This is a genomic window from Vibrio pomeroyi (assembly GCA_041879425.1).
Lineage (GTDB): Bacteria > Pseudomonadota > Gammaproteobacteria > Enterobacterales > Vibrionaceae > Vibrio > Vibrio pomeroyi_A.
This window is the reverse complement of the sequence record CP090855.1, coordinates 634,386-692,056: the sequence shown is the minus strand read 5'-3', so window position 1 is coordinate 692,056 and position 57,671 is coordinate 634,386. Positions and strand designations below refer to the sequence as shown.

The following is a 57,671-nucleotide window of genomic DNA, read 5'->3' as shown; positions in this document are numbered from 1 at the left end:
ACCAGTAATTTCAACATTATGACACATTCATTGAATGTATTTTGTGACGATAGATATAACTGAATGCAAGTCACAGCCTATTGGTTTACTTTACAGCGTATTAGTGATAATTAATTAACTGTTAATGATTTGTTGTTTGCTAGTATTAATTAGAAATAGTTCGCTGATTTATCCAGCCTTTTATTGAGTAAATTGATGTACTCAAGGTCAGCGCTTTTGTAAGGAAGAGGTTTAGGATGGATCCTATTTTATATATCGAAGTTGGTGGTGTTGTTTGGCAAGTATTCCCTGATGGTACTTGGCTTCAATTACCTGCATCGCAACCCAAAGTTGAAGGTGTGCAAGTTGTGAGCATTGAGCCTCAGAATTTGGACCAAACTCAACCTCTCACTGAACCGCAAATAGCCGCTGTAGAACAACAGTTGGAAGAGGTGGTTACTCAGCTTGTCAACAATATCGAAAGCGCGCCTCAGCAACAGAACTCCGCCAATGATCAACCTAGCGCCAGTGCCTCTTTCATTGCCTATGTTCGCTCTACATTAGAAGAAACGCTGGCAGAAGCGGGTTTTGACACTCGTCCGACTGAATATTTTGAAGAAGACACAACATCCAACGACGGTGAGCTCGATGTATTGTTACCGAGCGCAATATTAACCGTCGATATTTTGGATGGTGGAGATGGCTACGAAAACCAATTCGAAGTACCTGCTGTCACGATTACGGGTACCGCCGTTGATGTTCGAGATGGACGCACCGTTGTTCTAACTATCACAGATGTTAATGGCAACACAGTCACTACTACCGCTATCACAAATGACGAAGCCTATGTCGTTAACGGCGTCGATCTTTCTTCGCTGGCGGAAGGCGATCTTAAAGTCGACGCGATCATCGCCGATGACTTTGGCAATAGCATTACTGCTAACGACTCTACAATCAAAGACACCCTAGCCACAATCGATGTCGATTTTGATGGTTTTGGCGATGAGTTTTATAACCAGTTTGAAATTTCCAACGGAGTGCTTGTCGGTACTGTTGCCAATGTTGAAGATGGTCAAACTATCTCAATCACGATTACAGACAGTGAAGGCCTGTCAGTAAGCTATTCAACGGTAGTTTCTGGGAATAGCTGGACGCTCGAAAATCAAGATTACTCCAATTTCGCCGAAGGTGAACTTACCGTCGTCGCCAGCACTATTGATATTGCCGGAAACCCAGCCACAGCGACTGACACCATCGTTAAGGATACGCTTGCGAGTATTGATGTTGACTTCGATGGCTTTGGTGATGAATTTTATAATGAATTAGAAGTAAATAATGGTGCTTTGGTTGGTACTGTTTCAAATGTCGAAGATGGGCAAACAATCTCAATCACAATAACGGATAGTGAAGGCTTATCCGTAAATTATTCGACAGTTGTGTCTGGCGACAGTTGGACATTAGTAAATCAAGATTACTCAAACTTCGCAGAAGGTGAACTTACTGTAGTCGCAAGCACCATTGATATAGCTGGCAACCCTACCACTGCTACAGACACCATCGTTAAAGATACTCTGGATAGAATTCTCGTTCGGTTCGATGGCTTCGGTGACAACTATTACAATCAAAGTGAAGTGAGTAAGGGTGCCCTTATCGGTGCCACATTCAATATTGAAGATGGTCAGGCGATAAATATAACGATTACTGATAGTAACGGTTTTTCTGTCGACTACACCTCGGTTGTTTCAGGCAATTTATGGAGCTTAAAAGACCAAGATTATTCTGGCTTTGCGGAAGGTGAGTTGACCGTTGTCGCGAGTATTACAGACATAGCGGGTAATACTATTTCGTCCACTGACACCATTATTAAAGATACGTTAGTGGAGATTGGAGTTGAGTTCTCTGGATCTGACGATGAGGTTTACAACCAAACAGAGGTCCTGAATGGTGTGTTGGTTGGCACTGTTGGCAATGTTGAAGACGGTCAAACAATCTCTATTACTATTACTGATAGTGCAGGCTCATCTTTAGATTATTCAACAACGGTTTCAGGCGGTACATGGACGCTTACTGATCAAGATTATTCTAGTTTTGCTGAAGGTGAATTAACGGTTAAAGCCAGTGTTACGGATATCGCAGGAAACACGGCGACTTCATTGGACACAATATTAAAAGACACGCTGGCGGACATCAGCGTGGACTTTGATGGTTTTGGTGATGAGTATTACAACTTTGCCGAGGTCAGTAAAGGCGCATTAGTTGGCACGGTGACCAATGTTGAAGATGGCCAAGAAGTTTCAATCATTATCACTGATGTTGATGGCAAGTCAGAAAATTATACCGCGACAGTTTCTGGTGGAGAATGGACACTTACAGGGCAAGACTATTCGGGTTTTGCCGAAGGGATCTTGACTGTAGAGGCTACAGTTACTGACGTTGCAGGCAATAATGCTACTTCTAGCGATACTATCGTCAAAGATACGTTGGCGGATATCAGTGTCGATTTTGATGGTTTTGGTGATGAGTATTACAACTCCACCGAGGTCAGTAATGGCGCCTTGGTTGGCACGGTGACCAATGTTGAAGATGGTCAGAAAGTTTCTATCACTATCACCGATGTTGATGGCAAGTCAGAAAATTATACAGCGACAGTGACTGGTGGTGAATGGACATTAGTCGACCAAGATTATTCAACCTTCGCGGAAGGTACGTTAACGGTTGAAGCAACGGTTACGGACGTTGCAGGCAATACTGCTACTTCTAGCGATACTATCGTCAAAGATACGTTGGCGGACATCAGTGTCGATTTTGATGGTTTTGGTGATGAGTATTACAACTCTGCCGAGGTCAGTAATGGCACATTAGTTGGCACGGTGACCAATGTTGAAAATGGTCAAGAAGTATCAATCACCATCACCGATGTTGATGGTAAGTCAGAAAATTATACCGCTACAGTCACCGGTGGTGAATGGACATTAGTCGGCCAAGACTATTCGGGTTTTGCAGAAGGTATCTTGACTGTAGAGGCTACAGTTACTGACATCTCAGGTAATACTGCTACTTCTAGCGATACTATCGTCAAAGATACGTTGGCGGACATCAGTGTCGATTTTGATGGTTTTGGTGATGAGTATTACAACTCTGCCGAGGTCAGTAATGGCGCATTAGTTGGCACGGTGACCAACGTTGAAGATGGCCAAGAAGTATCAATCACCATCACCGATGTTGATGGTAAGTCAGAAAATTATACCGCGACAGTGACTGGTGGTGAATGGACATTAGTCGGTCAAGACTATTCAGTCTTCGCTGAAGGTACGCTAACGGTTGAAGCTACTGTTACAGATGTTGCAGGCAATACTGCTACTTCTAGCGACACCATAGTGAAAGATACGCTAGCCAGTATCACAGCAGAATTTGATGATGCCGACAACATACTCAACACCGAGGAAGTTCAATCTGTTCGCCTACAAGGTGTTGTACAAAATGTCGAAGATGGACAACCTATTACCGTCACGGTTACCGATAGCAATAATCAGTCTATCACGTTACAAACCGTGGTTGTTGCGGGCGCTTGGAGCATCGATGATGTCGATCTGTCTGCATTTGCGGATGGCAACATTACCGTAGAAGCAGTTACTGTTGATATTGCAGGTAATGAAACAACGGGCACTGATTCGACAGGACAAATTGATACCGCTCCACCTGTTATCGATATTGATACCTTATCTGGTTTCAACATCTTAGATTTTCGCAGTGGTGATTTAACCACCATGCAGGGAACGACCGATGTTTCCGAAGGTTTACCTGTCTACATAGAGATCAATGATGGTACGCAAACGCTGACTTTTGAAGGTGTGGTTGATGCGTCTGGTGGCTGGCTAGTTGAGAATATCGATGTCTCTACCTTAGACCCATCTAGTGAGTGGGTTATCGATGCGAGAGTTGTGAACTCGATTGGTAATGAAGTCAGCGATGACATGCCAAGCATTATACTGCCAGGTTCAGTCTCATTTTCTGAAAGCACGGTCGGGATCTTCGGAGATCAAACCCAAGTTGCTGATATCAATATTCAGTTTGCTGACGAGTTTGCCTTTAGTGCAAACCAAGTTTCTGCCGAAGGTATCACATCTCAAGGCCAATCTATTGCCATTGCATTGGAGTCTGACGGCCAAGTACTAAAAGCAACACGAACCGATGGAACACTGGTATTTGAAGCTAAAATTGTCGGAGATACCGTTGAGATCACCTTCTTTCAAGCGGTTGACCAACAAGCTGGCGAAGAGTTACTTCAAACGGCGATCATTATCGAAGGTCTACAAATTGATGACGATGGAACTACTGAGCTAGTTTTAGGTGAACTACCTATTACGATTTTAGATTCTGAGCCTTTGTTGTTCGATGAGTCTTACACGATGGTTGAAGGTGAAACATCATCAGGTAACGTTCTGAGCAACGATATTGACCTTGATACCGCGTTGACCATTAGTAGTGTTGAAGTGGGAGGTGTCAGTAAGGATATTTCAGGTGCAACTCCTGCGGTATTTAATACAGGTGATGGTGTATTAACGGTATTTGCCAATGGTCAGTGGACCTTTGAAGCCAATCGAAACCTAGACCACACCCAAGACCATACCGTTACTTTCAATTATGTTGCCGCTGATTCCAGTGGTGATTTCGGCTCTGCCACGGCGACTATTGATATCACAGATGGTGCCGCAGGACAGATATTGGATGATTCGAAAACGGTAACGGAAGTCGATGTGACCTCCGGAGCGCAAACCATCAACGCTCAATTTACGATATTAGGTGGTTCGGATAATCCAGACCCAGACTCGATACAATTTAGTCCTGAAACCGTAGCACAATTAGAAGCACTAGGAATTACTTCGGGAGGCGATTCTACGGCACTCTCTTACACTCTCAGCGCTGACGGTCGTACTATTACAGCCAAGCAAGGTGACGAGGATGTATTCTCGTTTTCAATGACGACAACGGTCGATGGGAATAATGTACTTGCCGATATCGTGTTGGTGATTGAACGCCCACTAGACCATGTGCTTACCAGTGATTTACTCACGATTCCGTTAAACATTATTGGTACAGATACCGATGGTACTGTTTTAGAAAATGGTCAAATATCATGGGTGATCGAGGATGGTAATGACCCGAGTTTAATTCTCGATTCAACTGCTTCAGTTAACGAGTCTGACCTAAGCAACGATCCTGTTGGTGAGGTGAGTAGCACCGGAACTTTCAGTATCGGGATTGGTAGTGATTACTTAGATAGCGTGTTCTTTGATTTAGCCGATCAACCTCAGCTCTTTAGTGGTGGTGAGCAGATTTATTACACCGTTTCTGAAGATGGTACATTATTGACTGGCTACGCAGGGCCAGTCGCTGGTGGTGATGTTGCCTTTACTGTGAGTTTCGCCGCGCCGGTATCAGATGATTTAGATAGCAGTGTGGATTACGTATTCACACTCTACAAAGGCTTAGACCAAACTAATGGTACGGATTCTCTTCCTTTTACAGTTACTGCTCGTGATTCAGATAACGATAAAACCAAACTAGATCTCAATGTCTCTATTACTGATGGTGGTGAACCATTCATCGGGAGTGGCACGGTTGAATTGTCTGAAACCCCTATCGCCAATACTACCCCTGATGGCGTAAAACAAAGTGCTTTAGTTAATTTGGATATCACTGCGTCACATGATCCTATCGTTTATCTTGGTATTGATGTGACAAACGGTCAGGCGGTTCTAGATGGCGACAGGGAAGCCGTTACTCATAATGGTGAAGCCTTAACTTGGAGAGATAATGGCGATGGCAGTTTCGATGCGATATTGAGTAATGGCGATGTCATTATGCAGATTCGTCTACCTTCGGACTATTTCCTAGAAGCCAATGCTTCCGGTACGGTTGCCGTTGAGATTGATCTATATCGTTCTATTGACCATGGCACTGGGTTAAAAGATACCGAATTGAATATACCAACAACGGTTGTCGTTATTGATTCTGATGGCTCACGTTCCATACAAGAATCAGACATTAAAATATACGATGGTAAAGACCCAGCATTCTCAATTGTAGGCAGCATATCTGTTGATGAAGATGGACTCATTGGTGACAACGAACAAGCAGGTACTGAAGACTCGAGTCCATCAATATCCATTATTCAAGGCTCAGACGATATTGCTTCCGTATCAATTAATATCGATGCATTTGATGCTCTGGGTTACACCAGTGGCGGGCGAGCGATCTCCTTACAGGAAGTGAATGCCGATGGTTGGTATTACGCGCAAGACTCGTCGGGTAACGATATCTTCCGAATTCGCTTTAATAACGATGGCACTACCGAGTTTAACCTTTATGGACCGCTCGATCATGCCACGGGTGACAGTGAAAATAACCTTGCTGTGAATTTTGAATTGGTTGTCACAGATGTCGACGGCGATAGCTCTAATCCCGCTATTTATTCTGTAAACGTAACTGACGCAGTTCCAACTGCGCGAAGTGGTTCTATTGAGTTGGTGGAAGGCGACAATCTTAGCGGACAGTTTTTAACGGAAGAGTTTGCTGGTGCTGATGGTGCCACCATTATCAGTTTCGATTATCGCGGTACTATCTACACCTTTGTAGATGCTGATACTCCAATAACTATTGATCTCATCAACGATTTTGACAGTGGTAGCGTATACGGCCAGTTTACTCTCTCATCAGATGGTAGCTACCAACTAACGACGAACCCGAATGTAACGACTGACCCTGCCGATCCCAAAATCGTCGATGACATTGACTATTTGGTGCGAGATGCCGATGGCGATGAAGTTATTAGTAACGCTGAGCTTGTGTTGGACGATAACGAAGGTTTTATCCGTTATGAAGACTCAGAAACCACAGAAGATAACGACGCGATTATTGTAGTCAGTGTTTCAACCGGAGATATAGACCAAAGCGAAACCGTTACGGCTATCGAGTTCTCCGAAGCATCGTTAAACGGTGGTAGCTTGTACCTTGATGGCGTATTGCTTCAAGTTGTAGACGGCAAGGTAACTTTGTCTGGAAGTCAATTGGCTGCAATTGATAGCCAGTTTACTGGCCCAAATGGACAGTTGACCTATCGTCCAGCACTGCATGAATCCAATACCACGTCGACGGTTATTTTGGCGATCAACGCGATCATTAGTACCGATACGGTGCCAAAAGAATTGACCGCTGATGTTGCTGTTTCTGTTTTACCCGTCGCTGATGCCCCGGATTGGTCAGATTCTGTATTTACCTACCAATCCGTCGAAGATGACGCCGACCCTATCAAGCTCGATATTACCGCTCAACTCGTTGACCAAGATTCGTCGGAAACACTAACTTATACGATAAGTGGTATTCCAGATGGTCTGAATATCACCTTGAACGGAAATGCCGTCAAAGAGGGTAAGGAGTACACTCAGAATCAAATCGACAAAATGGAAATCAGAGCTGATGAAAATTTAGCGGGTCGATTTGAATTTGAAATTACTGCGATTGCGACTGAAGCAGGAAATACCTTTGCGGATCCAGATGATAGAACTGCCGATATTGTTAATACTGTAGTCGTTGAGATCTCACCGGATGCGGACACTCCCATTTTATCTGTTAAAGATTACAAAGGTCTTGAAGATGAAAATATCTTCTTAAAGAACGTAATCAATGGTGCGTTGACTGATACCGATGGTTCTGAATCTTTAAGTTATCAGATTGAAGTGCAAGACGGCTGGGCGATTCAAGGTGGATTGTTTGACCTAATTGGTCCTAATACTTATCTCGTTTCTGCTGAAGCGATAGAGAACGGCACCGCTTATTTAATACCAAAAGAAGACATCAGCTCCTTTACGGAAGACCTATTCATTAACGTGACTGCCGTTTCTTATGAATCGACAATTGACTCGTTAGACCCTGTTAATGTGACTGCGCTTAGCGATACTAAAACCATCAATATTTTCCTCAAAGGTGTGGTGGATGAGCCTGTTGTCGTGGACGGAGGTAATGCGCACTGGGAATATGATAGCGATACCAAAGTCATCAGCAATCAATCTGTTCTCAATGAAGATGGTTTGATTCGACTCGACTTTGTTGTTCAAACCTCAGACGACGACGTTTCAGAAGAGATCAACATACTCCTGACCAACATCCCTGAAGGCACTTTGCTGGTGGATGCTCTGGGTGAACCAGTGTCACTGACGATTGCTTATATCGATGATGTTACTGGCGCAGTATTCCAAGTCTCTAATGCACAATTGAATGATTTGTATCTTAAGCCAGTTACTGATTTCAGTGGGGAACTGGAACTTACCGTTATTGCTATCTCAACTGAATCTGACGGTGATTCGGACGAATTCCCGATGACTTTGAAGGTGGAGTTAGCGCCTGTTGTCGATCAAGAAGATGGTCAAACGGTGAGCACGCAAGGTATTGAAGATAGCCAAATTGGCTTGAACCTTGAGCCATCTGTGAATCAAGATGTTGACGGCAGTGAGTCTTTAACGGGGTATGTGATTGATAGCCTTCCTTCTGACCTGACTCTCTACTTCGATGGCAGTGTGATTGCCGTTCCTGCTTCAGGTTTGGATTTAGAAACCCTATTGGATAGCACGACGCCTACATTATCTGAGCTTTTAAACAGCGGCAGATTGTCGGTAACGGCAACGGAAGATTTGAGCGGCACGTTCTCAATCCCAATTACTTATGAAGTGACTGATACGTCGCCAACGGGCGCGACCGATGTAAAAGATATCTCGGGATCCATTAGTGTTACCGTTGATGCGAGGGTCGAGTCAGATACACGTTTAGAAAGTTCGGGTCAGCTGTACACCAGTGATGACGGTTCTCCGGTCAACGTGTCAGACGCGGTTACTTTTGTTGATGCTGATATGGATGGCTCAGAGTACTTAGATTATATCTTGATCGATGTACCTGATGGGTACTCTTTGATTATCGACCACCCTAACGGAGCTGCTCAAGATATTTCAGGAAACTGGATTATCTCGGCGAACGGCCTGACGAGTGATTCTATCCAAGAACTGGCTCAAGAAATTCTGAGTGGCATGACGATCTCCAGCCCAAGTGACACCCCTGTGTTAGATATTGTGGTGCGCGCTCGTGTCATTGATGGTGAAGATTCGAAATACATTGACACCTCATTCCAAATTCAGATTACAGGTCATGACGGCGGGGGCGGCTCTTGTGATCCTGTTGGCCCACCAAGTCCAATCCAACCGGATGGCGATATTAAAACGCCAGAAGGTGAAGATATCGATCTAACGGGTTTATTAAATACTGATGTTGCCAGTGACCCAGACAACACGATCTCTTTCTATATTCCAGCTGACTCTCTGCCTGAAGGCGTCGAGATTTCAGGGGAAGGTGTTATTGCTGAATATGATGCAGCTGGTGAAGTGGTCGGTTACTCGATTACTGCTGATGGTCTATCGAAGTTAACGCTAACTGGGTTAGATGAAGACTTTGCAGGGTGCATTGATTTCACGATAGAGACGGTCGAAACCTCACCATGTAATGGTGACACAGTCACGACAAATCAAACGATCAGCATTCAAGTGCTACCTGTTGTCGATGACATTACGGTTGCAACGGATTCGACAACAATCCAAGAAGACATCACTACGGATCTTAATCTTGAGCTTGTTCTTGGAGATAGCGTTGAAGAAGGCCAGTTAATTACGGGGGAAGGCAACAGCGCTACTGGTAAAGAGACAGTTAACTCTCTGACCATCACAGTATCAAATGGCGTGACACTGTCGGAAAGCCCCACAGATACTGGCTTGTTGGTTGATAACGGCAATGGTACTTGGACGGTAACCGATCCTAGCCGCTTGAGTGATGTGTTGGTGACACCACCAGAACACTACAGTGGTGAAATTACCTTAACGGTAACGGCCAATATTACCGATGAAGCGGATTGTGTGACTGAAACGGATACACAAGATGAAACGACCGTAGTGACGATCACGGTTGAACCTGTCGCTGACGCAGCAAACTTAGTAACGCAAGATGTTGTCGGCGATGAAGACAACTATATTTCATTGTCATCACTTAGCGCAGAGCTGATTGATCAAGACGGCTCTGAAAATATGTCCTTGGCATTGAAAGGTGTGCCAGAAGGCGCAATCGTCGCGATAAAAGTGGGCGATAGTTACGAACTGGTACCGAATAATGGCGTCGATGGTGGCACCTTTGATGGTAATCCTACTTACGAGTGGCAGTTAGACCCAAGTCAGCTTGCCGATCTCGTTATCATGCCGCCACGAGATTTCAGTGGTGACATGAATCTTGTACTTGAGGCGATTACTCAAGAAATCGGCACCACAGAAATTCGTTATACCGAATCTGAATTCACGGTTGGTGTGAACCCTATTGGTGACAAGGTTGAGTTCTTCGACCTACCTGAACAACTGACGGGTAGTGAAGATGAAGGCATTGTTATTCCGCTTGATGCGAATAGCTTTGAGACGAATAGTGATGAATTCTTATCAATTACGGTCACGGTGAATTCGACTTCGGACCCATCAGGGTTAGTCGGGCTAGACCGTATTCGAATTGGCTCTGAAACCAGTTCTTTCACCAATGTTAATGGCATCATACAGGCGACCATCCTCGTTAAAGCAAGCTCTGTCGATGAGCTCGAATTCTTTGCTGGCGATGCGTTTGGTAATCTCGATATTACGATTACAGGCAGAACGGTTGATCAAAATACAGTACTCGGAGAGTTAGTGGTCGACACGGGTGACCCAAGCTCGCAAGACATGACGCTTGTTATCACACCAGAACCTGACGCTCCGTTACTGAGCGTTGAATATTCATCAATAGTCGCGGAAGCAAGCGGCACTATTCCTCTAGGCTTAGATCTTTCTTTGGTTAACCCCGCGGATTCAGAGGAGGGTTTTATCACCATCTATGATATCCCTGCAGGTTTGACCTTCTCACATGGTTCGATGGTCGGCGGACAATACGTGGTGGACTTGGCTGATGTGCCTAACCTAGCGATAACAGGGGGCTACAACAGTGGTGATCAATTTGAGCTGACGATTGAGCCGTCGGCAGAGATAGGCAACAACCAAGCGGTAGGTTTGCCTCAAACAGTATCGGTTGAATTTGTCGCTGAAGGAGACTCTACGATTACCGCAACAGAGGACAACGACCTGCTGATTGGCGGCGCAGGCTCAGATAATTTTGTATTTGAATCGTCAGGTTTAGGAAGTGCAGAAGCTCCAAGCTACGATGTGGTTCAAGATTTTGATGCGTCTCCAAATACGGATGCAATTGACCTCTCAGGTATTCTAGGAAGCCTTGGCCTGAATACCGGAGTAGGAGCAACACAATACCTAGATTTAGAAGAATCTGGAGAAGGCGTAACCATTTCTATTAAACCGAATGGCGATGAAGACGTTCAACAAAACATCTTACTTGCCGATGTCACGTACGATGATCTGTATCAAGGTGACAGCAGCAGTGCATTAGAAGCACAAATTTTGCAAAAAATGATAGAAGACAATAACTTAACGCTGTAAGTTAGATGTACAGTCTATAAAAGGAAGTTTAGATTGGTAGAACAAAAAGACAGCTGGCTAGGTTGTGTTGAGTGGTTGTGTGAGCATTTTAATGTTCGCAGCCACCCTTCCAAAATAGTGTCTGGCCTACCTTTAGATGAAGGCCGGCTCAATGAATCCCTTTTTCCAAGAGCGATTGAGAAATCGGGGTTAACGCTGAGCCACGTTAAAAAAGAATTACTGACTCAATGTCAGTTCCCTGTTGTTGCCGTTAATTCTGCGACAGGGACTCCTCTTATCGTAACCCAAAGTTCCGGTGGCGACTTTCATGTATTGGATTGCGAAACCAATTCAAGCCAACAAACCCTCTTAAAAGACTTGGTTACTCAAGTGGAACCGTATGTGTGGCAAGTAAGTGCTCAAGCGCTTGATGATGCCCGTGTACAATCCCATGAACGCAGTGACAGTAAATCCAATACTCGTTGGTTATGGCGTGTCGTCAAAGAAGTGAAGCCTTGGTATCGAGACCTGTTTATCGCTTCATTCTTGATCAACTTACTCGCGTTAGTTGTACCTCTGTTTACCATGAACGTGTACGACCGTGTGGTACCAAATCAGGCGTTTAATACGTTGTGGGTGTTGGCGGCAGGCGTTGGTATTGTTGTGATCTTTGATTGGGTGTTGAGAAGCTCACGAAGCTCTGTTACTGACATGGCTGGGCGCTATATTGATAACAAGTTGTCTTCTCAACTGTTCTCTAAAGTACTCGGTATGAAGTTGGAAAATCGACCTCAATCAGTAGGTGCATTTGCCAGGCAGCTTCAAGATTTCGATAGCGTTAAAGATTTCTTCACTTCCATATCTTTGGTCACGTTAGTCGACTTACCATTCACCTTGTTGTTCCTTTTCCTGATCGGTTGGCTTGGGGGCGCAATGATGTTCATCCCAGTTGCAATCATGTTGGTATTGATTGTGTTGAGCATAGCGATGAAAGGCAAAGTCGAGAAAACATTCGATGAAACCGCACGTTTATCAACACAAAGACAAGCGCAGCTGTTTGATTGTTTAACAACCCTTCCGGACATCAAACAAAATAACGCTGAAGGTATTACTCAAAAGCGTTGGGAACAGACTATTTCATCGCTCTCTCAATGGCAGACTCAATCTCGCCACTATTCGAATATCGTGACGCACTCCATCCAGTCGAGTCAGCAGATCGTTACTATCACGCTGATCATCTTCGGTGTTTATCAGATCTCTGAAGGTCTATTGAGCATGGGTGGCTTGATAGCTGTGGTGATGTTGAGTGGACGCGCTGCAAGCTCGGTGAACCAACTTTCTCTTTTAATGCTGAGATTCCAGCAAACACGATCGGCCGTCGAAGGCCTGAATCAAATCATGGAGCTACCTCAAGAAGAGTCTAAACACCAAGTGATCGATAAGGGTGACTTTGATGGCGGGGTTAGGTTGGATGAAGTCACGTTTACCTATCCAGAAACTCAAAGCCCTGCGTTAAAGGAAATCTCTCTTGAGATAAAACCGGGTGAACGCGTTGGCCTTGTGGGCGCGGCAGGCGCGGGCAAAACAACCCTACTATCGATTGTTGCTCGTCAGTATTTACCCACAACAGGCCAAGCTTTCTATCAAGAAATCGATGGACAATTATGGCCAACCAGTGTGCTACGCAGTGGCATGGGCTGGGTAGGACAAACCACCAACCTTATCTTCGGCAGTGTTTACGACAATGTCACGCTTGGAGCGACTAATGTTGATGAAGAGAAGCTAAGACAAGCACTACAGCAGTCGGGTTTGAATGGCTATATGGGGCGCTTAAGCAATGGCTTAGAAACGCCAGTTGGTGAAGGTGGCCGCTTGCTTTCTGGAGGCCAACGCCAAGCTGTGGCTATCGCAAGGGCGCTTTATCGTTGTCCAAAGCTATTGATCATGGATGAGCCGACCAGCGCACTTGATAATCAAGCTGAGATACAGTTCTTCAATGCACTACAGAGCATGCCGAGAGAAACGTCCATGCTGATCAGTTCGCACAAATCTTCGTTCTTGATGATGTGTGATCGAGTGATTGTGTTGGATAAAGGTCAGATCGTGGCTGAGGGTGAGCCAAAAGATATCCTCTCTCTACAAAAGAAAAGCGCTCCGAAAGGAACAAGTCGTTTTAAGACGGTTTCAGTGGTGAAGGGAGGTCGTCATGAGTAATGATATTCAATGGACCAACAATCATTTGGCGTTTCGCTCTCGCAAGCTGATCTGGTTAAGTGCGCTATTGATTGTGTCTATCATCGGTTGGGCGACATGGGCAACACTAGAAGAAGTCGTGATCGGTGAAGGCAAAGTTGTGCCTAGCCTTTCAGTTCAAACCATTCAGAGCTTAGAAGGCGGCTTAGTTCAAGAGATCATGGTGCGACAAGGTCAATCTGTCGTGAAAGGCCAGCCTCTGGCTAAGCTGGAAGACACGCGTTTTAAAGCGGCTTTTTTAGAGTCGGCTCAACAAGCGGATACATTACTGGCTCAACAATTAAGGTTGAAAGCTGAACTGTCGACGGTTGTTTTAAATAACGATGCGAATGAGTGGTATGAGCGAGTGGTCTTGGTGCCACAAGATATCGCTGTTGATGTATCAAGTCATCCCGCGTTAATGAACGCAAAAGCGAACTACCGAGAGCGTTTAGGTCAGTTGAAATCTGAGCTTGAAGAGGCGGCACTTCGCATTGAGCAACAAGACCAAGCGCGTGTCGATACGCTGAATAATATCCAGACTCTAGAAAGTAGTCTCGATATCGTTATTCGTGAGCGCAACATGCTCAAAGATGTGGTCGCGAGCGGCGCGGTTGCTGAGGTTGAACTGCTGAAGCTTAATCGTGATGTGGTGAAGCTTAAAGGTGATATTGCCAGTTCAAAAGTAGCGGCTCAAAAACAGATAGCCGCCTACTCAGAATCGATAGCGGATCATCGCAGCATCGCACTCGATTTTCGTGCCAAGGTACAAGGTCAATTGAATGAAGTGGCCAGTAAAATCGCGCAATTGAACGAAAGCCAACAGGCGATTGCCGACCAGTTGAAACGAACTGAAATCTTAGCGCCTGTCGATGGCACGGTGAAAGAGATATTTGTACGTACTATTGGCGGTGTAGTAAGGCCGGGTGAGCCGATTATTGAGCTAATTCCGTCGAACAGTCAGTTGATTGTGGAAGCCAGAATCTCGCCTCAGGATATTGCCTTCGTGCATAAAGGTTTGGGCGCCACGATTAAATTCACTGCTTATGATTTTGTCATTTATGGCGGGCTCAAAGGCGAAGTGACTTATGTCAGTGCCGATGCTCTGCAAACAGAAGATGGCAACGCCTATTACCGAGCCCATATTCAGCTAAACGAAGACCAGCAACAAAACTCTGCCTTTAGCATTATCCCAGGGATGCAAGTCGCGGTTGATATCTTGACCGGCGAAAAAACAGTATTGAGTTATTGGTTAAAACCTATTTTACGAGCTAAGGAAAACTCACTTCGCGAACGATGAAGTGGGTTAAAGCATAAATATAAAAGGAAGTGTAATGCATTCAAAATTCTTACTCTCTTCTTGCTTACTGATGAGCGGGCTGTCTCAAGCAGCCTCATTGGAAGAGTCCGTGGCCTTTGCCATAGACTATAGCCCAGAGATATTGGCGCAGTACTCCCGATACCAATCGGTGATAAGAGACGGTGACGCTGCAGGCGGCTTGTATATGCCGCAAGTCAATTTGTACGCGGCTGCAGGTTATGAAGAGACGCGCTACAACAGTGGTAGCAAACTCGACACCGATGACCGTGGTTTAACGCGAACTGAAATCGGTGTAAAAGTCTCCCAACTATTGTTCGATGGTTTTAAAACGACTTCGAACGTCGACCGACTCACGTTCGAAGCTGAAGCAGAGCGTTTAACCCTAATTTCACGTGCTGAAAATGTATCGTTAGATGTGGTGAGAAACTACCTCGATATTCTAAAAGCAGAGACGCTGCTTGAACTGTCTAAGCGTAACGTAAAAGAGCACCAAGAGATCTATCAAGATATCCAAGATAAAAAGAGCAAAGGTTTGAGCAGTAACTCAGATTTGGCTCAAATCTCTGCTCGTGTTGCGACAGCGCAATCTTCATTAATTGCCGCTCAAAATAACCTGTTTGATTTGCAAACTCAGTATCTACGTTTAGTGGGCAAGCCTGCTGTGAACTTGGTTTATCCCCGTTTTGACTACGCTCTATTACCAAGTTCAGCACAGGTCGCACTTGAACAAGCTGTCGAGAATCACCCAGAAATCAAAGCCTCTTTGCTTGATATCGATGCTGCTCGTAAAGAGATGCGTAGAGAGAAAGGCGATTACTATCCAGAAGTAAAACTGGAACTTCATGCCAACAAAAATGACAACGTGTCTAACCCTCCGGGCGGTGTTGATGAAGACGCGAGAATCATGCTGACCATGGATTATGATCTGTTTAACGGCTTCTCTACCGACTCTCGAGTGGAATCGTCAGCGTGGCGTGTCGAAGAGGCAAGAGCAATTCGCGTGAGAACCGAGCGTGAAGTGAAAGAGGGTACCCAGCTTGCTTGGAACGCCTACAAGATGCTTGAACAACAAAAGTCTCTACTTCAACAGAACGTAGATGCGGCCAAAATTGCAGAACTGGGTTACATCCAACAATTCAATGTAGGCAGACGAAGTCTATTAGATGTGTTGGATGCAAAAGTGGAAGTGTTCTTGGCTCGAAGAAACTTCATCAGCACAGAATATGATCAAACGTTAGCGGCATACCGCGTACTGAACGCGATGGGCATGTTGACCTACGCGTTAAGGGTTGAACATCCAGAAGAGTGGCAAGGGGAGAACAAGTAATGAGATATTTTAAACTAGCGCTACTTAGTTCTATCTTGCTAATGGGTTGTGCAGAAACGCCCGACACGACAATGACTCGCCATCAAATTGATGATCTAGCGGATGATGACCGTGATGGCGTGATTAACCAACGCGATCTTTGTGCCGATACTCCAGAAGGTGTGACGGTAGACATTAAAGGTTGTGCCAATTGGAAAATCGTCGAAGATGTTGAAGTGTTAAGCGTGGCATTTGATTTCGATAAGTATGACCTTAAACCTGAACATACTGCGGTACTCAATGAACTTGTTCGTTTACTGGGTGAACAGCCAGATGCATCGGTGACTTTAGTTGGCGATACCAGTTCAGAGGGTACAAACACTTATAACAAGGCACTGGCGAAGAAAAGGACTGGTGTGATTCGAGATGCGTTGATCGACAGAGGCATCGATGGTGAGCGAATTTTCGAACAAGAATTTACTCAGATAACCAGCTTAACTCAGCATCTTCATAAGCGTAAGCGCAGGACTATTGCAGTATTAAAAACAGAGAGCATGGAAGTGAACCCATCTTGGAATATCTTCACTTCAGAGATGCAACTCGACAGTAACAGCGATGTTGAATCTAAGACATCGATTGACCCAGTAGGAGGCCAGTAATGAAACGTCTATCTAATAAATCCGGCTTACTGCTTGCTGCTGTACCTATGTTGTTCTCGGCATCGACGTTCGCGAATGATACCAGTGAAATTGGTTTGGTCGCGATTGAGCCGAATATGCAAGGCCTTGTTGAAGACTTACTTAAGAGCCAAGAGATCGACCTAGAGATCTTGCTGAGTGACAGCGTCCCAGAGCAGATGATCATGCAACGCTCACGTGTTGGTATTACTTCCAAAAAGTGGACTGACAAAGAGATGGCTAGGTTCGACATGCGCTACGGCTATAGGCCGACAGAGCTGATGTTTACCGCTGACGTGATTGCGATTCTAGCGAATGAGAATAACCCTGCAACATCCATCAGTGTCGCTGAACTTATCGATGTGTTTGGTTGCTCTAACGACCCTAAACATCCCAAATGGTCACCAAGCAGTGATATCCGTAATGGTGAAAGCCTAGATACTCATATGCTGCCCTTCGCCATTGATCATAACCTGAAGGGGCATACTACCTTTTCAAGTTGGGTCGAGTGTGGAACGGAGGGAGAATATGCCCATACTCAATTCCTAGCGGATTTGCCTGATCTGATTAACAAGATTGAAGACGAAGATGCCGCGATTGGTTACACCGTCTACTCAGATCAAATCTCAGATGTGAAATGGCTGAGCGTCGTTGATAATCTAGGGGTGAACTACGACTTAAACAAAGAGACGATCCTCTCTGGTCGTTATCCACTAGCCACGGTCTATTATATGTACCTGAATATTCCAGCGCATCGTAAAGGGTTTACTGAGCAAGAGAAGTTCTTTGTTGGGCTTACTTTGTCGGAAGAACATCAAAGCGTGTTGAATCAATACGGTTTCATCAGTTTGCCGCCAGAAGCCATTCAACGTAATAAAGTAAGGCTATCGCTTGAAGAGCCAGCAATAGAAGGTGGCTACAAATAATTGGTATGATGTATTGTATGTGAATCATCGGAATGGTATTGTTAGTTCCGTAATGGTTCTCAACGTGACGGATTACGTTATTCGGCGATAGAATTTATCTAGCGGGCATGTATGCCCGTTTTTTTTCGCTTAAAATTTGTCGGTCAGGCGTTTGTTTGTTGATTGGTCGCGTATAATGAACGCTTCATGCCGCACGAAATAAGCACAATTAATGAGAACTTTTCCTGTCTTAATCTCACCTTTGTTACTGGTTTTGAATGCCATTGCATTCTCCGTACAAGCAACCGAAAGCTGGTGGCTGCGAACGGTATTCAACACAAGTTCAGATCAACCAAGTGCTCAAAACTATATCAACGATATCGATCTCATGGATTGTGGTGACATAGAAGGCACTCTGCTGTGCAGTGACCAAACCAAATATTACGATCTGGATGTTTACGTTGAACTGGAGTTAGGTGAATCAAGTATTAAAGTGGTTCGCTTAAGCTTGCCGTATTCAAACTTAAGTTACACCAAGCTTCAGGCTTACCTTCGTCAAGATGGCTTTGCTCTGAGTTCTATTCGTATTGGGGCAGATGAGTTCGATGTCATCTCTCAACTCGAACACGCAAAACGTGAGGGCGTTGGTTTTGATGAGGTAGATAAGCAGCTCGTAGAATTTATTAATGCGCCACACCATTCATCCGATCAAGTGAGTTTATGGAACGTTCCTAACTCATCATCTGCTAGTTCGTCTTCTCCTTGGATTCAGTTACAGAGTGATGGTGATAACTTAACGGTTGAACTAAATCGCTTTTAATTGCTCAAATTTATAGATGCTTTCGTAATTCATTATTTTGTAGTTCATTAGAGAGAACAAGCCTTTTGGAACAACGGTTCACGGGCAGACAGCAAGTTATTATTCATTTAAGTGTTCGTTTTTCTGTGGCTCTCACATTTTTGGCAAGCGTTTACTTTTGCCATTTGTTATACGTTGAGCCTTCGGTAAAACGAGCTTAGGATACGTTCAGTATTGATAAAGGAGACAACCCATGGTTGCAAGAGTAACGACAGCGCCACAAGGCCCAGAACTTTCTGAGTTGGTGCAAGGATACTGGCGTACAGCTGAATGGGGCATGACCCCGCAACAACGTCTGACTTTCCTTAAGCAGCACATTGATCTTGGCATCACAACTGTTGATCACGCGGATATCTACGGTAACTACCAATGTGAAAAGTTGTTTGGTGAAGCATTAGCGCTTGAGCCGAGCCTTCGTGATGATATCCAAATCGTCACCAAGTGCGATATCAACTTGTGTGGTGACCACACTCCTGATCGTAAGATCAATCACTATGACACCAGCGCGCACCATATTTACCAATCAGTAAATAACTCACTAGAGCGCTTAGGTGTTAACGATATCGACGTATTGCTGATTCACCGCCCAGATGTACTGATGGACGCCGATGAAGTAGCTGAAGCGTTCGCAGAGCTGCATAAGGTCGGTAAAGTTAAGCACTTTGGTGTTTCTAACTTTTCACCGCGTCAGTTCGAATTGCTTCAATCTCGCCTTGGTAAGCCATTAGTAACCAACCAAGTTGAAATTAACCCACTGAACTTCGAAGTTGCCCATGATGGCACGCTAGATCAACTGCAGATGAACCGTATTCGCCCAATGGCATGGTCTTGTCTCGGTGGTGGTAGCATCTTCAGTGGCGATTCAGCACAAGCGATTCGCGTTCGTGATGAGCTAGAAGCGATTCGTCAAGAAGTGGGTGCAGACAGCATTGATCAAGTGATTTACGCTTGGGTTCGCCGTTTACCATCTAATCCCATTGCGATTATTGGCTCAGGTAAGATTGAACGTGTGAAGACTGCCGTTGATTCACTGAAAATTGAACTGACTCGCGAGCAGTGGTACCGCGTATGGGTTGCATCTAAAGGTCACGGTGTGCCATAGGAAGCAATTCGTATAGAAGCAAAAGCCAGCTAACAAAGCTGGCTTTTTTGTGTTCGCCTAACATGTTTCTTCAAAACTGTGATTAAGGTGGAATAATTTTCAAAAACACTCATAATGCACTCTGTTTTTCACCAGTTGGATATTTCCATTGAGCACTTCAAAATTCTCTTCAATCGCCCTTAAACCAGAGCTTCTAAATACGTTAGATTCTCTTGGTTATACTGAAATGACGCCGATCCAAGCGTTAAGTCTTCCTACTATCCTAAATGGCAAGGACGTTATCGGTCAGGGTAAAACGGGTTCAGGTAAAACAGCTGCTTTTGGTTTAGGCGTGCTGCAGAACCTACGCGTTAAGCGTTTCCGTGTTCAGTCTTTAGTGTTATGTCCGACTCGTGAGCTTGCAGACCAAGTAGCAAAAGAGATCCGTACTCTTGCTCGTGGTATTCACAATATTAAAGTGCTGACACTATGTGGCGGTATGCCAATGGGCCCACAGATTGGTTCACTAGAGCATGGCGCGCACATTCTTGTAGGCACTCCTGGTCGCATTCTTGACCACCTAGAGAAAGGCCGCATCGACCTGTCTGAGCTGAACACACTTGTGTTAGATGAAGCGGATCGCATGCTAGAGATGGGTTTCCAAGACGCTTTGGATGCAGTGATTGAAGCGGCACCAAAAGAGCGCCAAACTCTGCTATTCAGTGCAACTTTCCCTAAACAGATCAAATCTGTTGCAGATCGCATTATGCGTAACCCAGAAATGGTGAAGGTTGAGTCAACGCACGACCACTCAAGCATCCAGCAACACTTCTACAAGCTAGAAGGTTCTGAAGCTCGTGATGACGCTCTAGAGTTGTTGTTACTTCATCATCAACCAGAATCAGCGGTTGTGTTCTGTAACACTAAGAAAGAAGTACAGAATGTAAACGATGAGCTAAGCCACCGTGGTTTCAGCGTTATCGAACTTCATGGCGACATGGAGCAGCGTGAACGTGACCAAGCATTGGTTCAGTTCTCAAACAAAACGATCTCTATTCTAGTTGCGACAGACGTTGCGGCTCGTGGTCTTGATGTTGATAACCTAGACGCAGTATTCAACTTTGAATTGTCTCGCGACCCTGAAGTTCACGTACACCGCATTGGTCGTACTGGCCGTGCAGGAAGCAAAGGCGTCGCTATCAGCTTCTTTAGCGAGAAAGAAATGTACCGTGTTGCTCAAATTGATGAGTACATGGATATGCCGATTGAGCCATCTGAGCTTCCAGCAAAACCTATTGCTAAGCCGTACTACTCAAACATGGTAACCATTCAGATTGATGGCGGTAAGAAAGCTAAGCTTCGTGCTGGTGATATTCTTGGTGCATTGACTGGTCAAGGTGGTATTGATGGTAAATCAGTAGGTAAGATCAACTTGTTCGCAATGCGTGCTTACGTTGCTGTAGAACGCTCTGTAGCTAAGAAAGCACTGAACAAGATCGAATCAGGTAAAATGAAGGGTCGTCAATTCCGCGCCCGAATCCTGAAGTAATTCGAGACTGAAGCCCTTTACTGCGAGCTGCCATTATTAACGGCGAAGCGGTAAAGGGTGTTTCACAAAATGCCACTCAAGTTTCTTCTCTTAGGTTTATCGACCTTGTCCTCTATATCAAAGCATTATTCATCGGGTCTTATCGAATAAAGATCGTTGATATGTTTTCCTTCGCTAACATACCAATTCATCGCTTCCTGTCGATTGTGAACGAATATCGTGATTGTGGTTATTGAACCATCATCAAAATAACAAAGCTCATATTCTAAATCGCTTGGGTGCTCAGGAATAGCGGCCATAGCTTGCCTCCCAAATATCAATCATTTGAAAATACGCTAACCCGTTTTCTTTTATAGGGTTCGTATTACGTCAAATGAGTAATAAAATTCAAGTTATATCACTGCTGTTAATTGTTTTTAGTTTAATCATTTGCCTAAATAGACGGTTTATCAAGGTGAAGTCTCAATTTATCTGAAAGTTTTTACGATCAGCTGCTTTTATAGCTAATGTTATAAGATCAAGAGTGAATCTGATAAAGCTACTTACAGGTTCGCTGAACAGTAAAGGGTTGTGAGAGGGTGTATGAGAAAATGCCGTTGGTTAATGATATTGGTGTGCTTCCTATTTGCGGGATGTGGGACGAAATTCGCCTATAACAATATCAGTTGGTTTGCGGTCAGCTATATCGAAGACTTTGTTTCGTTATCCAATAGTCAAGAGTCCGAGCTAGAAGCTCGTCTAGACTCATTGCAAGCCTGGCATAAAGAAACTCAACTCCCATTGTACATTTCGCAATTAGAAGCGATACAAAGTATTACTCGTCCTGATATGAATTCTGCGTTTATCGTCGACCAAAGTGAGCAAATTAAAAATCATATTCGCGCGATCGTTAATAAGTTTGCACCCGACGTTTATGCGTTAAGTATGCAACTTAGCGCTAAGCAAGATAGCGAGTTCTTAAAAAACTTTAGAGAAAAGCAGCAAGATTATTACGAAGAAAGGTTGTCGTTGAATGACGAAGATTCCAGAGAGCGATATCGGAATCGGATAGAAGAGAGACTAGAGCGATGGCTAGGATCGGTATCGAAAGAACAAAAACAGATTATATATACTTGGTCTCAAGAGTGGGTAAATACCAACGATAACTGGCGCCAATATCAAAATAATACCTACCAAGATTTCACAACACTGATGGAAAAGAAGAGTGACCTACATATCGCTCAGTCAATTATTATGAACTTGCTTCTGAACAACGAAGCTTATTATCCAGACGAATTGGAATCTAAGCTTAATAAGAATATGCAGACATCAGCCAAATTCTTGGTGGATATCGCCGCAATCAGTAGTGATAAGCAATGGTCTTATTTCATGAATGAATTAGAGAGTCTTAAATCAACGCTGGTGACACTGCAGGAGTAGGGGACGGGTAAGCTTCGTTAGTAACTAAAAAGGCTGATCGTGTTAAACCCATCAGCCTTTCAATCATTATCGTATGGTAAGAGTTTAACCTCGATTACTCATCAACAGCTTTGGAATAGAGCCTTTCGCTGTCTTAGATATTTTTTGCATCAGTTGAAAGCTTGGCTGTTGAATTCCGTGGTCGCTTTGCAGTTCATCAATCATCAATAACCATAAGCGTGCTGTCATCTCTGAATCGGCTAACGCTCTGTGGAAAGTGCCGTCGTTGTCGATATTCTTGAAACGCACAAGGTCGCCTAGCTTATGAGTTGGTGCGTCTTGGATTAGACGACGAGCAATCAGCATTGAGCAGGCAAATTGTCCATTGTAATCGCGACCAATATTATCTAATTCCGCATCAAGAAAGCGCTTATCAAATGAGGCATTGTGAGCGACAAGTTGGCTGTCTTGAATGAAATCTGCAAACTCATCCATTACTTCACTGCAACTGGCCGCTGTGCTTAACATACGGTTACTGATTCCGGTATAACCTTCAATAAATCCACTGACACGAAACCCTGGGTTCATGAGCTGTTGGAAGGTGTCGACGACTTCGCCGTTAACGAGTTTCACCGCACCGATTTCAATCGCTCGGTCACCCATATTTGGTGATAAGCCTGTGGTTTCGAAATCGAGAACGATAACGGAGTCTGCGGAGTTTGGATCCATCGTGTTTCCTAATTGCTATTGGGTAGTATCGCTTTATATGAGGCGTTTGGTGCTGCTATCAGTGAAGCTATTGTGTGTTACTGCTGATAGTGAGCTCAGTGTAACCCGTCGTATCATCATGCTCTCTGTTGAAGGTCAAAGTATCGTAGCGGTGAACAATCAATTCAGCGGTGGTTGCGATAATCGTCCCCTCTAGCAGGTGCCCGCCAATCACATCACCATTCTCATCAGCAACGGATATATGAACGTGTTGGTGGTTAGGCGTTAACGTTGCCATCACAGATACGATTTCGAACGGAGCTTGAACTAGCTTGGTATTGTTGGCATTAGCTAAGCGAATATTGAGCTGAGAAACACATCCGACACAAGATGCGATAGAGCCTGCCGAGATATTATGCGCTGTCACTAGCCTCTGGATCTCAAGCTTTAGGTCTTGTCCTCGGGTTAATCTCGTTGCGATAGGAGTAATCATCTCAATACCTCTGTTTTATCTGTGTATCAAAGAACAAAACGAAGCCACATAGGGCTTCGTTTAGGTCATAGGTTAGCTAGCTCGTTATCGCAACCAGTTAAGCTTTGATAGTTTACTTGCCTTCTTTCTCTTGCTGTTCTCTTTTCTTCTTAGGAACGAAGTTCAGCACTGAAATAGGCACTTCTTTGCGTGGTTCGAAACCTTCCACTACACGACGCTCAATCAGGTGACCAAGGCGTTTTTCAATAATGCACAGGTTTTTGAAGTTGTCTTTTGATAGGAAAGAGATCGCTTCACCAGATGCATCAGCACGGCCAGTACGACCAATACGGTGAACATAGTCGTCTGCTGGGAAAGGCAGGTCGTAGTTGACTACGCGGCTCAGGTTATCGATATCGATACCACGAGCAGCAACGCCAGTCGCTACTAAATATTTTAGGCGACCTTTCTTGAAGTCAGCCAAGATCTTTTCACGTATCGCTTGGCTACGTCCACTGTGGAACGCTTCAGCCTGAATGCCACGCTTTTCAAGTTGAGCAACCAACTTAGCAGCGCCGTGCTTGGTCTCGATAAAGATAAGCGCTTGGTCCCAATTACCTTCGATAATCATGTGGCTCAATAGTGCTGACTTACGGTCTTTATCTACTGTTACCAACCATTGCTCAATGTTCGCTTTAGACGCGTCAGTTTTCGCAATAGAAATTTCTTCTGCTTCGCTGATAGCACTTTTCGCTAGCGCACGAACTGGCGTTGAAAGTGTTGCTGAGAACAGTAGGTTTTGGATGTCTTGTGGTAAACGCGCAATGATCTTGTTGATGTCTTCAATGAAACCCATGTCTAGCATGCGGTCTGCTTCATCAAGAACCAAGACTTCAACTTCATCAAAGTGAACGGCACGTTGTCCGTACATGTCGATCAAACGGCCAGGTGTTGCAACCAGAATATCAACACCTTCAATCAGACGATCTTTCTGGTGTTGGTAAGACACGCCACCGTACATCGCTAATGATGTTAGGTTTAGGAACTTCGCGTACTTAGTGATGTTCTGTTCAACCTGAACAGCTAGCTCACGAGTAGGTGTGAGAATCACGGCGCGAATACGTTTTTTACGCTGCGTTTCACCTTTGCTTAGCATTTCTAAGATAGGGAGAACAAAGCTCGCAGTTTTACCTGTACCTGTTTGTGCTGCCGCAATAAGGTTCTTACCAGAAAGTACAATTGGAATTGCTTTTTCTTGAATCGAAGTTGGCTTTTCGTAGCCTTGTTTTGCAACGGCTTTAACAATAGGTGAGCTTAATCCAAGCTTGGAAAATGGCATAAGTTTCTCGGTATGATTTGGCTAAATAGCGATGGAAAGGTTCAACAATCTTATACAAGGATAAGATTAATGGCGGCATTCTACCATGTTGCTTGTGTACCGCTAGTAACATAGACACTTTAGTTGGATAATACTGGCTCAATAAGACGACGATAAGACAGGGAAGTATGGAAATTACGCCGAATGAACGCGAAGCAGTATATAAAACGATTTTTTCTCGCCGAGATGTTCGTGGTCAGTTTCTTCCTGATGAGATCCCTGAAGACGTTTTGATGCGTGTGTTAACTGCCGCGCACCATGCGCCCAGTGTCGGCTTTATGCAGCCTTGGGACTTTGTCGTTGTTCGTGATATCGAAACCAAGCAACAAATTAAAGCGGGCTTCAATCAAGCGCATGCTGAATCGGCAGAAATGTTTACCGACGAAAAGCAGGCGATGTATAAGCGCTTAAAGTTGGAAGGTATCGTTGAATCACCTATCGGCATCTGCGTGACTTGCGACCGTAATCGAACCGGAAAGGTCGTGCTAGGTAGAACCATCAAACAAGAAATGGACTTATACAGCACAGTCTGTGCGGTTCAAAACTTGTGGCTCGCGGCCAGAGCAGAAAACCTAGGGTTGGGTTGGGTGAGCATTCTCCACGACTCAACACTGAGAGACGCATTAGATATCCCAGAAAACATCGATATCGTGGCGTATTTATGTATCGGCTACGTTGATCATTTTAAAGATAAACCCGAACTTGAAACCATGGGCTGGTTACCAAGAAGAGACGTTAATTCCGCGATTCACGAAGGGAAGTGGAACCCAAGTAACATTGAGTAACTCGAGGTTTTTATATCTTAGTAATTTATTGAATTAACTAACAAAGCTCGTGGTGGGATATTCAGTATAAGGTTGAATTTATAAATCCATACTGATATTAATGACACTTGATTAATCGCTTCAGTCTGGAATCTTATGAACGACGCTAATTTACGTAGACTTCAGCAGCTTATTGTAAAGTATGAATTAGGCGAAGAGTATCACCTCACGATAGATGATCTAGAGCATTCGCTGTCGACCTCTCGTAGAAACACTTCGATCATTCTTAAGTGCTTGTCTGAGTATCACTGGATTTGTTGGATTCCATCTAAAGGTCGAGGCAAGCTTAGCCAGTTCCGAATCCTAGTCAGTTTTTCCGAAGCGTTAGAACAAGTTTTGGTACAGCATTTAGAGAACGGTCGTTTTAACGCTATTCCCCGCTTTCTAGAAAACTATGGTGCACCTGCAATAAAAGCACTGACGTTAGCGACTGAAAAACATAGTCTGTTCAATGAGCAAAATGACCATTTACTGATTACCCAATATCCATGGGTCGACAACCTTGAGCCCGCCGAAACGTACAGAACGGCTGAACATCACATCCTAAGAAGTCTCTACAATACTCTGTTAATCCAAGATCATGAGGGTAAGCCTCAAGCTAGCCTCGCACATCATTGGAAGATCGAAGGGCGCTTTCTGCATTTTTGGTTAAGGCCAAATGTGTTATTTCATGATGGCGATGCTTTAAATGCCAAAGATGTTGCTCAATGTTTGTTGCGGCTAAAAAGCATTGATGGTCCGGTGCAGTCTTTATTTGAACAGGTTCGTGATGTACAAGTGGTGGATGATAAACAACTGATTATCGAACTAACGCACGCAAATCCTATGTTTCTCTATACGTTGTGCAGTGCACACGCGTCTATTTATCGTTGCAAGCGGACGTACTTCTCTAGTGGCCGAAGTGCTTATCTGGGGACTGGTCCTTTCTCGTTAGACGACTGGAGCGAAGAGCGGTTGGTTCTCAAACGTCACCGTGGCTACTTCGCTCAAAATGCCTTGTTAGAACAGATAACGCTGACCGACATTGAAGGCTTAAATGATCACACCCTGAGTTTCAATAAATCGGGCGTTGCCGAAGAAACCACGATTAATGCACTTTCCTACCTTGCGGTTAATCGTAGGGAGAAGTCAGGTATTACCCTTGAAGACTTAGACAGCTTGGTCTCGTATATCAAGTCCAGCAGTAAAGAGTTTGATGCTGATATGGTGACGGATGACTTGTCTTTCTCACCTAGCGAATTAACGTGTAGTCATCCCATCCCTGTTTTGACGGGGACGGTTGTATTAACGCGACCTAAAATGACGATTCCTTTACTTCAAGATACGGCGGACTGGCTTCATCAAACTATTGCAAAGACTGGCGTGACGATTGAAGTGATGGAACTTCCTAATATTAGTGATCCTAGCTCAATGAGTGAGTCGGCAGACTTGTTATTTATTGAAGAAATTATCGAACAGCCAAAAGAGTATGGTCTTTACGATTGGCTACTTGCTTCATCTGGTCTCAGGTTCATTTTCAACAATTCGGAGATGAAGACGCATTGCAAGAAAGTTCGTTCAGCAGTCAGTTGTGATAACTCTTTTGATGAGTTGAAGCAAATTGAACATTCGCTTTATCAACAGAAGTTACTTTGCCCGTTATTTCACGGCAAAGAGAAGGTGTTTAATAGTGTTGAGGTTCATGGCGTTGAGATAAACCAAACTGGCTATAGTGATTTTTATAAGCTTTGGATATCTTCAAGTGAGAAGTAATTCATCTATTTTTGAGTGCATTTCGTTTCCTAGTTAGCTTTTCGGTCAAAACGAAAACATGCATTAATTGCCTTTCACCCTTTCATGTTTCTTTTTAACACCGAACGTTACTATGACTCAACATGACTATCAAAGTCATTCCCAGTCATCCCCCCCAATGACACTCCTATTCATAAATTTATTTCATTAGGATCTCATCGAATGAAAATTAAGCTTATTTCTATTGTACTTATCGTTGGTGGCCTTACGGCTTGTGGCGGAGGGGGCGGTGGTAGCAGCAGTAACAATACTCCAACACCGCAAACGAAAACATTACAAGGTGTGGCTATCGATGGTTATATTTCAGGGGCGACCGCGTTTTTGGACATCAATTATAATGGTGTGTTAGATGAAGGTGAGCCAAGCAGTATCACGGACGATGAAGGCAGCTATGAGTTATCTTTAACGGGCTCTAACTCAGACTGTATGGACTACGCCCCAATCGTAGTGAACGTGCCTGTAGGCGCTATTGATGCGGATAGCCCCAACTCGCCCATTACTGAACCTTATCAGCTAATCTTTCCGCCTGTAATGACGGTGAGTTCCAACCAAGAAATTAAGTCTACGACACCACTGACCACCGTTTTATGGAATGAAATCCAAGCCGACTTGTATAAAGGTGGTTTAAATAGTTGCTCTGCTTTGAAGCAAGCGGTGAACACCCAAAATAGCATTATCCAAAATGTGAAAGAGCATGACTTCCGAATTGCGAACCGATACAACATTGCCGTAGAGGACTTGTATGGTGATTTCATCAAAGCTCAAAACACTGAGCTCTACGATTTAGCGCAGAAGATGATGCCTGCCATTAAAAAGTCGTATCAAGAGACCAAAGAGATTCAAAAAGAGAACCCAACAGCCCAGCAAGCTTATGTTGATTATTACTGGCAGCATTGGGATTACTCCAAGAAGAACGAAATTAATAAGTGGTACAAAGTTAAAACAGTGATGACCGCGGACAAGCTGATTGTGATCGAACATGAAGTTTCAGCCGACTTGCAGACAGAACTGGTTTTAAGTGAACATTTTGAGCGTAATGGTCAGAAGAAAAATGGCTTAGAGTATGACAAGGAAGCTTTGTTCTCATTGAGTAGCGATGGGGCGCAGTACTCGTGTTCAGTACAAGAGACCATCAAGCAGCAGGTTCTGCCTAACTCATTGACTACCTTTGGTGTGATGAACCGTGCTGGGTCTCAACAACCTGATTGGGAAAGTTGTTCTCGTCAAGACGTTGGTGCGGGCTTTATGCAAACCTTGACGGCAGACATTGTTGGTGATTACAAAGATCAGTTTACTCAGGTGCAAGCGAAATTTAATTTTGAGAACAACGCGCCACACCCAGAGTGGGTTGATCTAGGGGATACATTGAATAGTGTCTCTCGCGGCGACTTTGATGCACTAAGTTACCTATCGGTCGATTTTAATGACAACAGTTCATATGGCTCTGATAGTTGGAATAGACATAAATATGCGTACATTGAAAATACGCCGTTTGATTATACTCAAACGATAACGTCTAGATATTCTCAAGGTAACTGGACTAAAGGTTATTACTACCAGAATGGGACAAGTCGATTTGAATGTTCAGATGATGGGGTTAACTGGTCAAAAGAAAGCTGCGAGTAAGGCTACTCGAGTGAGTACTTAACACCGATAAATTGTTTCCAATAAAAAATCCAGTGTCTGCAGACACTGGATTTTTCTTTTTGATCAATCGCGGTATTAGTCGCTTTGTAATGAGACCTTAAGCGATCTCAATCTTCTCAGCTTGGTTTTGTTCTGCCATAGACAGCGCAAGTGCTTCCGCAACCTTAATACCGTCGATACCAGCAGACAGGATGCCGCCTGCGTAGCCTGCGCCTTCACCTGCAGGGAAGAAGCCCTTAAGGTTGATGCTTTGGTAGTCTTTGCCACGTTTGATACATACAGGAGAAGATGTACGAGTCTCAACACCTGTTAGTAGGCCGTCTGGTGTAGAGAAACCTTTGATCTTCTTCTCGAACGCTGGGATTGCTTCACGAATTGCTTCGATAGCAAAATCAGGCAGCGCTTTTGAAATGTCTGTTAGGTGGATACCCGGTGTGAAAGACGGTTGTACTTCACCGATTGCACTTGGATCGCGACCTTTAAGGAAGTCACCGATTTTCTGTGCTGGTGCATCGTAGTTTTCGCCACCAAGAACATAAGCACCGCTTTCTAGTTCACGTTGTAAACGGATACCCGCCAGTGCATCACCTGGGTAATCGCGTTCTGGGTCGATACCAACAACGATGGCGCTGTTTGCGTTGCGTTCTGCACGAGAGTATTGGCTCATGCCGTTTGTTACTACGCGGCCTTCTTCAGACGTTGCAGCAACCACAGTACCACCTGGGCACATACAGAAGCTGTATACAGTGCGGCCATTCTTACAGTGGTGAACCAGCTTGTAGTCCGCCGCACCTAGAATTGGGTTGCCAGCGTTCTTGCCGAAACGAGCTTCATCAATCATTGATTGCTTGTGTTCGATACGGAAACCAACAGAGAAAGGCTTTGCTTCCATGTAAACGCCACGGTCGTGTAGCATTTCGAACGTGTCACGAGCACTGTGGCCAACTGCTAGTACAACGTGGCGAGACTTAATCTCTTCACCGTTAGACAGCGTTAAGCCAGTGATTTGACCGTCTTCCATGTGAACGTCGTCTACGCGAGTGCTGAAGCGGATTTCGCCACCTAGTTCAATGATAGAAGCACGCATCTTTTCGATCATGGTAACCAGCTTGAAAGTACCGATGTGCGGCTTACTTACGTACAGAATTTCTTCTGGTGCGCCAGCTGCAACGAACTCTTCGATTACTTTACGGCCGTAGTGTTTTGGATCTTTCACTTGGCTGTATAGTTTACCGTCAGAGAAAGTACCTGCGCCGCCTTCACCAAATTGCACGTTTGATTCTGTATTCAGTGTGCGCTTACGCCAGAAACCAAAGGTATCTTTAGTACGTTCACGAACTTCTTTACCACGTTCAACGATGATTGGGTTGAAGCCCATTTGAGCAAGCACTAGACCAGCGAACAAACCACAAGGGCCAAAGCCGATAACAACAGGGCGCTCAGTTTGGTTTTCAACGGCTTTAGCAACGAATTTGTATTCCATGTCTGGAGTCACTTTTACGTGCGGGTCGCTGATGAATTGCTCTAATAGTTCAGCTTCGTTTTCAACGAGAACATCCAGCGTGTAGATAAGTAGGATCTTCGATTTCTTACGAGCATCGTAGCCACGTTTAAAGATATTAAAAGAAAGTACCTGATCAGAGTTAATACCAAGCTTCGCTTCAATCGCGTCTTGAATAGCAGACTCTTCGTGGTCTAGTGGAAGTTTAATTTCGGTTAAACGTATCATTTCGATGTCTCGTTTTTTATAGGTGTCTTAGCTAGACCACTTCTAGACTCAGGTTTGATGAAAACGCTGAGGTTGAAAGAAGCGATAAGCTCACAATGGCGCGCATTTTACGAGAAATTGATTTATCTGTCATACTAATTTGGAAACATGGAGCAAATAGACACGATATTAGAGCCGTATGATGTTGAATTTTGCTTTGGGATGAGTATTATCCCCATTCTTCAATTTTGACTAACTTATAGAGCAGAGCATCATGGCATTTGTCGTAGGCGATAACTGTATTCAATGTAAATACACAGACTGTGTGGCCGTGTGTCCCGCAGATGCGTTCCATGAAGGCCCGAATTTCATGGTAATTAACCCAATCGAATGCATCGATTGTGGTTTATGTGTACCTGAATGTGATGCTCAAGCGATCTTCCAAGAAGATGAATTACCAGAAGATCAAAAGATCTTTATCGAAGTGAATGCAGAGCTTGCTGAGATTTGGCCTGTGCAAACGGAAGTCAAAGCACCGATGGATGACGCTGAAAAGTGGAATGGTGTGTCTGATAAGTTGGCAATGCTAGAAAAGTAATTGTTGAAAAGAACTCAAATAAAAAGGCGTACTGATTTAATCAATACGCCTTTTTTAATATCTGATCACTGTCGATTGGCTCGTTAGCCTAGAGGTCTAGCTATGCTGACGACGCATGTTATCGAGGATGATACCTGTCGCCATCGCTACATTTAATGATTCAGCGCCACCGAATGCTGGAATCGTAATCTTGTCAGTCACGAACTTAGCGGCGTGTTCACGGATACCGTGAGACTCGCTACCCATCAGCAAAATACCGTTCGCAGTGAAGTTAGTCTTATGAACGCTTTCACCTTCTAAGAAAGCACCGTAAACCGGTAGGTTCGCTTGCTCTAAGTAAGCAGGTAAGTCCGTTTGGCTTACGTGTACTCGGCCAAAGCTACCCATAGTTGCACTGATCGTTTTAGGGTTGTATGGGTCTGCGCAATCGCTGCTCGCAACGATATGCTTGATGCCATACCAGTCTGCCACGCGAATAATCGTACCTAGGTTACCTGGATCAGAAACACCATCCAGCGCAATCATTAAGCCTGTCGCTTCTGGTAATTCAATCTTTGGAATCTCAACCACAGCAATCGCTGCATTGTTACTTACTAGAGTGCTTGCTTTGGTTAGGTCGTCTAGCGAGGCTTCAACACAATCAAACTCAATCAGTGATGCGTGATTCTCAGATAAGAAATCAGCAGTAGCGAAGACGTTCTTTACGACTAAGTCACTATTGAACAGTTCAAGAACGTTCTTTTCACCTTGAACTAGAAACAGGCCGTGGGCTTTACGTTGTTTCTTTTGGCCCAAAGCACGAAGGAGTTTTAATTGGTTTTTTGAAATCATGTTTTTATCCTAGATATAAGCCCGCGCATTATAGAGCAAAGGTTGGAGAACCAAAAGCGACCGACTTAAAAAAAGAAAAGCGCACTAAATAGCGCGCTCTTATGGGGGTTACTCAAACTGAACGTAGAAAGCTGAGTGAACTGACAGCTTAATACGGAGCAGGGTAGCGCTTAAACACCGTGTTGATATCGGTAAGGATCTCTTCTGACAGCGGTTTGCTGAATGCTGCTACGTTTTCTTTCAACTGTTCCATGGTGGTTGCGCCAATAATGGTCGAGGTAACACCGTCGACTTGATTACACCACGCTAATGCCAATTGGCTCGGCGTAAACCCGTGAGCATTTGCCACTTCAACATAACCTTTAACCGCTTCGTTTGCAGATTCAGTGTCACGGAAAATGCCTTTACGTTGCATGTACGTCCAGCGACTGCCTTCCGGTCTTGCACCATCAATGTATTTACCACTTAACATGCCTGCAGCCAAAGGTGACCATGGTAAGTAAGCGACATCTTCATGCACACAGTTCTCAATCAAATATGGCCAATCTTTCGCGTGCAGTAGGCTGAATTCATTCTGAATAGAGACCATGCGCGGCAAATCGTGCTTCTCACTCAACTTAAGGTACGTGTTAATGCCCCAAGTCGTGTCATCTGAAAGGCCGACATGACGAATCTTACCCGCCTTAATACAGCTCGCTAATGCTTGAAGGATCTCCAACATCTCTGCTTCATGCTGCTTTCGGTCGATATCGCTGAATCGAATGTGATTAGGGAAATGCTTACCAAAGTGAGGTGTAGTGCGATTTGGCCAATGAAGTTGGTAAAGATCAATATAGTCGGTTTGCAGGCGTTGTAATGACGCATCAACCGCGGCGATCACGGCTTCACCCGTTATCGGGCCACCATCTCGAACCCAAGGCAGTCCTGGACCCGCAATTTTACTCGCAATGATTAACTCTTGGCGGCGTTGCGGGTTACGAGACAGCCAGTTACCGATGATCGCTTCTGTTTTTCCGTAGGTATCTGGGGAAGGTGGAACCGCGTACATTTCTGCCGTATCAATAAAGTTAATGCCTTGGTTTAATGCGTATTCGATCTGTTGGTCGGCTTGCTGTTGCGTGTTTTGCAGCCCCCAAGTCATGCTACCAAGACAGATTCGGGAAACGGGAATTTGACTACTTCCTAGTTTTGAATATTCCATTGAGTTCGGGATTCCTGTGGTTAAGTTCTCTGGTACTCGCATAAAAGTATTTGAAAAGAGGGCGAGTGAGGAATGAAAACGAATATGAATTATTAGCACAAAATGGCACGACAAGGTATGGCTTGGGGAAGTTTAATGAGTCATTTCTCAGCGTGACTAACGAGATGGCGATGTACTCGAGTAACTATAGGTGCAGCTATAGATACAGGTATAGGCGAAGGTCGGAAAGTAAAAGGCTAGGATAGGCTGACGCCTGAATAGGGTTTATTGGAAATAGAGAAGAAAGGTCTATAGACAAAGAGCTCTACATCATAGAGAAGTAGAGCTCTTTATTAGGGGTTCTATAAATACGTTCTGAGTATTATCAAGTTACGAGGTCGCGTTGGTATCAAACCCACCTTGGGATTGCGCGAGCCTTAGAGCTTCCTGCCTTTGAACTTCTTTCTCAGTCAATACTGGTTGAAGTGCTTCCTCAGAGGCTTGAGGAGAAAAAATAAAATACTTATTAATCGTCATAACTGTGTCTCCGTGTAACGTATGACAGATTCTGCATCAGGGATAAATTGTGATCATCATCCACTTTGTACTTTTTTTAGGCTGAGAGCGGAGGGCGTAGAATGCGTACAAAGCAATCGCTTATCATCCGTATGCAATATTGGAACTGACGAAACCCTCTGATTTCAAGTATAGGAAGCTCGTCTAATTTCGCACAATAATGATTTAGAGCAATTACATAGATGGTCAGGGGCGTAAGATGAAAAACCTCGCTACTGACTCCGCGTAGGTAATTTCCTAACAATAAAATACTTACCTATATTAAGTATTAAGTCAGTAAATCAATTACTTAATCCATGGTGAGATGAATTATGGAAAAGCTTGTAGAACGTTTTCTGAATTACGTTACTTTTGATACCAAATCCGATCCTTCTAATCAGCAGTGCCCAAGTTCACCGGGTCAAATCACCTTTGCTGAAGCCTTAAAGTCAGAATTGATCGCATTAGAGTTAGTTGATGTGTCTTTAGATGAAAATGGATATTTGATGGCAAAACTGCCGTCGAACGTCGATTACCCAGTACCTGCGATTGGTTTTGTCGCGCACATGGATACCGCTCCTGACGCATCAGGCGCAAACGTGAAGCCGAAGGTGATTAAAGATTACCAAGGTGGAATGATTGAGCTAGGTACAAGTGGAGAATGCTTAAACCCAAGCCAATACCCAGATCTTGATACTCTGCATGGTCATGACCTTATTACGACCGATGGCACGACGTTACTGGGTGCCGATAACAAAGCGGGCATCGCTGAAATCATCAGCGCGATTGCTTACCTAAAGGCGAATCCAGAAATTAAACACGGTGACATCTGCATCGGTTTCACGCCAGATGAAGAGATCGGTCGCGGTGCGAACCTGTTTGATGTTGAGAAGTTTGGCGCTGAATGGGCATACACCATTGATGGTGGTCCAGTCGGTGAGTTGGAGTTTGAGAACTTCAATGCCACAAGTGCTGATGTTATCTGCCACGGAGTAAACGTTCACCCGGGTACCGCAAAGGGTAAGATGGTGAACTCGATGAACATTGCTGCGCAATTCCAATTGATGATGCCAGCACAAGAAACCCCAGAATGCACAGAAGGCTATGAAGGTTTCTACCATTTGAAGTCGGCTGAAATGGGTGTCGCTCGCTCTGAATTGGGTTATATCATCCGTGATTTCGAGCGTGAAGGCGTAGAAGCACGTAAGGTGTTTATGCAACAGAAAGTCGATGAACTGAACGAGCGCCTAGAGAAAGGGCATGTTGAGTTGGTACTGACTGATAGTTACTTCAACATGAAAGAGATGGTTGAACCTCATCAGCACATTATTGAGTTGGCGAAGCAAGCGATGATCGAGTGCGATGTAGAGCCGATGATCAAACCGATTCGAGGCGGTACAGACGGTGCTCGCCTATCGTTCATGGGGCTACCATGTCCGAATATCTTTACTGGCGGCTATAACTTCCACGGTATTCATGAGTTCATTACTATCCAAGGTATGGAACAGGCGGTGAAAGTGATTGTGGAACTGTCTCAACGTACTGCTCTGCATTACCAGAAATAGCGGCCTATAACGCGATATCTCTTTGTATTTTTGAGAGTATTCAATAATACTCTCTTTAAGCATAAGGGAGTACGCGATGAAAAAGTTAGTTTTACTTTGCACCCACCTAGCCGTGGGTGCTGTTGGTTTTGGGCTTGGTGTTTATGCACTGCCTATCTTGATTGAGCCTGACTCTCCATCTTCGAGTTCAGTTGAAGCCATCTCACAACAAGCTATTTATACGGGTGAATTCAGTAAAGATCGCCAAGACAGTGATTTCTTGCATTGGGGAGAGGGCATAGTCTCGGTTTCAGAAAATGCGATTGCGTTTGAAGGCGAACTGGCGCCGGGGCCGGACTACAAGGTTTACCTCTCTCCTAAGTTTATTGAAACCGAACAAGCTTTCAATGACAGCAAGAGCGAGTTATTGAGAGTTGGCGATGTAAAAACATTCGACCGATTTATGGTTGAGCTTCCAAAAGGTGTTGATCTTAATCGATTTAATACCGTTGTGATTTGGTGTGAAACTTTTGGCCAATTTATTACTTCTGCCCAGATAAAATGATAGCCTTAGCTAAGCTGATTTAGGCACGTAAAGAAAGCGCTCTACTTTTGAGCGCTTTTTTATAATGCCGTTACGGCTGCTTTGTTGTTAAAGCTAACTGTTGTAATGCTAAGGATTAAGTAATGGAAAAAGTGTGGCAAGTAATAGATTTCCTACTCGCTCATAAGTTTATTTTTAGTGCGCTGATTATCAGTCTTATTTTAATCATCCGCCGAATTACCTTGTCTCGTATCAGAGGCGATGTCGCTTTCCTTAGCGAAGACCAACGTAACTGGATGTCTCGTACCAAAAACGGCACCTTTGCGATTATTGTTATTACGCTGTTTATTCTCTGGAAATCTGAAATCAGTGAGTTTGCTCTGTCTGTGACTGCGATTGCCGTTGCAATAGTTGTGGCTTCGAAAGAGATCATCTTGTGTTTTACTGGCTCTATTCAACGTGCGAGTTCACGTTCGTTTCGAATTGGTGACTGGATTGAGGTGGGTAAAATCAGTGGCGAGGTGATTGAACACAACCTGATGGCGACTGTGATTCAAGAAATCGACTTGTATCATGGGCAATACCACTTCACTGGCAAGACCGCTACGCTGCCTAACAGCATGTTCTTTACTTACCCTGTAAAGAACCTCAACTTCATGAAGCGTTACGTTTACCACAGCTTTACCGTGACAGTGAAAGACTTCGTTAACCTGTACCCAATGGTGCCGGGTCTTATCGTCAAAATTGAAGAGCATTGTGAAGAGTTTATCGATGTTGCTCGTCGTTATAACGGTGTGATTGAAAAGCACGCTGGCGTCGACCTTCCGGGTTCTGAGCCACATATCCACATCACGAGCAGTTCAACGGGTGAGCAAGAAGTCCACTTTATGATTTTCTGCCCAACTGAAAAAGCGATTCACCTAGAGCAGGATATTCGCAAAGACTTCATGGAAGCGTACGCTGAAGAGTTTCCAGCTACCGCATAATTCTGGTTTCAATTATGAGTAAACTAGTCGAATAAAAAGAAAGCCGAGAGCGATATCATCGACTCTCGGCTTTTTTGTGTCTTTTTATCAATCAATAAACAGATTAACCAATCGAAGTTAGTCTAAGTCAGCAATTGGCAACCAATCGACTTGTACGCCAGCTTGTTCAAACATATCTTGGCTTACCTTGATCTTGTCTCCCCAACGAGAAAGGAAATCTTCACTTTGCTCAGGGCAGTGAACCGCAGAGATACCGGTCTGGATGATCTTCGCTGCACAGTTTGGGCAAGGGAAGTGAGTCACCCAAATTTCACAGCTGTCTAAATCGCGCTTAGCAAACAAGATTGCGTTTTCTTCTGCGTGTAAGGTTTTTAGGTATTTCATCTCACGATCATCAGTATCAGCACTATCCGATACACCATGAGGGTAGCCGTTAAAGCCTACTGAAACGATACGGTTGTGTTTGGTGATCACAGCACCAACTTGAGTGGATGGATCTTTACTCCAAGAGCCAACCAGCTCCGCCATTTGATAAAAACGTTTAGCCCATTTTGAAATCATGTGAATTACCTTAAGTAATTAAATATGAATACTTATCTACGAAGATACATGATGTTAGTCAATATACCTAGTTCCTAAGAGCGAGAAAGACTCATTTGAGGTAATTTTGTTATCTACTTGTAAGTGTTTTATAAGCATCAGGTTTCTCGTTACACGTTGAAACACTTTTCAAGTAATAATTGATATTCCTCGGACATTGTAGATATTTGTGTTACGTAACTTTTATGCTGTTCAATTTCTCATAAGTGACGGTATAACCATGCGTAAAAAGTTAATCCTTACGGTTCTTGCAAGCTCTCTTATTCTTGCTGGATGTGGGCAAGATGCTCAGAATGCCAAGCAAGCGCCTTTACCTCTCGTAGCTGTACAGGATGTTAGCGTTGTTTCTCATCAGCAAAGTAAGTCGTACATCGGTCGTATTGAAGCCGTAGAAGACACGGCGATCACGGCGCAGGTTTCTGGCTATCTACAAAGCCGTCACTTCAAAGAAGGCCAAATGGTCGAGAAGGGTCAATTGCTTTACTCAATTGAGCCTTCATCATTTGAAGCAGAAGTAGCAAGCGCGAAAGCGGCTGTTGCTCAAGCGAATGCTAACCTTAAAAAAGCCGAACTTGATTTCAACCGTGGTAAGAACCTACTTCCTAAGGGCAGTATTTCTCAATCGGAATTTGATGCATTAACGGCAAACCTATTAGGTTCTCAAGCACAGCTAGAAGCAAGCCAAGCCCAGTTAAACGCCGCGAATGTTCAACTTTCTCACACCCAAATTATCGCACCTTTCTCTGGAAGAATCAGTGACACTAAAGTTAGTAAAGGTGACCTAGTTTCACCGTCTTCAGGTGTACTGACAACTTTGGTTAGCCTAGACCCAATCCATGCATCGTTCAGTATCAGTGAGCGTGAGCGTATTGAGTTAGGTATGGACCGTATTGAAGGTGACGGTAGCAGCGATTCTGATCGTGTTGAAGTGCAAATTATGCTTGAAAATGGCGAAGCATTCGAACACCTAGGTCAGCTCGATTTCTTGGGCAACCGTATCAACCTAAACACTGGTACGATCGCGATGCGTGCGATTGCTGATAACCCAGACCAGCAATTGCTTCCTGGCCAGCACGTTCGTGTTGATCTGCGTGAGAAGCAATCTATTGATGTCGTAACCATTCCTCGCCGCGCGGTTCAAACCGACCTTGAAGGCGACTTTGTTATGGTGCTAGTTGAAGGCGAAGCGGCTCCTGTGGCTGAGCGTAGAAACATCGAAATGGGTCGTCAGGTTGAAGGTGGTGTGATTGTTCACTCTGGATTAGAGAAGGACGATGCAGTTATCACTCAAGGCTTACAGCGTGTACGTAATGGTATGTCTGTTCGCATTCAGCCTGCTGCTGAAAAAGCTGAGTAAGGGGCTTATTTATGTTGAGTCGTTTCTTTATTCAAAGGCCTAAGTTTGCCCTTGTAATATCCATAATCTTAACGCTGGCAGGTGCGATCTCTCTCGCCATCTTGCCAGTAGCGGAATATCCAAAAATCAGCCCGCCTTCTGTAAGTGTTACCGCATTCTACACAGGTGCAAGTGCTGAAGTAGTAGAACAGGCGATAGCCGACCCCATAGAAACGTCGGTTAACGGCGTTGAAGATATGATCTACATGTCTTCTAAGAGTGCTAATGATGGTTCATACAACCTTAACGTAACTTTTGATGTTGGTACTGATCCAGATATGGCTCAGGTCAACGTTCAGAACCGAGTTGCTCAAATCGAATCGAAGCTTCCTCAAGAAGTTAGAATGGTGGGTGTTACCGTTAAAAAGCGTTCACCTGACCTTTTGATGGTATTGAACTTCTATTCGCCAAACGGTGAGTACGACGATCAATTCCTGATCAACTACGTTAACTTAAACATTAAAGACCAATTGGCACGTGTGTCAGGTATTAGTGAAGTGAATGTGTTGGGTGGTGGTGAATACGCGATGCGTGTTTGGTTAGATCCTGAGAAAATGGCTAACCTGAATATCACCACTTCTGACGTGAATCGCGCGTTGGCAGAGCAGAACGTTCAAGTTGCTGCTGGTCGTATTGGCGCAGCACCTTATAACAATGCTCAAGAAGTGCAGTTCAACTTGGTAACAAAAGGTCGACTAGAAACGGCTGATGAGTTTGAAAATGTTGTTCTTCGTGCAACTCAAGACGGTTCAACGGTTTATCTAAAAGACATTGCACGTGTTGAGCTTGGTAAAAAATTCTACGATGGTAATGGTAAATACCGTGGTCAAGATGCGTCGATCGTAACGCTGTCACTTCAGTCAGACGCTAACGCACTGGAAAGTGGTAAAGCCGTAATGGCGATGCTCGACAACCTAAGCAAAAACTTCCCTGAAGGCGTTGCTTATGAAGCGAGTTACGACACGACAGTCTTCGTTGCTGAGTCGATTAAAGGGGTAGTAAAAACGCTGATCGAAGCTATCTTGCTGGTTATCGCAGTTACTTACCTGTTCTTGGGTAGTGCGCGTGCAACCTTGATTCCTGTCGTCGCGATTCCAGTATCTTTGATCGGTACGTTTGCCATCATGCAGATGACGGGTTTTACCATCAACACGGTAACCTTGTTCGGTTTGATATTGGCGATTGGTATCGTGGTAGATGATGCGATCTTGGTTATCGAGAACGTTGATACCACGATGGCCAAAGACCCAACGATTTCACCGCGTAAAGCCACGCTTATCGCGATGAAAGAAGTAACGGGTCCGATCATTACGTCTACCTTGGTTCTACTTGCGGTATTCATCCCTGTTGCGATGCTGCCAGGTATTACCGGCATCATGTATCGTCAGTTCGCTCTGACTATCTGTATCGCCGTTGTTATCTCTTCGATTAACGCACTAACGTTGTCACCAGCATTGTGTTCATTGGTTCTGAAGCAGGGCGGTGGTAACACAGCTCGTTGGTACCAAGCGTTTAACCGTGGTCTAGAGTCCGTTACTAACAAATACGGTCAAATTGCTGGCTTCTTGGTTAAGAAAGGCGTTCTGCTGTTCACTTTCTTCGTTGTTGCTTTAGCGGCTGTTACTTACTTCGCGAAAACAACGTCTACGGCGTTCGTACCTCAAGAAGATAAAGGTATTTTGCTGGTTAACGTGCAGCTTCCTGACGCGGCATCACTGTCTCGTACAGAAGATGTGACAGAGCAATTGCTAGAGATGGTTGAACAAGAGCCGGGTGTTGATGGTGTAACACTGGTTAACGGCTACGCATTCATGACAGGTGCATCTGCATCGAATGGTGCGTCGATGTTCATCAAGCTTCACGATTGGGACACGCGTAACGCACTGGATGGCCAACATTCAGCGCAAGCTATCTCACAGCGTATTAATGGTCGAGCGGCAACAGAATTGCCTCAGGCGATTGTATTTGCGATGGGACCGCCAGCGGTACCGGGTATGGGTGCAGCGTCTGGTTTTGAGTTCGTTCTTGAAGATACATTAGGTCGTAGCCGTACAGACCTTGCGATGGTAATGAATGACGTGATTGCTGAGGCGACGAAACAGCCTGAGATTTCACACACGTTCAGTACTTTCCGTGCGAACGTACCTCACTACTATGTCGATATTGACCGTGAGAAAGCGCAGCAACTAGGCATTCCGCTGTCGGAAATCTTCCAAACACTACAAGGTAACCTTGGTTCGTTGTACGTGAACGACTTCACCATGTTTGGTAAGAACTTCCGCGTAACCATGCAAGCTGACAGTGATCACCGTAGCAGCATGGACGATCTACAACGATTCCACGTACGTTCGTCTAATGGTGAGATGATCCCGCTAAGTACACTTGTTACTTACGACCAGATCTTCGAACCAGATGTAGCATGGCGTTACAACATGTACCGCAGTGCAGTGATCCAAGGTCAACCAGCACCGGGTTACTCGAGTGGTGATGCGATTGCGTCGATGGAACGTGTCGCAGCTGAAGTTCTACCACAAGGTTATCAGTACGAATGGACTGGTATGGCTTACCAAGAAGTACTCGCGGGCAACCAAGCGATCTTTGCGTTCGCATTGGCACTGATCTTCATCTACTTGTTCATGGTGGCTCAGTACGAGAGTTGGACCATACCGATTGCGATTATCTTAGTAGTACCTGTCGCAACCTTAGGTTCCTTCTTGGCGTTGAACCTAACAGGCACACCGTTGAACCTTTATGCACAAATTGGTTTGGTTCTCTTGATAGCCTTGGCCGCGAAGAACGCAATATTGATTGTGGAATTCGCGAAAGTTGAGCGTGAAGAAAAAGACGCACCAATCGAAGATGCGGCAGTGAAGGGCGGTACGCTACGTTTCCGTGCTGTAAATATGACGTCTTGGTCGTTTATCTTAGGTATCTTCCCGCTTATCTTCGCTGCGGGTGCCGGTCACGTGAGCCAGAACTCTCTGGGTATTTCACTGATTGGTGGTCTCCTATGTGTGTTACTGGCGGGTACGTTCCTAATCCCTGGCTTCTATGCATTCGTGCAGCGTAAGCGTGAGAAGGCACACGGTGGTAATACCAAACTGATTCCACTGGATGACGAATAGGATAGGTTAACTTTAAGGGAGGTGGCTTTCTTGTAAAAGTAAGCCTCAAACGAATCCCTTGTGAGAATTAATCCCTTATAAAAACTGAGGCTTAGCATCGCGCTAAGCCTTTTTTTATTCCACTTGTGAATAAAAACGCTATTTATATAATCAAATGTTTATTATGTGATAGAGCTAACACTCTAAATTGGGTTTTGTAATAAAATGATGTTTTATTAGTAAGTGTCTGTTTATTATGAAAATAGCAAGGTTCAGCTAACGGGTGTATGCTCGAAAACATTTGCACAATAGTGTGAAGTGTTTCAAAATTACGAAGTTATATTGAAATTTTTTGTGCATTGAGGTTCTTATGAAAGTCATTGATTTATTTAAACACCGAGGCGACAGCGTGTCTTCGCAACACTCAGAGTTTATGCAATGGATGTCTCCAGCTCTTAGAGATTACTGGGGTGACTTTCTTAATCGTACGCAAAATAGCCATTTCTTTGCGTGGGTTCGTGATCACCACAAACCTGCAGTAAACGAAGATGCACCAGAGATGCCTGTGGAGCAACCGATCGTATTAAAGCCTGAAGCACAGCTTGTGTTTGACGAGCTTAATCAGCAGATCGGTGAAGTTATCCATACTGGCGACTGGATCAATGTAAGTCAAGACCGTATTAACCAGTTCGGCCTTGTGACTGAAGACATGCAGTGGATCCACACAGAGCCTTCTAAGGCAGAAACAGACTCTCCGTTCAAAACAACCATCGCACATGGTTTTTTAACTTTGTCTCTGCTTCCTCGCCTTACTGACAGCGTTGACCCTGACAAGTCTCAATTCCCGACAGCGAAGATGGTTGTAAACATTGGTCTTAACCAAGTACGTTTCCCATACCCTGTGAAATCAGGCAGCAACGTTCGTGCTAAAAGTACGCTAACAAAAGTGACGCCAATTAAGAAAGGCCTAGAGATTGAGCGTGAAATCCGCGTAGAAATCGAAGGCATCCGTCGTCCTGGCGCTGTTATCGTTTCGGTGATTCAACTTCACTTCTAAGTAATTTGTAAACAAGCGATTTATAAAGATTCAAAAAAGAGAGAGCATAATGCTCTCTCTTTTTGTTTTCATAAGATAAAACTCACTCACTTATTTAATGCGAGTGTAGCCGTACTCTTCGATAAGATCTTGCCCTTGCTCTGACTTCACGAACTTGATGAAGTCTTTGCTTTCTTCAGAAACAGAATCTGTTTTGTGCAGCAACAAGAATGGGCGAGCCAGTTCATAGCTGTGGTTGGCAATGTTCTTAGATGTCGGCTCTACGCCTTCAAATGTGATTGCTTTAATCGAACGGTCGATAGAACCTACAGAGATAAAACCAATAGCATGTGGGTTATGGTTAACAATCGTCTTTACCATGCTGTTGCTGTTCACAACCAAGTTATTTGGGTTGATGTCAGACACTAGACGGTCGTTAATGATTTTCGTTAAACCAAGCAGGCTTTCGAAGCTGTAACGTGAACCAGAAGACGCTTCACGAGTCACAACCGCGATAGGCTGATCTGCACCACCTACGGCTTTCCAGTTAGTGATTTTTCCCTTGTAGATATCGAATAGCTGTTCGCGAGTAACGTTACTTACACCGTTCGAACGGTTAGTTACGACAGCTAGGCCATCAAACGCAATCGGGAACACTTTCAGTTTGTCGCTCTGTTCACGGTCCGTTAAGTAGCGTGAGCTCATACCGATATCAGACACACCTTTATTAACCATGGTAATGCCTGCTGTAGAACCGATGCCCTGAACCGCAATATAGTTATCAGGGTGAGTCTTGTTGTACTCCTCAGCTAATACATCCATCACTCGTGATACCGAAGTGGAGCCCGAAATATTGGTTTCTTGTGCAAAAGCAGCGTGAGAAGACAGGGCTAAGGATAAAAGAGAGGCAAGCGCGACTCGTAACATAAACAACTCCTAGTTAATAACATTTGTCGCATATGATAGGTCGGTTATATGACACTTTTGTGAAATTCTATATGCTCGATGTATAGCTGCCGGATTGGTTTTTGAAAGTAAGATAACTTTGGATAAGAAGGGTTCGTTTCTGGGAGCAGGGCGGCTATTTTGTTTTCGCTGGTTCGCTAAAATGTTCGTTGAGTCCTAAGCTAAGTAGAGGAATTCACTACTTAGAAGTTTCTATGAAGTTACAAGGGGTGTTATGTCCGTTATTCATATAGAACTGAATCGTCTTTTAATTGGAGCTGAGAGGCTCTGTACTTCTCGAAATAGCAATTTACCGGTAGAGCTAGGCAAATCCCTATATGAAGAGTGTGAGGGCGGTGTGCTGTTTTCTCAGGCGCATTATTTGCTCGACTCATCTCATAGTGATTACACAAATGAGATTGCCTGCGTGACCTTTGATGAATCGTTATCTTGTTGGTTGGTGATGGTGCCGCTTGAAGACGATGCCGAAACTGATTCCGTGAACTGGGGACCTTATCCCTACCTTCCTAAATCGAAGGATCTTGATGCTATTCTGGCTGAAATAGAAAAAGATCCTAAGTCGTATTTTTGGTCATAACCGATCACTTCAACGTCGCTGGTGGCTTGACCATCATAGTTAGTTGGCGCAACGCTAAAGCTTAGCCACTGCGCCTTATTAACTTGTTTTCCTACACTTTAGACGGGCGGTTTAATGCCTTGTTGTTGCGCTCGTGCGATTAACGAACGGAAGTCTTTTGGCGTTTTTCCGTGATAAGTTTTAAAGGCAGTACTGAAGTGAGCGGCACTTTTAAAGCCAGATTCATAAGCAATTTGAGTAATCGATTTATCCGATGTTCTTAACTGCGTAGCGGCGTGGGCAATTCGCTTGATTTTCAATAGATTCGAAAACGAAAGGTCTTCAGCCGACAAACGACGTTTGAGCGTTGCTGGCGACATTCCCATGTAACTCGCGAGCGTGTCCAAAGAGATGTTGTTTTCTATGTTTTGTTCGATGTAGTGAATGACTTTTTGCGTCACGGTTAATCTCGAAGCTCGAGCAATGATGACCAAAAGAGCAGGATATTGCTCTACCATCAGTGACAGCAAACTTAAGCCTAATTGAGTGAGTGCGTAGTCATTCTGAGAAGAAGAATTGGCGAGCGACATGATGAGCTCTTTCAACTGGTAGATTTCAGTATCAGTCTGATTGAACTTGATGTATTTGTCTGGGACTCGAGTGGATTCTAGATCGCTGAATTGGTTGATGAACTTTTGAAAAATAGCCAAATCGAAATCTAAGCAGGTTGCGCTAAATTCGCCATTTTCCGTGTTAACTGTGATGTCTTTAATCTGACCAGAATTGTAGAGTGTGAAATCGCCCGCTTGTAACGAGGCTTCAGTGCCATTGGGTAGCACGAAAGAAATGCTGCCCTTCGATACCATGAAGATACCGTTTTTAGAGGCGGGGTAGCGTTCTCGTTTCCTGGGAATGAAGTTTCTGAACTGAGTAACTGTGATTGATGACATAGTGCGCTTCTTTGACGTTGTAAATCGGTTGCTTATTGATTGTTTTTTTTAAGTATTGTTTAAGCATGAGACATTTACAAAAAAGGCGCTAATAATTAGCGCCTTTAGAAGTGAACCTTGAAGCTTTTTGACCTTGGAGGCCCTAACCTTGCAAGCTGTAACCGTTAAAAGTCTTAAGCTTCGGTTTCGTTTGTTGTTTCAGGCTCGCTAGGCAAGTCCGCAAATACTTGAGTCGGTTTTGCGACTAAGTTACGGTTTTCCTGATTAACTTCTGAGAGAACTACTTCTAAAACGTCTCCCAGTTTGTATACCATTTCTTTATCGATAGATACAGTGCCCATATCACTGTTGCACTCTATTCTCTCTTTATTATCAAGAATGAGAGAACCAGGGATAAATGCCGCAGCACCATTCTCCAGTAAACGAACACGCATACCTGCACGGTTAATGTCGAAGATCTCTGCTTGGAAGCGAGTTTCTTCTTCTGGAGCGTACGCCAGAGTGCGAGCATACAACCAATCGCCAACATTACGCTCAGCCATACCGTGGTGACGACGGTGTAGGGCAAGTTCATCACCGATGGTTTCATCCGGTGTTTGAATTGGCGCTTTACCTAGGATGTGCGCCTTAAGCATGCGGTGGTTAATCATGTCGCCGTATTTACGGATTGGAGATGTCCAAGTTGCGTAAATGTCTAAACCCATAGCGTAGTGAGGCGCAGGCTCATTGCTGATCTCGCTGTACGCTTGGAATTTGCGAATACGGTTGTCGTAGTAGCTGTTGTCTAAAGAACCTAACCAACGGCGTAGCGTTGCGAATCCTTCAAGAGAAACGATTTGCTCTTCAGTGAATGGTGTTTCCGCTTGCGGGTTCACCAGTTCAAGAACGTCAGCAACTTTCTCGGCCTTGAAACCAGAGTGGCAGTTAAACACACCTTGGTTGAAGCTTTCTTTTAACACTCGACCTGCACAGATGTTTGCGCTGATCATCGACTCTTCAACTAACTTGTTCGCACTACGACGCATGTCTGCGTGAATCGCAACAACATCGTTATCTTCGCTAAGTTCAAAGCGGTAGTCAGGACGGTCAGGGAACACAACAGCGTTTGCTGAGCGCCATGCTGAACGAGCTTGAGCAAATTGGTGAAGGTCAGAAACGATCGCAGCGATCTCTTCTGATGGTTGCCACTTCTCTGATGCACCTGTTTCTAGCCAGTCTGATACGTTATCGTAAGCAAGACGAGCGTGAGACTTGATGTTTGCAGCAAAGAAGTTGATGTCATCGCCAATAACGCCATCTTTAGATACCGTTACTGTGCAGCATAGAGCAGGGCGAACTTCGTTCTCGATAAGTGAGCACAAGTTGTCTGCAAGGTCACGAGGCAACATTGGGATGTTACGACCCGGAAGGTAAATCGTGAAACCGCGCTCACGAGCCACTTTATCCATTGCATCATCAGGAGAAATGTAAGCCGTAGGATCAGCAATCGCGATAGTCAGTTCAAAATCACCGTTCTCTTTCTTCTTCGCGTAAAGCGCATCGTCCATATCTTTTGTGCTTTCACCATCGATAGTCACAAAAGGTACGTGCGTCATGTCTACACGTTCAAGATCAGCATCGTCATTGATCTGCCAGTTGTCGATGCCTGCAGGCTCGCTGTTTGGTAGGTCGTTCTGTGCCAGCGTTACCCACCAAGGTGCGATCTTGTCATCAGCGTCTGTGATTTTTTCAGAGATCTGAGCCAAGAAGCCGTTGTCACCTTTTAATGGGTGTTGAACGATGTGAGCAACAACCCAGTCACCTTCTTTAAGCGTTTCAGGGTTTAAACCCTTCATTGCTTTTGCTTTAAGTTGCAACTTTTTCAGTTGCGGGTGATCAGGAACAACGTTCAAACGGCCTTTGAAAAGCTTAACTCGTGCAATAAAGCGAGTAAGACCTTGTTCAACTAATTCCTCTGGCTCTGCTACTTCGCGCTCTTTCTCGGTGCGAATGATGGCAATCACCTTGTCACCGTGAACACATTTCTTCATGTACGGAGGCGGGATAAAGAAGCTTGTTTTGCTATCAACTTCGAGAAAACCAAAGCCTTTTTCAGTGGCTTTGATAGTACCTTCCTTTTTAGGGAGGGTTTCTTGGATTTGCTGCTTGAGCTGAGCGAGTAGAGGATTATCTTGAAACATCTTACTTTTATCTAACGAGAACAATTGAGCACACTATAATCATTGCGAGGCTCGATTACTACTTAAAGCCGAAGTGAGCGTAAATTAATTGTCGGCTTATTTAACTAGGTCAATTTGGTGGATGTCCTTCGCTATGACGAGATATTCATCAAGTTTTGACGATATGATAGCCAGTATTGATATAAAACCGAAAAATATGTGATGTATTTCAATTTTTTCTGGCTTTTTTTATGCATTTAGGGAATAATCCGCCTCCCTTAGACGTCCCTAATGGCTTGAAGTGTTTTATTACTGCTTCGTAACTCTGAATGGAATCAGTATCTGATTGGATCAGTATTGGAATTGATAGAGCTCCCGGGACCTTTTGTTTACTTATATATAGTGGGATCCCAATGTCCGAATCTGTAATTCAATTTAATGAATTAGCCCTAAACGATAACATTCTTTCAGCTCTTGATAGCATGGGTTTCGTTTCTCCGACTCCAATCCAAGCAGCAGCTATTCCTCTTCTACTTGAAGGCCGTGACGCACTAGGTAAAGCACAGACTGGTACTGGTAAAACAGCAGCATTCTCTCTGCCTTTACTTAACAAAATCAACCTAAACCAACACAAACCACAAGCAATCATCATGGCTCCTACTCGTGAGCTAGCGATTCAAGTTGCTGCAGAAATCAAAAACCTTGGCCGTGATATCAAAGGTCTTAAGGTTATTGAAATCTACGGTGGTGCTTCAATCGTTGACCAAATGCGCGCTCTAAGCCGCGGTGCTCACATTGTTGTTGGTACTCCAGGTCGTGTTAAAGACTTACTAACTCGTGACCGTCTACACCTAGATGAAGCACACACATTTGTTCTTGATGAAGCAGATGAAATGCTAAAAATGGGCTTCGTAGATGACGTTACTTGGATCCTAGAGCAAGCTCCAGAAACTGCACAACGTGTACTTTTCTCTGCAACTATGCCTCCAATGGTTAAGACTATTGTTGACCGTTACCTACGTAACCCTGCAAAAGTTGACGTTGCTGGTACTAACCACACAGTTGACAAAGTAGCGCAGAACTTCTGGGTTGTTAAAGGCGTAGAAAAAGACGAAGCAATGTCTCGTCTTCTAGAAACTGAAGAAACTGACGCGTCAATCGTATTCGTACGTACTCGTCAAGATACTGAGCGTCTAGCTGATTGGCTATCTGCACGTGGCTTCAAAGCTGCTGCACTGCACGGTGATATTCCTCAGTCTCTACGTGAGCGCACTGTTGATCACATCAAACAAGGTGTTATCGACATCCTAGTTGCAACTGACGTTGTAGCACGTGGTCTTGATGTTCCACGTATCACTCACGTATTCAACTACGACATCCCATTCGATGTTGAATCTTACATCCACCGTATCGGTCGTACTGGCCGTGCTGGACGTAAAGGTAAAGCGATCCTACTAGTTCGCACTAACCAAATTCGCATGCTTCGCACTATCGAGCGCGTAACTAAGTCATCTATGGAAGAAATCCAACTTCCTCTACGTGACCAAGTTGCTGCAGCACGTGTTGCTAAGCTTGGCGCTGAACTTGAAACAGAGAAAGAAAGCAAAGCTCTAGAAAACTTTGCAGGTCTTATCTCTACTCTTCAAGAGTCTCTAGAAGTTGATGCTGCTACTCTAGCTGCAATGCTTCTTAAGCGTCAGCAAGGTAAGAGCCCACTATTCTACGTTGGCGAAGACCCAATGATCGCTGCTATTGAGCGTGACAAGAACCGTCGCAAAGAGCGTCGTGAAGACCGTGAAAATGGTCGTGGCGATCGCAACTTCAATACGCAAGATTGGGATACTTACCAACTACAAGTTGGCCGTGAGCAAGGCGTTCAGGTTAAAGACATCGTTGGCGCACTAGCAAACGAACTAGGCCTAACTAAAGGTTCTATCGGTGCTATCAAGCTAGACCAAGGTTCTACTTACGTTCAACTGCCAAAAGCAATGAACTCTGAAACTGCTGGTAAGCTAAGCAAACTACGTATTCGTCAAAAAGAAGCTGGCGCTGTTGTTGTTGATTTCAACGACTTCCGTGAGCCTCGTCGTGGCGGCGGCGGTCGTGATGGCAACCGTGGTCGTGGCGGTCGTGATGGCGGCGGCTACCGTGGTAACCGTGATGGTAACCGCGAAGGTGGCAACCGTGAAGGCGGTCGTGGTGGATACCGTGGCAACCGTGATGGTGCACGCGATGGTAACCGTGAAGGCGGCCGTGATGGCGAGCGTCGTTTCGACCGTAACCGTGGTGGCGATCACCGTGGTAACTACCGTGGCGAACGTGGTCATGGTAACGGCAATGGCGGCGGTAACCGTGGTCGTCGTCCAGAGCGTAACGAAGGTTAATCAACCTTTCGTTTAGACACTTTAGTCTAGACACTGACTTTAAAAGCCGAGCGTAATGCTCGGCTTTTTTGTGCCTGCTCGTTCATCTTCCCGATCTTACTACTCGCATTTAAAGCAAACCACTCAAACTCCGTGATTGACTGCCTTCATCGATAGTTCGGCTCAAAATGATTAAACCAATTTCAAGACGACGTGAAGTGAGCATCAACTGCCATTAGCGTGGCTGTATGGCGTTGTAAGGCTATACTTAAATCGCGTGCTACAAGATTCGGCGAAATGTATGAAAGTCACTTAATTTGCCGTGTAGAAAGCTTATTGGAGCGGGGGAGTTTTTGGGAGTCGCAGGTGTTTAATGAGGTGAATTTTACTGTTTTCTCTCGTGAAATGAACTTCCTGACCGAATCCGACAAATAGAGCAAATCAAGTTAAAAATAACGTTCGCATTCGTTTGCGGTACTCGTTTATCAATTTTCTTATTCAACTATTTTTTAATTTCGCTCTCGAAATAAATAAATTAATGACTAAGATCAACTTAATTGTGTTCATTTAGTGATTTTTTCAAAACAAAAGTTGAAAGATTCAAAAATTATTGAATAATGGGCTTAACTAAAATTGAAGTAAACACTTCATCCAATTCGTACTGAAACAGGATCCATATCCAATGTCTAATTCGTTTGTTCTGGTTATTAACTCGGGTAGTTCATCCCTAAAATTTGCTGTAATCGATTCTGTTTCTGGTGAAGCAGTATTAAGTGGCCTAGGGGAGTGTTTTGGTCTTGAAGATGCTCGCATGAGCTGGAAATTCCAAGGCGAGAAAACTGAAATTGCCATTCAAGGTGAAGATAACCACCACAAAATTGCCATTGGCAAATTGGTTGGCCTGATGGAAGACCTAGGCTTCACGGCTGATATCGTGGCTATCGGTCACCGTATCGTTCACGGCGGTGAGAAGTTCACTCAAACCGTTCGCATTACTGAAGAAGTGACGAACGAAATTGAAAGCCTGTCTGACCTAGCTCCACTTCATAACCCAGCAGGTGCTATCGGTATCCGTGCTGCAATTGAAGCTTTCCCTTCTCTACCTCAGTTCGCTGTATTTGATACTGCTTTCCACCAAACAATGCCACAGCGTGCATTCACAGGTGCAATCGCAAAAGAGCTATACACAGATTTCGGCGTACGTCGTTACGGTTTCCACGGTACTAGCCACTACTTCGTTAGTCGTGAAGCTGCGAAAATGGTTAACAAGCCAATCGAGAAGTCGAGCTTCATCTCTGTTCACCTAGGTAACGGCGCATCTGTATGTGCTATCAAAGATGGTAACAGTGTTGATACTTCTATGGGCTTCACACCGCTTTCTGGCCTAATGATGGGCACACGTTGTGGTGACCTAGACCCAGGCATCATCGAGTACCTACTTAAGAAAGGTTGGTCACAAGAGCAAGTCTTCAACTCTCTTAACAAGGAGTCTGGCTTCCTAGGTGTGTCTGGTCTAACGAGCGATGCTCGTGGCATTTTAGAAGCAATGGAAGAGGGCCATGAAGGCGCTAAACTGGCTTTTGAGGTGTTTACTTACCGTGTAGCTAAATACGTTGCTTCTTACCTAGCAACGCTAGATTCTTTAGACGGCATCATCTTCACAGGCGGCATCGGTGAGAACTCTCTACCAATTCGTCGTGAGATCTTAAACAACCTTAAGATTCTTGGTTTTGTTGAAGATGTAGCTGGCAACGAAGCCGCTCGCTTTGGCGCTGAAGGCATCATCGCGAAGTCTGAAATGCTAGACGCTGTAGCAATGGTTATCCCAACAAACGAAGAGTTCGTTATTGCTCAACAGTCGGTAGAGCTTCTGTAATTTAAGCTCAAGCCTAAGCAAGACAAATATTGAAAAGCGAGCCCAAGTGGCTCGCTTTTTTGTGTCTGTTGCAGTCAGTTGAAAGCTACTTAACTTCGTATCTCAGAAGCACCTCATTATCGAGAACAACGTTCGTCGACCAGATAAAGCTTGCTCCGGCACCACTGAATTTTTCAATAAAGTTCATGTACGCCTTTTTATTGTTTACGCCAATATCGTCTTCTGAGTAGACAGATGCTTGAGGCCATGAAGCTGAATCAAACTCTTGGTTCATCCAATTGCTTGGTGTTTCCCAGTGAGCGGCGTACGCATCTTGCCCGTGATCAGTACCTTCAGTAGTGCAACTTTCAGAAAGACGTTTTCCGTCTACTTCACTCAAGCAAGTTAAGTCGTAAATCGGTGCGGTATAGAATGTTTGAGCTTGCCAATCTGCGCTTGTAACGCTTCCATCACTAAAGCTCGCGATAAAACCACCATCACCCGCGTGATACGCTTTACCACGGTTGTCTTCTGTACCTAGGCCTAGGTTTTCTTCCCAATCAATCACCTTTACTGCAATAGTGTAGGGCTTGCTAACTTTGAACTTTACGAGATTTGAGTTAAAAGGCGTAAAAGGAACCGTATCGACGGCGACTAGCGTGCCATTGATATACAGTTCAAAATAATTATCGGCAAAAATATAGCCTGTCACTTCTTCGCCGTCAGGGTCAATTTCGACTACCGGAACCAAAGTTTGGTCAACATCCGCTAGGCTGCTTGGTGTGGTGTTTGAGCGCTCTTCATAAAGATCAAAGGCTTTTGGTCCATCCGCAAAGTTGTTGTCGGCAGGAACCGTCCAAACCTTTCCGTCAGAGTCTGTAATTTCCCCAACACCGGCGACTCGGCTGCGACCGTTTTCACATTCAAATAGATTCGACTCAACGGTAGTGGCTCTGCCTTGAGTAATGCTTGCTGAGCCTTGGTAATCGTTGATGTTGCTGACAGACGGTGTGTCTGATGATGGTGAGCACCCTGCCACGAGTAATGCGATAGATGAAATGGCAAGAGCCTGATGTTTTATGTTGATCATTGATAGAGATCCAATGTGGAATGATGCAAATAAGCGTGGTTCAAAATAAGCCAAGTGCAAGTAAGTTAAGCCAAATGCAATTAAACCAAGCAGAAGCTAGATCACCTGCTGGGCTACCATGCCTGTTCCTGAATGGGACTTATAATAACGGCAAGAATGTAAACAAGCGTAAAGCTGAGTAATGAACGGTAAAACAGCGTTTGCTTGGATAATGGCTCTAGCTTAAGCCGTGTTCGTAAAAATAACTCTCACGAATCAGTCTCTGGTTGTGATTGAGATAGTATTTTGCTACAAAACGCGCATAATCTCGCTATACAACATTTAAAGAAGAAATTACCTATGACTACCTTTCAATACTACTTTCACCAACTGCCTTGCTTCGACTGTAAAAAGACATCTGTAAGTACTGATCTTGGTTGGTTAACGCCTGCGATGAAAGATGCTGCTGTAGCACAAGTAACTGCGACGCTTGCACAAGGTGAGGTTACGCCAGATCTTTCAGCAGACGTGGTTTGTACGAAAGAAGAAGCTCGCGAATACTTGCTGCTGAACTTCTTTGGTTATTCAGAAGAAGAGCTAGAAAGCGGCATCGAAGCGGATGATGAGAAAGAAGTCGCTGATGAAATCGCAGAACTACTAGAAGAAGGTAAAGACACGATCACCTTCGAACATGAAATTGCGCTTCAGTGCTGTGCTGACTGTGATGTTGAAGACGAGTCAAACTAAGCACTCGTATTAGACGATACATCCATCAATAGGGTGTAATTTTCAAATGATTAAAGGCGTTAGTGGATTAAAGTTCACTAACGCCTTTTTTATCTTTAGGTCGTTAAGACTTTTGAATTTCTATAATGCCTTGCTCGCTCAGTTGAGAAAGGATCTCTGCGGTTTTCTCGCGGAACAGATCTCTTAATAGGCGAACGGTCGGAGTGATGGATTGACGGCTTGGGCACACTAACCAAAGCTCTGTCGGTGTCGGCTCATAGTTAGGCATGATTTCAACCACTTCGCCGGCAAGCAGATGACTCGACATATCTAAACAAGACTTTATTGCCACGCCTTTCCCAGCAACACACCAGCGCCTAACAAGGTCTGCATCATTCGAGGCGCGATTCCCTTTTAGCTTCACTTTATGATCTTGCTTGCCATCATTAAACACCCATTCATCTTGCAACATATCATGCAGCTGATACAGCAGACCATTGTGATCAGCTAGGTCGCTTGGCTGGTTTGGTGTTCCCATCTCGGCCAAGTATTCAGGCGCTGCACACAATATTCTTGGCACATTGCAGATCTTAAAGCCGTACATGTTGGCATCATTCGGAGAACCATAACGCAAAGCCATGTCTACAGAATCACGGTAAAAATCGATGTTGCTGTCACTGATGCTGGTGCGAAGTGTTGCCTTTGGGTATTCAAGCAGAAATTCATCAAGCCAAGGAGTAATGAGGTTACGTCCTAAATCCGAAGAAAGCGCGATGCGGATTTCTCCATCCAAGATACCAAGCTCTTCACGCATGTTGAGTTTGGCTTGCTCTAACATCTTCAAGGCTTGCTCACACTCAGGTAAATAGCGCTCGCCTGCAGAGGAAAGCCGTAAATGACGAGTGGTTCTTACAAACAGTTCAGCACCCAGTGCGCCTTCAACACGTTTGACGGCAGCACTCGCAGTTGCGGTGCGCATGTCTAGGTTGATGGCTGCTGCGGTGATGCTGCGAAACTCCGCTACTTTTAAAATGACCTGCAAGTCTTCAAGAAGCATATTATCTACCTGTGTTTGATAATGTTCTAAACATTGTATTGAAATATTTTCTAATCACAAAGCGGGTTGATCCTAATTCATCTCTTTTAAGCTAGCTTTATACGCTAGATTAACAAAAATAATTTGAGAATTATTCAAATGTTAGGCTGTTTTTCGCTGATTTTTAGCCATGTACTATCTCTATCAAGCCAAACAAAAGGGGATAACAATATGACTAAGAAAATCACAATTGGCGTAACAGATTTGTCATTTCACCGCACCACTGCATCATTGGTTTCCAATGTATTAACCGCAATGGGCTTCGAGGTCGAGCGTGTCTTTTCTCCTCATCAAGAAAATTTTGAAAAGCTCAAAGCGGGTGAAGTCGACATGCTCTCTTCGGCTTGGTTGCCATCAAGCCACGGTATCTATAAAGCGGGCGTTGAGGAAGTTGAGCCACTTATCGAGCTTGGCCTTCACTATGAACCTTATGCTTTGTGGGGCGTGCCTGATTATGTTCCTGAAGAAGCCGTTTCTGAGGTCGCTGATCTATTAAAACCTGAAGTTATCGAGAAAATGAACTCTACCATTCAGGGTATCAACCCCGGTGCAGGTATCACACGCTTCTCTATTCAGATGATAAAAGAGTATGGCCTGAGCGATGTGGGTTACGAGTTTTTTCCTGGTAGTGAAGACGATTGTTTTAGTGCCTTTGAAAGCGCCGTAGCGAACAAAGAATGGGTTGTTGTACCGCTTTGGAAACCTCAATTCTTGCACTATCGCTATGACATTCGAGAGCTCAAAGAGCCAAAAGGCTTACTCGGTATTGTGGATAGAGCAGTACTTCTTTTAAGAGACGACAAGAAGCACTTGTTTAGTGAACAGCAGATCAAGACGTTAGATTCACTGCGATTCTCGAACGATATTATCGCAGAGCTCGATTATAAAGTTTGCCGTGAAGGTAAGCCGCAAGACGAAGTAACGAGTGATTGGTTGATTGAGCAAGGTGTAATTTAACCTCTATGTCTCTATGTCTCTATGTCTCTATGCAGCAGCTAACAAAGTTACTTGTTCGTGTTGCTCAATCAGTGGCAACACGATTATCAAAAAATAATTGAATATGATTCAAACATTAGGCGGTTTATCTAAATTGAGAGTCAACTAAGATTAACTTGTCTAATTCAAGGAGAAAGCACAATGTCAGTACCATCGAAAATGAAAGCTATCGGATTTACTCAGTCACTTGCGATTGCAGAGCAAGACAGCTTAGTTGAGTTTGAAACAAACCTTCCAGAACTAAAAGAACATGATCTGCTTGTAAAAGTGAGCGCGACGTCTATCAACCCAGCAGACGCTAAAATTAGAATTCGCAGTGCTCAAGATAAAACACTTGAACAACCAAAAGTCCTTGGTTATGACGCGGTTGGTGAAGTTGTCGGTAAAGGTACAGACGTTGAAGGCTTTGAACTAGGCGACCGTGTCTACTATGCAGGTGACGTAACTCGTATGGGTGCTAATGCAGAATACCAAGCCGTTGACTACCGTATTACGGCGAAAGCACCAAAGAGCCTTTCTGATGAAGCTGCTGCAGTTATGCCGCTGGCAACACTTACTGCGTGGGAAGCGTTGTTTGATCGCCTACGTGTGCGTCCAGAAGAGAAAAAATCGATTCTGATCATTGGTGGTGCTGGTGGTGTCGGTTCAATCACGATTCAATTGGCGAGCCAACTGACGAACCTGACTGTGATAGCGACGGCTTCAAGACCTGAAACTGAACAGTGGGTAAGGGATATGGGAGCCGACCATGTGGTGAATCACCGTAACTTGGTTGAGTCTGTGCGCGAACAAGGCATTCAGCATGTCGACTACATCTTCAATGTCGCTGATACCAAAGGGCACTGGGAATCGATGGTCGAGCTTATTGCGCCACAAGGTATGATCAGTTCTATTGTTGAGTTCGATGGCGGAATTGATCTGTCGGCGCTTCAAGGTAAGTCTGCAGGTTTTGTGTGGGAGCTGATGTTCACACGTTCACTGTTCAACACAGACGATATTCAGAAACAACAAGATATCCTGTTCCAAGCAGCGAACCTGATTGATGCTGGCCGTATTAAGTCGACACTTACCACCACATTAAATGGCTTTAGTGTTGAGACACTGAAAGATGCGCATCAACGTATTGAAAGCAGCGCGTCGATTGGTAAAACAGCCATCAAATACTAAGTACTGATGCTTTAAAGTA

General features: G+C 44.5%; 40 protein-coding genes. 26 read left to right on the top strand and 14 right to left on the bottom strand.

What is annotated here, in order from left to right; genetic code table 11:
• Positions 1-236 precede the first annotated feature (236 nt).
• From L0992_19030 to dbpA, 9 genes are all read left to right on the top strand, one after another.
• Entirely contained in the window at positions 237-11,540 is an 11,304-nt protein-coding gene (locus L0992_19030) for an Ig-like domain-containing protein (GenBank protein ID XGB70110.1), read from the top strand.
• 33 nt (positions 11,541-11,573) lie between these two features.
• Positions 11,574-13,733, top strand: coding sequence for a type I secretion system permease/ATPase (locus L0992_19025; GenBank protein XGB70109.1), 2,160 nt, complete (start codon positions 11,574-11,576; stop codon positions 13,731-13,733).
• Positions 13,726-15,051, top strand: a complete 1,326-nt coding sequence (locus L0992_19020) for an HlyD family type I secretion periplasmic adaptor subunit (GenBank protein XGB70108.1) — start codon at positions 13,726-13,728, stop codon at positions 15,049-15,051. The genes L0992_19025 and L0992_19020 overlap by 8 nt, the downstream gene beginning before the upstream one ends.
• Before the next feature lie 34 nt (positions 15,052-15,085).
• Positions 15,086-16,399, top strand: a complete 1,314-nt coding sequence (locus L0992_19015; GenBank protein ID XGB70107.1) for a TolC family outer membrane protein — start codon at positions 15,086-15,088, stop codon at positions 16,397-16,399.
• Positions 16,399-17,037 (top strand): OmpA family protein, encoded by a 639-nt coding sequence (locus tag L0992_19010; GenBank protein ID XGB70106.1) that lies wholly within the window; start codon positions 16,399-16,401, stop codon positions 17,035-17,037. Before L0992_19015 ends, L0992_19010 begins: the two co-directional genes overlap by 1 nt.
• Complete coding sequence (locus L0992_19005; GenBank protein XGB70105.1) at positions 17,037-17,981, top strand: phosphate ABC transporter substrate-binding protein; 945 nt, start codon at positions 17,037-17,039, stop codon at positions 17,979-17,981. The genes L0992_19010 and L0992_19005 overlap by 1 nt, the downstream gene beginning before the upstream one ends.
• Positions 17,982-18,192: 211 nt before the next feature.
• Positions 18,193-18,780, top strand: coding sequence for a hypothetical protein (locus L0992_19000; protein XGB70104.1), 588 nt, complete (start codon positions 18,193-18,195; stop codon positions 18,778-18,780).
• A gap of 232 nt (positions 18,781-19,012) precedes the next feature.
• The gene (locus L0992_18995) at positions 19,013-19,921 is read left to right on the top strand and encodes an aldo/keto reductase family oxidoreductase (GenBank protein XGB70103.1); all 909 of its coding nucleotides are present in this window, start codon (positions 19,013-19,015) and stop codon (positions 19,919-19,921) included.
• A gap of 148 nt (positions 19,922-20,069) precedes the next feature.
• Positions 20,070-21,449 (top strand): ATP-dependent RNA helicase DbpA, encoded by a 1,380-nt coding sequence (dbpA, locus tag L0992_18990; protein ID XGB70102.1) that lies wholly within the window; start codon positions 20,070-20,072, stop codon positions 21,447-21,449.
• Between the two features lie 125 nt (positions 21,450-21,574).
• Here the strand turns inward: dbpA and L0992_18985 are convergent, their stop codons facing one another.
• The gene (locus L0992_18985) at positions 21,575-21,748 is read right to left on the bottom strand and encodes an RNA helicase (GenBank protein XGB70101.1); all 174 of its coding nucleotides are present in this window, start codon (positions 21,746-21,748) and stop codon (positions 21,575-21,577) included.
• Positions 21,749-22,031: 283 nt separating this feature from the next.
• Between L0992_18985 and L0992_18980 the strand changes: the two genes are divergently transcribed.
• On the top strand, positions 22,032-22,868 hold the full coding sequence (locus L0992_18980; GenBank protein ID XGB70100.1) for a DUF6279 family lipoprotein: 837 nt from the start codon (positions 22,032-22,034) through the stop codon (positions 22,866-22,868).
• A gap of 84 nt (positions 22,869-22,952) precedes the next feature.
• Here L0992_18980 and L0992_18975 read toward each other — a convergent pair whose 3' ends face one another.
• The 3 genes from L0992_18975 to L0992_18965 all read right to left on the bottom strand — a co-directional run bounded on the left by L0992_18975 (position 22,953) and on the right by L0992_18965 (position 25,366).
• Complete coding sequence (locus L0992_18975) at positions 22,953-23,576, bottom strand: 3'-5' exonuclease (protein XGB70099.1); 624 nt, start codon at positions 23,574-23,576, stop codon at positions 22,953-22,955.
• A 67-nt stretch (positions 23,577-23,643) separates the two neighbouring features.
• Positions 23,644-24,048 carry a DUF296 domain-containing protein gene (locus tag L0992_18970; protein ID XGB70098.1) on the bottom strand — a complete coding sequence of 135 codons (405 nt, stop codon included), beginning with the start codon at positions 24,046-24,048 and terminating at the stop codon, positions 23,644-23,646.
• Between the two features lie 112 nt (positions 24,049-24,160).
• Entirely contained in the window at positions 24,161-25,366 is a 1,206-nt protein-coding gene (locus L0992_18965) for a DEAD/DEAH box helicase (GenBank protein XGB70097.1), read from the bottom strand.
• 167 nt (positions 25,367-25,533) lie between these two features.
• Here L0992_18965 and bluB point away from each other — a divergent pair, with 167 nt between their 5' ends.
• The 3 genes from bluB to L0992_18950 all read left to right on the top strand — a co-directional run bounded on the left by bluB (position 25,534) and on the right by L0992_18950 (position 29,646).
• A complete protein-coding gene (gene bluB, locus L0992_18960) occupies positions 25,534-26,190 on the top strand; it encodes a 5,6-dimethylbenzimidazole synthase (protein XGB70096.1) in 657 nt (218 codons plus the stop codon).
• 135 nt (positions 26,191-26,325) lie between these two features.
• The gene (locus L0992_18955) at positions 26,326-27,981 is read left to right on the top strand and encodes an ABC transporter substrate-binding protein (protein XGB70095.1); all 1,656 of its coding nucleotides are present in this window, start codon (positions 26,326-26,328) and stop codon (positions 27,979-27,981) included.
• 201 nt (positions 27,982-28,182) lie between these two features.
• The gene (locus tag L0992_18950) at positions 28,183-29,646 is read left to right on the top strand and encodes a hypothetical protein (GenBank protein XGB70094.1); all 1,464 of its coding nucleotides are present in this window, start codon (positions 28,183-28,185) and stop codon (positions 29,644-29,646) included.
• Between the two features lie 118 nt (positions 29,647-29,764).
• Here the strand turns inward: L0992_18950 and L0992_18945 are convergent, their stop codons facing one another.
• Entirely contained in the window at positions 29,765-31,396 is a 1,632-nt protein-coding gene (locus L0992_18945) for an NAD(P)/FAD-dependent oxidoreductase (protein XGB70093.1), read from the bottom strand.
• A 253-nt stretch (positions 31,397-31,649) separates the two neighbouring features.
• Here L0992_18945 and L0992_18940 point away from each other — a divergent pair, with 253 nt between their 5' ends.
• Entirely contained in the window at positions 31,650-31,973 is a 324-nt protein-coding gene (locus L0992_18940; GenBank protein ID XGB70092.1) for a ferredoxin family protein, read from the top strand.
• 96 nt (positions 31,974-32,069) lie between these two features.
• On the opposite strand, the gene L0992_18935 is transcribed toward L0992_18940, so the two are convergent.
• The 3 genes from L0992_18935 to L0992_18925 all read right to left on the bottom strand — a co-directional run bounded on the left by L0992_18935 (position 32,070) and on the right by L0992_18925 (position 34,521).
• Entirely contained in the window at positions 32,070-32,804 is a 735-nt protein-coding gene (locus tag L0992_18935) for an RNA methyltransferase (protein ID XGB70091.1), read from the bottom strand.
• 148 nt (positions 32,805-32,952) lie between these two features.
• The gene (locus tag L0992_18930) at positions 32,953-33,945 is read right to left on the bottom strand and encodes an aldo/keto reductase (protein ID XGB70385.1); all 993 of its coding nucleotides are present in this window, start codon (positions 33,943-33,945) and stop codon (positions 32,953-32,955) included.
• A gap of 429 nt (positions 33,946-34,374) precedes the next feature.
• Positions 34,375-34,521, bottom strand: coding sequence for a hypothetical protein (locus L0992_18925; GenBank protein ID XGB70090.1), 147 nt, complete (start codon positions 34,519-34,521; stop codon positions 34,375-34,377).
• 350 nt (positions 34,522-34,871) lie between these two features.
• Between L0992_18925 and pepT the strand changes: the two genes are divergently transcribed.
• The 3 genes from pepT to L0992_18910 all read left to right on the top strand — a co-directional run bounded on the left by pepT (position 34,872) and on the right by L0992_18910 (position 37,613).
• A complete protein-coding gene (gene pepT / locus L0992_18920; GenBank protein ID XGB70089.1) occupies positions 34,872-36,104 on the top strand; it encodes a peptidase T in 1,233 nt (410 codons plus the stop codon).
• Positions 36,105-36,180: 76 nt separating this feature from the next.
• A complete protein-coding gene (locus L0992_18915; protein ID XGB70088.1) occupies positions 36,181-36,648 on the top strand; it encodes a DM13 domain-containing protein in 468 nt (155 codons plus the stop codon).
• A gap of 122 nt (positions 36,649-36,770) precedes the next feature.
• A complete protein-coding gene (locus tag L0992_18910) occupies positions 36,771-37,613 on the top strand; it encodes a mechanosensitive ion channel family protein (GenBank protein ID XGB70087.1) in 843 nt (280 codons plus the stop codon).
• 117 nt (positions 37,614-37,730) lie between these two features.
• Here L0992_18910 and L0992_18905 read toward each other — a convergent pair whose 3' ends face one another.
• A complete protein-coding gene (locus tag L0992_18905) occupies positions 37,731-38,174 on the bottom strand; it encodes a cytidine/deoxycytidylate deaminase family protein (protein XGB70086.1) in 444 nt (147 codons plus the stop codon).
• Between the two features lie 259 nt (positions 38,175-38,433).
• On the opposite strand from L0992_18905, the gene L0992_18900 reads away from it, so the two are divergent.
• The 3 genes from L0992_18900 to L0992_18890 all read left to right on the top strand — a co-directional run bounded on the left by L0992_18900 (position 38,434) and on the right by L0992_18890 (position 43,770).
• Positions 38,434-39,570 carry an efflux RND transporter periplasmic adaptor subunit gene (locus tag L0992_18900; GenBank protein XGB70085.1) on the top strand — a complete coding sequence of 379 codons (1,137 nt, stop codon included), beginning with the start codon at positions 38,434-38,436 and terminating at the stop codon, positions 39,568-39,570.
• Positions 39,571-39,581: 11 nt separating this feature from the next.
• Complete coding sequence (locus L0992_18895; protein XGB70084.1) at positions 39,582-42,734, top strand: efflux RND transporter permease subunit; 3,153 nt, start codon at positions 39,582-39,584, stop codon at positions 42,732-42,734.
• Between the two features lie 349 nt (positions 42,735-43,083).
• Positions 43,084-43,770 carry a MaoC family dehydratase gene (locus L0992_18890; GenBank protein XGB70083.1) on the top strand — a complete coding sequence of 229 codons (687 nt, stop codon included), beginning with the start codon at positions 43,084-43,086 and terminating at the stop codon, positions 43,768-43,770.
• 90 nt (positions 43,771-43,860) lie between these two features.
• Here the strand turns inward: L0992_18890 and L0992_18885 are convergent, their stop codons facing one another.
• Entirely contained in the window at positions 43,861-44,676 is an 816-nt protein-coding gene (locus L0992_18885; protein ID XGB70082.1) for a phosphate ABC transporter substrate-binding protein, read from the bottom strand.
• Between the two features lie 253 nt (positions 44,677-44,929).
• Here L0992_18885 and L0992_18880 point away from each other — a divergent pair, with 253 nt between their 5' ends.
• Entirely contained in the window at positions 44,930-45,292 is a 363-nt protein-coding gene (locus tag L0992_18880; protein ID XGB70081.1) for a DUF3024 domain-containing protein, read from the top strand.
• Between the two features lie 98 nt (positions 45,293-45,390).
• Here L0992_18880 and L0992_18875 read toward each other — a convergent pair whose 3' ends face one another.
• Together L0992_18875 and rnb are read right to left on the bottom strand one after the other, a co-directional pair.
• Entirely contained in the window at positions 45,391-46,221 is an 831-nt protein-coding gene (locus L0992_18875) for an AraC family transcriptional regulator (protein XGB70080.1), read from the bottom strand.
• Positions 46,222-46,394: 173 nt separating this feature from the next.
• Positions 46,395-48,401 carry an exoribonuclease II gene (gene rnb, locus L0992_18870; GenBank protein ID XGB70079.1) on the bottom strand — a complete coding sequence of 669 codons (2,007 nt, stop codon included), beginning with the start codon at positions 48,399-48,401 and terminating at the stop codon, positions 46,395-46,397.
• A gap of 308 nt (positions 48,402-48,709) precedes the next feature.
• Between rnb and L0992_18865 the strand changes: the two genes are divergently transcribed.
• Together L0992_18865 and L0992_18860 are read left to right on the top strand one after the other, a co-directional pair.
• Positions 48,710-50,764 carry a DEAD/DEAH box helicase gene (locus L0992_18865; GenBank protein XGB70078.1) on the top strand — a complete coding sequence of 685 codons (2,055 nt, stop codon included), beginning with the start codon at positions 48,710-48,712 and terminating at the stop codon, positions 50,762-50,764.
• Between the two features lie 661 nt (positions 50,765-51,425).
• Entirely contained in the window at positions 51,426-52,619 is a 1,194-nt protein-coding gene (locus tag L0992_18860) for an acetate/propionate family kinase (protein ID XGB70077.1), read from the top strand.
• A gap of 85 nt (positions 52,620-52,704) precedes the next feature.
• On the opposite strand, the gene L0992_18855 is transcribed toward L0992_18860, so the two are convergent.
• Positions 52,705-53,688, bottom strand: coding sequence for a hypothetical protein (locus tag L0992_18855; GenBank protein XGB70076.1), 984 nt, complete (start codon positions 53,686-53,688; stop codon positions 52,705-52,707).
• A 339-nt stretch (positions 53,689-54,027) separates the two neighbouring features.
• Between L0992_18855 and L0992_18850 the strand changes: the two genes are divergently transcribed.
• Positions 54,028-54,414, top strand: coding sequence for a hypothetical protein (locus tag L0992_18850; GenBank protein ID XGB70075.1), 387 nt, complete (start codon positions 54,028-54,030; stop codon positions 54,412-54,414).
• Positions 54,415-54,517: 103 nt separating this feature from the next.
• Here the strand turns inward: L0992_18850 and L0992_18845 are convergent, their stop codons facing one another.
• Positions 54,518-55,450 carry a LysR family transcriptional regulator gene (locus L0992_18845; protein XGB70074.1) on the bottom strand — a complete coding sequence of 311 codons (933 nt, stop codon included), beginning with the start codon at positions 55,448-55,450 and terminating at the stop codon, positions 54,518-54,520.
• 210 nt (positions 55,451-55,660) lie between these two features.
• Between L0992_18845 and L0992_18840 the strand changes: the two genes are divergently transcribed.
• Together L0992_18840 and L0992_18835 are read left to right on the top strand one after the other, a co-directional pair.
• On the top strand, positions 55,661-56,446 hold the full coding sequence (locus tag L0992_18840; GenBank protein XGB70073.1) for a glycine betaine ABC transporter substrate-binding protein: 786 nt from the start codon (positions 55,661-55,663) through the stop codon (positions 56,444-56,446).
• Between the two features lie 180 nt (positions 56,447-56,626).
• On the top strand, positions 56,627-57,652 hold the full coding sequence (locus L0992_18835; GenBank protein XGB70072.1) for a zinc-binding alcohol dehydrogenase family protein: 1,026 nt from the start codon (positions 56,627-56,629) through the stop codon (positions 57,650-57,652).
• Positions 57,653-57,671 lie beyond the last annotated feature (19 nt).

Excerpts from the sequence above, each read along its gene's own strand:
- L0992_19030 (XGB70110.1), top strand. The coding sequence starts at position 237 with ATGGATCCTATTTTATATATCGAAGTTGGTGGTGTTGTTTGGCAAGTA.
- L0992_19020 (XGB70108.1), top strand. The coding sequence starts at position 13,726 with ATGAGTAATGATATTCAATGGACCAACAATCATTTGGCGTTTCGCTCT.
- L0992_19015 (XGB70107.1), top strand. The coding sequence starts at position 15,086 with ATGCATTCAAAATTCTTACTCTCTTCTTGCTTACTGATGAGCGGGCTG.
- L0992_19010 (XGB70106.1), top strand. The coding sequence starts at position 16,399 with ATGAGATATTTTAAACTAGCGCTACTTAGTTCTATCTTGCTAATGGGT.
- L0992_19005 (XGB70105.1), top strand. The coding sequence starts at position 17,037 with ATGAAACGTCTATCTAATAAATCCGGCTTACTGCTTGCTGCTGTACCT.
- L0992_19000 (XGB70104.1), top strand. The coding sequence starts at position 18,193 with ATGAGAACTTTTCCTGTCTTAATCTCACCTTTGTTACTGGTTTTGAAT.
- L0992_18995 (XGB70103.1), top strand. The coding sequence starts at position 19,013 with ATGGTTGCAAGAGTAACGACAGCGCCACAAGGCCCAGAACTTTCTGAG.
- L0992_18985 (XGB70101.1), bottom strand. The coding sequence starts at position 21,748 with ATGGCCGCTATTCCTGAGCACCCAAGCGATTTAGAATATGAGCTTTGT.
- L0992_18980 (XGB70100.1), top strand. The coding sequence starts at position 22,032 with ATGAGAAAATGCCGTTGGTTAATGATATTGGTGTGCTTCCTATTTGCG.
- L0992_18975 (XGB70099.1), bottom strand. The coding sequence starts at position 23,576 with ATGGATCCAAACTCCGCAGACTCCGTTATCGTTCTCGATTTCGAAACC.
- L0992_18970 (XGB70098.1), bottom strand. The coding sequence starts at position 24,048 with ATGATTACTCCTATCGCAACGAGATTAACCCGAGGACAAGACCTAAAG.
- L0992_18965 (XGB70097.1), bottom strand. The coding sequence starts at position 25,366 with ATGCCATTTTCCAAGCTTGGATTAAGCTCACCTATTGTTAAAGCCGTT.
- bluB (XGB70096.1), top strand. The coding sequence starts at position 25,534 with ATGGAAATTACGCCGAATGAACGCGAAGCAGTATATAAAACGATTTTT.
- L0992_18955 (XGB70095.1), top strand. The coding sequence starts at position 26,326 with ATGAACGACGCTAATTTACGTAGACTTCAGCAGCTTATTGTAAAGTAT.
- L0992_18950 (XGB70094.1), top strand. The coding sequence starts at position 28,183 with ATGAAAATTAAGCTTATTTCTATTGTACTTATCGTTGGTGGCCTTACG.
- L0992_18945 (XGB70093.1), bottom strand. The coding sequence starts at position 31,396 with ATGATACGTTTAACCGAAATTAAACTTCCACTAGACCACGAAGAGTCT.
- L0992_18940 (XGB70092.1), top strand. The coding sequence starts at position 31,650 with ATGGCATTTGTCGTAGGCGATAACTGTATTCAATGTAAATACACAGAC.
- L0992_18935 (XGB70091.1), bottom strand. The coding sequence starts at position 32,804 with ATGATTTCAAAAAACCAATTAAAACTCCTTCGTGCTTTGGGCCAAAAG.
- L0992_18930 (XGB70385.1), bottom strand. The coding sequence starts at position 33,945 with ATGACTTGGGGGCTGCAAAACACGCAACAGCAAGCCGACCAACAGATC.
- L0992_18925 (XGB70090.1), bottom strand. The coding sequence starts at position 34,521 with ATGACGATTAATAAGTATTTTATTTTTTCTCCTCAAGCCTCTGAGGAA.
- pepT (XGB70089.1), top strand. The coding sequence starts at position 34,872 with ATGGAAAAGCTTGTAGAACGTTTTCTGAATTACGTTACTTTTGATACC.
- L0992_18915 (XGB70088.1), top strand. The coding sequence starts at position 36,181 with ATGAAAAAGTTAGTTTTACTTTGCACCCACCTAGCCGTGGGTGCTGTT.
- L0992_18910 (XGB70087.1), top strand. The coding sequence starts at position 36,771 with ATGGAAAAAGTGTGGCAAGTAATAGATTTCCTACTCGCTCATAAGTTT.
- L0992_18905 (XGB70086.1), bottom strand. The coding sequence starts at position 38,174 with ATGATTTCAAAATGGGCTAAACGTTTTTATCAAATGGCGGAGCTGGTT.
- L0992_18900 (XGB70085.1), top strand. The coding sequence starts at position 38,434 with ATGCGTAAAAAGTTAATCCTTACGGTTCTTGCAAGCTCTCTTATTCTT.
- L0992_18895 (XGB70084.1), top strand. The coding sequence starts at position 39,582 with ATGTTGAGTCGTTTCTTTATTCAAAGGCCTAAGTTTGCCCTTGTAATA.
- L0992_18890 (XGB70083.1), top strand. The coding sequence starts at position 43,084 with ATGAAAGTCATTGATTTATTTAAACACCGAGGCGACAGCGTGTCTTCG.
- L0992_18885 (XGB70082.1), bottom strand. The coding sequence starts at position 44,676 with ATGTTACGAGTCGCGCTTGCCTCTCTTTTATCCTTAGCCCTGTCTTCT.
- L0992_18880 (XGB70081.1), top strand. The coding sequence starts at position 44,930 with ATGTCCGTTATTCATATAGAACTGAATCGTCTTTTAATTGGAGCTGAG.
- L0992_18875 (XGB70080.1), bottom strand. The coding sequence starts at position 46,221 with ATGTCATCAATCACAGTTACTCAGTTCAGAAACTTCATTCCCAGGAAA.
- rnb (XGB70079.1), bottom strand. The coding sequence starts at position 48,401 with ATGTTTCAAGATAATCCTCTACTCGCTCAGCTCAAGCAGCAAATCCAA.
- L0992_18865 (XGB70078.1), top strand. The coding sequence starts at position 48,710 with ATGGAATCAGTATCTGATTGGATCAGTATTGGAATTGATAGAGCTCCC.
- L0992_18860 (XGB70077.1), top strand. The coding sequence starts at position 51,426 with ATGTCTAATTCGTTTGTTCTGGTTATTAACTCGGGTAGTTCATCCCTA.
- L0992_18855 (XGB70076.1), bottom strand. The coding sequence starts at position 53,688 with ATGATCAACATAAAACATCAGGCTCTTGCCATTTCATCTATCGCATTA.
- L0992_18850 (XGB70075.1), top strand. The coding sequence starts at position 54,028 with ATGACTACCTTTCAATACTACTTTCACCAACTGCCTTGCTTCGACTGT.
- L0992_18845 (XGB70074.1), bottom strand. The coding sequence starts at position 55,450 with ATGCTTCTTGAAGACTTGCAGGTCATTTTAAAAGTAGCGGAGTTTCGC.
- L0992_18840 (XGB70073.1), top strand. The coding sequence starts at position 55,661 with ATGACTAAGAAAATCACAATTGGCGTAACAGATTTGTCATTTCACCGC.
- L0992_18835 (XGB70072.1), top strand. The coding sequence starts at position 56,627 with ATGTCAGTACCATCGAAAATGAAAGCTATCGGATTTACTCAGTCACTT.